52 protein-coding genes, 1 tRNA gene and 6 pseudogenes (1 of these 59 running past the window's edge) are annotated in these 56708 nt (G+C 72.8%); 32 read left to right on the top strand and 27 right to left on the bottom strand.

The window, feature by feature from the left end:
* The 6 genes from HIR71_RS00280 to HIR71_RS00255 all read right to left on the bottom strand — a co-directional run.
* A protein-coding gene (locus HIR71_RS00280) for an NAD(P)H-binding protein (RefSeq protein WP_169322612.1) crosses the window boundary here: on the bottom strand, positions 1–730 show its 5' portion. It extends 125 nt beyond the left edge of the window; 730 of the gene's 855 nt are visible here — the first part of the coding sequence; the start codon lies at positions 728–730; its stop codon lies off the left edge, out of view.
* Between the two features lie 21 nt (positions 731–751).
* Positions 752–1390 (bottom strand): NAD(P)-dependent oxidoreductase, encoded by a 639-nt coding sequence (locus tag HIR71_RS00275; RefSeq protein ID WP_169322611.1) that lies wholly within the window; start codon positions 1388–1390, stop codon positions 752–754.
* Between the two features lie 73 nt (positions 1391–1463).
* Positions 1464–2396, bottom strand: a complete 933-nt coding sequence (locus HIR71_RS00270) for an NADP-dependent oxidoreductase (RefSeq protein WP_169322610.1) — start codon at positions 2394–2396, stop codon at positions 1464–1466.
* A gap of 67 nt (positions 2397–2463) precedes the next feature.
* Complete coding sequence (locus HIR71_RS00265) at positions 2464–2817, bottom strand: DoxX family protein (RefSeq protein WP_169322609.1); 354 nt, start codon at positions 2815–2817, stop codon at positions 2464–2466.
* Positions 2818–2881: 64 nt separating this feature from the next.
* Positions 2882–3919, bottom strand: a complete 1038-nt coding sequence (locus HIR71_RS00260; protein ID WP_169322608.1) for an LLM class flavin-dependent oxidoreductase — start codon at positions 3917–3919, stop codon at positions 2882–2884.
* Positions 3916–4629 (bottom strand): TetR/AcrR family transcriptional regulator, encoded by a 714-nt coding sequence (locus HIR71_RS00255; protein ID WP_169322607.1) that lies wholly within the window; start codon positions 4627–4629, stop codon positions 3916–3918. The genes HIR71_RS00260 and HIR71_RS00255 overlap by 4 nt, the downstream gene beginning before the upstream one ends.
* Positions 4630–4687: 58 nt before the next feature.
* On the opposite strand from HIR71_RS00255, the gene HIR71_RS00250 reads away from it, so the two are divergent.
* The 9 genes and pseudogenes from HIR71_RS00250 to HIR71_RS17300 all read left to right on the top strand — a co-directional run bounded on the left by HIR71_RS00250 (position 4688) and on the right by HIR71_RS17300 (position 12250).
* A complete protein-coding gene (locus HIR71_RS00250) occupies positions 4688–5503 on the top strand; it encodes a maleylpyruvate isomerase N-terminal domain-containing protein (protein ID WP_169322606.1) in 816 nt (271 codons plus the stop codon).
* A gap of 420 nt (positions 5504–5923) precedes the next feature.
* Positions 5924–6511 (top strand): GNAT family N-acetyltransferase, encoded by a 588-nt coding sequence (locus HIR71_RS00245; protein ID WP_169322605.1) that lies wholly within the window; start codon positions 5924–5926, stop codon positions 6509–6511.
* Between the two features lie 31 nt (positions 6512–6542).
* Positions 6543–7001 carry a ScoMcrA-related endonuclease gene (locus tag HIR71_RS00240; RefSeq protein ID WP_169322604.1) on the top strand — a complete coding sequence of 153 codons (459 nt, stop codon included), beginning with the start codon at positions 6543–6545 and terminating at the stop codon, positions 6999–7001.
* Positions 7002–7083: 82 nt separating this feature from the next.
* A pseudogene (locus tag HIR71_RS00235) lies at positions 7084–7509 on the top strand (DUF1761 domain-containing protein).
* Positions 7510–7564: 55 nt separating this feature from the next.
* Positions 7565–9112, top strand: a complete 1548-nt coding sequence (locus HIR71_RS00230) for an outer membrane protein assembly factor BamB family protein (RefSeq protein WP_169322603.1) — start codon at positions 7565–7567, stop codon at positions 9110–9112.
* 23 nt (positions 9113–9135) lie between these two features.
* On the top strand, positions 9136–9927 hold the full coding sequence (locus HIR71_RS00225) for a fructosamine kinase family protein (RefSeq protein WP_311835994.1): 792 nt from the start codon (positions 9136–9138) through the stop codon (positions 9925–9927).
* Positions 9928–10014: 87 nt separating this feature from the next.
* Positions 10015–10392 (top strand): hypothetical protein, encoded by a 378-nt coding sequence (locus HIR71_RS00220; RefSeq protein ID WP_169322601.1) that lies wholly within the window; start codon positions 10015–10017, stop codon positions 10390–10392.
* A 23-nt stretch (positions 10393–10415) separates the two neighbouring features.
* Positions 10416–11906 (top strand): annotated as a pseudogene (gene uidA / locus HIR71_RS00215) (beta-glucuronidase); the annotation flags it as partial.
* On the top strand, positions 11840–12250 hold the full coding sequence (locus HIR71_RS17300; RefSeq protein WP_311836014.1) for a glycoside hydrolase family 2 TIM barrel-domain containing protein: 411 nt from the start codon (positions 11840–11842) through the stop codon (positions 12248–12250). The pseudogene uidA and the gene HIR71_RS17300, both read left to right, overlap by 67 nt.
* A 704-nt stretch (positions 12251–12954) precedes the next feature.
* Here HIR71_RS17300 and HIR71_RS17570 read toward each other — a convergent pair.
* The 4 genes and pseudogenes from HIR71_RS17570 to HIR71_RS00200 all read right to left on the bottom strand — a co-directional run.
* Positions 12955–13743, bottom strand: a pseudogene (locus tag HIR71_RS17570) (DUF222 domain-containing protein); the annotation flags it as partial.
* A gap of 314 nt (positions 13744–14057) precedes the next feature.
* Positions 14058–15182 carry a serine hydrolase domain-containing protein gene (locus HIR71_RS00210; protein ID WP_169322600.1) on the bottom strand — a complete coding sequence of 375 codons (1125 nt, stop codon included), beginning with the start codon at positions 15180–15182 and terminating at the stop codon, positions 14058–14060.
* Between the two features lie 53 nt (positions 15183–15235).
* Positions 15236–16084 carry an N-acetylglucosamine kinase gene (locus tag HIR71_RS00205; RefSeq protein ID WP_169322599.1) on the bottom strand — a complete coding sequence of 283 codons (849 nt, stop codon included), beginning with the start codon at positions 16082–16084 and terminating at the stop codon, positions 15236–15238.
* A gap of 66 nt (positions 16085–16150) precedes the next feature.
* Positions 16151–16912, bottom strand: a complete 762-nt coding sequence (locus tag HIR71_RS00200; protein WP_169322598.1) for a deoxyribonuclease IV — start codon at positions 16910–16912, stop codon at positions 16151–16153.
* A gap of 332 nt (positions 16913–17244) precedes the next feature.
* Between HIR71_RS00200 and HIR71_RS00195 the strand changes: the two genes are divergently transcribed.
* The gene (locus tag HIR71_RS00195; protein WP_169322597.1) at positions 17245–19602 is read left to right on the top strand and encodes a glycoside hydrolase family 3 protein; all 2358 of its coding nucleotides are present in this window, start codon (positions 17245–17247) and stop codon (positions 19600–19602) included.
* A 170-nt stretch (positions 19603–19772) separates the two neighbouring features.
* Here HIR71_RS00195 and HIR71_RS00190 read toward each other — a convergent pair whose 3' ends face one another.
* The 5 genes from HIR71_RS00190 to HIR71_RS00170 all read right to left on the bottom strand — a co-directional run bounded on the left by HIR71_RS00190 (position 19773) and on the right by HIR71_RS00170 (position 23420).
* Entirely contained in the window at positions 19773–20354 is a 582-nt protein-coding gene (locus HIR71_RS00190) for an AMIN-like domain-containing (lipo)protein (protein WP_169322596.1), read from the bottom strand.
* 200 nt (positions 20355–20554) lie between these two features.
* Positions 20555–20929, bottom strand: a complete 375-nt coding sequence (locus HIR71_RS00185) for a PH domain-containing protein (RefSeq protein WP_169322595.1) — start codon at positions 20927–20929, stop codon at positions 20555–20557.
* 112 nt (positions 20930–21041) lie between these two features.
* Entirely contained in the window at positions 21042–21974 is a 933-nt protein-coding gene (locus HIR71_RS00180) for a CPBP family intramembrane glutamic endopeptidase (protein ID WP_211373597.1), read from the bottom strand.
* The gene (locus tag HIR71_RS00175; protein WP_169322594.1) at positions 21971–22513 is read right to left on the bottom strand and encodes a PadR family transcriptional regulator; all 543 of its coding nucleotides are present in this window, start codon (positions 22511–22513) and stop codon (positions 21971–21973) included. The genes HIR71_RS00180 and HIR71_RS00175 overlap by 4 nt, the downstream gene beginning before the upstream one ends.
* 64 nt (positions 22514–22577) lie before the next feature.
* Complete coding sequence (locus tag HIR71_RS00170) at positions 22578–23420, bottom strand: alpha/beta hydrolase (protein ID WP_311835993.1); 843 nt, start codon at positions 23418–23420, stop codon at positions 22578–22580.
* Between the two features lie 801 nt (positions 23421–24221).
* Between HIR71_RS00170 and HIR71_RS00165 the strand changes: the two genes are divergently transcribed.
* Together HIR71_RS00165 and HIR71_RS00160 are read left to right on the top strand one after the other, a co-directional pair.
* Positions 24222–24596 (top strand): hypothetical protein, encoded by a 375-nt coding sequence (locus tag HIR71_RS00165; RefSeq protein ID WP_169322593.1) that lies wholly within the window; start codon positions 24222–24224, stop codon positions 24594–24596.
* Between the two features lie 151 nt (positions 24597–24747).
* Complete coding sequence (locus tag HIR71_RS00160; protein WP_169322592.1) at positions 24748–25212, top strand: mycothiol transferase; 465 nt, start codon at positions 24748–24750, stop codon at positions 25210–25212.
* 49 nt (positions 25213–25261) lie between these two features.
* On the opposite strand, the gene HIR71_RS00155 is transcribed toward HIR71_RS00160, so the two are convergent.
* The 3 genes from HIR71_RS00155 to HIR71_RS00145 all read right to left on the bottom strand — a co-directional run bounded on the left by HIR71_RS00155 (position 25262) and on the right by HIR71_RS00145 (position 28564).
* Positions 25262–25522, bottom strand: a complete 261-nt coding sequence (locus HIR71_RS00155) for a YbdD/YjiX family protein (protein WP_169322591.1) — start codon at positions 25520–25522, stop codon at positions 25262–25264.
* Positions 25522–27777 carry a carbon starvation CstA family protein gene (locus HIR71_RS00150; protein WP_169322590.1) on the bottom strand — a complete coding sequence of 752 codons (2256 nt, stop codon included), beginning with the start codon at positions 27775–27777 and terminating at the stop codon, positions 25522–25524. Before HIR71_RS00150 ends, HIR71_RS00155 begins: the two co-directional genes overlap by 1 nt.
* A 181-nt stretch (positions 27778–27958) precedes the next feature.
* The gene (locus tag HIR71_RS00145; protein ID WP_169322589.1) at positions 27959–28564 is read right to left on the bottom strand and encodes a GNAT family N-acetyltransferase; all 606 of its coding nucleotides are present in this window, start codon (positions 28562–28564) and stop codon (positions 27959–27961) included.
* Positions 28565–28684: 120 nt separating this feature from the next.
* Here HIR71_RS00145 and HIR71_RS17090 point away from each other — a divergent pair.
* The 10 genes and pseudogenes from HIR71_RS17090 to HIR71_RS00100 form a co-directional block, all read left to right on the top strand.
* Positions 28685–28981: pseudogene (locus tag HIR71_RS17090) on the top strand (EamA family transporter); the annotation flags it as partial.
* Positions 28982–29026: 45 nt separating this feature from the next.
* Positions 29027–29470, top strand: a complete 444-nt coding sequence (locus HIR71_RS17085; RefSeq protein WP_311836013.1) for a DMT family transporter — start codon at positions 29027–29029, stop codon at positions 29468–29470.
* 203 nt (positions 29471–29673) lie between these two features.
* On the top strand, positions 29674–30750 hold the full coding sequence (locus tag HIR71_RS00135; RefSeq protein WP_211373596.1) for a YeiH family protein: 1077 nt from the start codon (positions 29674–29676) through the stop codon (positions 30748–30750).
* 39 nt (positions 30751–30789) lie between these two features.
* On the top strand, positions 30790–32472 hold the full coding sequence (locus HIR71_RS00130; protein ID WP_169322588.1) for a ribonuclease J: 1683 nt from the start codon (positions 30790–30792) through the stop codon (positions 32470–32472).
* A gap of 244 nt (positions 32473–32716) precedes the next feature.
* Positions 32717–33121 (top strand): TOBE domain-containing protein, encoded by a 405-nt coding sequence (locus HIR71_RS00125; RefSeq protein WP_169322587.1) that lies wholly within the window; start codon positions 32717–32719, stop codon positions 33119–33121.
* Complete coding sequence (gene modA, locus HIR71_RS00120) at positions 33118–33948, top strand: molybdate ABC transporter substrate-binding protein (protein ID WP_169322586.1); 831 nt, start codon at positions 33118–33120, stop codon at positions 33946–33948. The genes HIR71_RS00125 and modA overlap by 4 nt, the downstream gene beginning before the upstream one ends.
* Complete coding sequence (locus HIR71_RS00115; protein WP_169322585.1) at positions 33945–34838, top strand: ABC transporter permease; 894 nt, start codon at positions 33945–33947, stop codon at positions 34836–34838. The genes modA and HIR71_RS00115 overlap by 4 nt, the downstream gene beginning before the upstream one ends.
* The gene (locus tag HIR71_RS00110; protein ID WP_311835992.1) at positions 34835–35956 is read left to right on the top strand and encodes a sulfate/molybdate ABC transporter ATP-binding protein; all 1122 of its coding nucleotides are present in this window, start codon (positions 34835–34837) and stop codon (positions 35954–35956) included. Before HIR71_RS00115 ends, HIR71_RS00110 begins: the two co-directional genes overlap by 4 nt.
* 25 nt (positions 35957–35981) lie before the next feature.
* A pseudogene (locus HIR71_RS00105) lies at positions 35982–36272 on the top strand (type II toxin-antitoxin system VapB family antitoxin); the annotation flags it as partial.
* A 185-nt stretch (positions 36273–36457) separates the two neighbouring features.
* Positions 36458–37111, top strand: a complete 654-nt coding sequence (locus tag HIR71_RS00100; RefSeq protein ID WP_169322584.1) for a LytR C-terminal domain-containing protein — start codon at positions 36458–36460, stop codon at positions 37109–37111.
* A 121-nt stretch (positions 37112–37232) separates the two neighbouring features.
* Here the strand turns inward: HIR71_RS00100 and HIR71_RS00095 are convergent, their stop codons facing one another.
* Positions 37233–38477, bottom strand: a complete 1245-nt coding sequence (locus HIR71_RS00095) for a uracil-xanthine permease family protein (RefSeq protein ID WP_169322583.1) — start codon at positions 38475–38477, stop codon at positions 37233–37235.
* Positions 38478–38731: 254 nt separating this feature from the next.
* Between HIR71_RS00095 and HIR71_RS00090 the strand changes: the two genes are divergently transcribed.
* Both HIR71_RS00090 and HIR71_RS00085 read left to right on the top strand, forming a co-directional pair.
* Complete coding sequence (locus HIR71_RS00090) at positions 38732–38971, top strand: DUF4190 domain-containing protein (RefSeq protein ID WP_211373595.1); 240 nt, start codon at positions 38732–38734, stop codon at positions 38969–38971.
* Positions 38972–40324, top strand: a complete 1353-nt coding sequence (locus HIR71_RS00085) for a glycosyltransferase 87 family protein (RefSeq protein ID WP_169322581.1) — start codon at positions 38972–38974, stop codon at positions 40322–40324.
* Here HIR71_RS00085 and HIR71_RS00080 read toward each other — a convergent pair.
* Positions 40305–41252: an LLM class F420-dependent oxidoreductase gene (locus HIR71_RS00080; RefSeq protein WP_169322580.1), complete on the bottom strand. Its 948-nt coding sequence runs from the start codon at positions 41250–41252 to the stop codon at positions 40305–40307. The two genes, HIR71_RS00085 and HIR71_RS00080, sit on opposite strands and share 20 nt — an antisense overlap.
* 58 nt (positions 41253–41310) lie before the next feature.
* Here HIR71_RS00080 and HIR71_RS00075 point away from each other — a divergent pair, with 58 nt between their 5' ends.
* Positions 41311–42162 carry a hypothetical protein gene (locus HIR71_RS00075; RefSeq protein ID WP_311835990.1) on the top strand — a complete coding sequence of 284 codons (852 nt, stop codon included), beginning with the start codon at positions 41311–41313 and terminating at the stop codon, positions 42160–42162.
* A gap of 25 nt (positions 42163–42187) precedes the next feature.
* Here the strand turns inward: HIR71_RS00075 and HIR71_RS00070 are convergent, their stop codons facing one another.
* A complete protein-coding gene (locus HIR71_RS00070; RefSeq protein ID WP_169322579.1) occupies positions 42188–43117 on the bottom strand; it encodes an Fpg/Nei family DNA glycosylase in 930 nt (309 codons plus the stop codon).
* A 237-nt stretch (positions 43118–43354) separates the two neighbouring features.
* Here HIR71_RS00070 and HIR71_RS00065 point away from each other — a divergent pair, with 237 nt between their 5' ends.
* Together HIR71_RS00065 and HIR71_RS00060 are read left to right on the top strand one after the other, a co-directional pair.
* Positions 43355–44566 carry a ScyD/ScyE family protein gene (locus tag HIR71_RS00065; protein ID WP_169322578.1) on the top strand — a complete coding sequence of 404 codons (1212 nt, stop codon included), beginning with the start codon at positions 43355–43357 and terminating at the stop codon, positions 44564–44566.
* Between the two features lie 102 nt (positions 44567–44668).
* A complete protein-coding gene (locus tag HIR71_RS00060; protein WP_169322577.1) occupies positions 44669–44944 on the top strand; it encodes a DUF2277 domain-containing protein in 276 nt (91 codons plus the stop codon).
* A gap of 126 nt (positions 44945–45070) precedes the next feature.
* On the opposite strand, the gene HIR71_RS00055 is transcribed toward HIR71_RS00060, so the two are convergent.
* Positions 45071–45157: transfer RNA gene (locus HIR71_RS00055), tRNA-Ser, on the bottom strand.
* Between the two features lie 85 nt (positions 45158–45242).
* Here HIR71_RS00055 and HIR71_RS00050 point away from each other — a divergent pair.
* Entirely contained in the window at positions 45243–46127 is an 885-nt protein-coding gene (locus HIR71_RS00050; RefSeq protein WP_169322576.1) for an NAD-dependent protein deacetylase, read from the top strand.
* A 43-nt stretch (positions 46128–46170) separates the two neighbouring features.
* Here the strand turns inward: HIR71_RS00050 and tadA are convergent, their stop codons facing one another.
* A complete protein-coding gene (gene tadA, locus HIR71_RS00045; RefSeq protein WP_311835989.1) occupies positions 46171–46632 on the bottom strand; it encodes a tRNA adenosine(34) deaminase TadA in 462 nt (153 codons plus the stop codon).
* Between the two features lie 116 nt (positions 46633–46748).
* On the opposite strand from tadA, the gene upp reads away from it, so the two are divergent.
* Together upp and HIR71_RS00035 are read left to right on the top strand one after the other, a co-directional pair.
* Entirely contained in the window at positions 46749–47384 is a 636-nt protein-coding gene (gene upp, locus HIR71_RS00040) for a uracil phosphoribosyltransferase (RefSeq protein WP_169322575.1), read from the top strand.
* Positions 47385–47650: 266 nt separating this feature from the next.
* On the top strand, positions 47651–47857 hold the full coding sequence (locus HIR71_RS00035) for a hypothetical protein (protein WP_169322574.1): 207 nt from the start codon (positions 47651–47653) through the stop codon (positions 47855–47857).
* 80 nt (positions 47858–47937) lie between these two features.
* Here the strand turns inward: HIR71_RS00035 and HIR71_RS00030 are convergent, their stop codons facing one another.
* The 3 genes from HIR71_RS00030 to HIR71_RS00020 all read right to left on the bottom strand — a co-directional run bounded on the left by HIR71_RS00030 (position 47938) and on the right by HIR71_RS00020 (position 50566).
* Positions 47938–48774, bottom strand: coding sequence for a MetQ/NlpA family ABC transporter substrate-binding protein (locus HIR71_RS00030; protein ID WP_169322573.1), 837 nt, complete (start codon positions 48772–48774; stop codon positions 47938–47940).
* A gap of 83 nt (positions 48775–48857) precedes the next feature.
* Positions 48858–49535, bottom strand: coding sequence for a methionine ABC transporter permease (locus tag HIR71_RS00025; protein ID WP_169322572.1), 678 nt, complete (start codon positions 49533–49535; stop codon positions 48858–48860).
* Positions 49532–50566: a methionine ABC transporter ATP-binding protein gene (locus HIR71_RS00020; protein WP_169322571.1), complete on the bottom strand. Its 1035-nt coding sequence runs from the start codon at positions 50564–50566 to the stop codon at positions 49532–49534. Before HIR71_RS00020 ends, HIR71_RS00025 begins: the two co-directional genes overlap by 4 nt.
* 749 nt (positions 50567–51315) lie before the next feature.
* On the opposite strand from HIR71_RS00020, the gene HIR71_RS00015 reads away from it, so the two are divergent.
* Together HIR71_RS00015 and HIR71_RS00010 are read left to right on the top strand one after the other, a co-directional pair.
* Positions 51316–54207: a ribonucleoside-diphosphate reductase subunit alpha gene (locus HIR71_RS00015; RefSeq protein WP_169322830.1), complete on the top strand. Its 2892-nt coding sequence runs from the start codon at positions 51316–51318 to the stop codon at positions 54205–54207.
* 83 nt (positions 54208–54290) lie between these two features.
* Positions 54291–55268 (top strand): ribonucleotide-diphosphate reductase subunit beta, encoded by a 978-nt coding sequence (locus tag HIR71_RS00010; RefSeq protein ID WP_169322829.1) that lies wholly within the window; start codon positions 54291–54293, stop codon positions 55266–55268.
* Positions 55269–55327: 59 nt separating this feature from the next.
* Here the strand turns inward: HIR71_RS00010 and HIR71_RS17080 are convergent.
* Positions 55328–56708 (bottom strand): annotated as a pseudogene (locus tag HIR71_RS17080) (hypothetical protein); the annotation flags it as partial.

Here is a 56708-nt window from a genome sequence, read left to right as displayed (position 1 = left end):
CGGCGGTGGCCTCGTCCAGCCCGAACCCGATGAGCTGGGCGTGCTCCTGCTGGGAGGTGAGGGGCTGGTAGCGCACAGGGGTGCCGAGCACGTCCTCCGCGGTGGCGGCGAACTCTCCGTAGCTCCAGGCGGTGTCCCCGGACAGCTCGTAGGCGGCGCCCTCGTGCCCGGAGGCCGTCAGGACGACCGCCGCCGCCTCGGCGTAGTCCTTGCGCGGGGCGGTGGCCAGGCGCCCGTCACCGACGCTGTTGGCGACGACGCCGTGCTCGCGGGCGGTGGCGAAGTCCTGCTGGTGGTTGTCGGTGTACCAGCCGTTGCGCAGGAACGTCGCGGGCAGGCCTGAGGCGGTCACGAGCTCCTCGGTGGCCTTGTGCTCCGCCGCCAGGCCGAGGATGGTCGTGGGCGCCTGCAGGGCCGACGTGTAGACCAGGTGCCCGACGCCGGCGCGACGCGCGGCCTCGATGGCGTTGCCGCGCGGGGCCAGGGCCTGCCCGGGCGCACCGACGGAGATGAGCAGCAGCTTCTCGGCACCACTCAGGGTTGCTGCGGTGCCCTCGATGTCGTCGAGGTCCAGGGCCGCGGTGCGGACGCCGCGCTGGGCGAGGGCGGCCAGGCGCTCGGGGTTGCGGCCGAGGGCGAGGATGTCGGCGGGTGCGACGTCGCGGGCGAGCAGGGCGTCGATGGTCAGGGCACCGAGCTGTCCGGTGGCACCGATGATGGCGATGGTCATGGCTGTCGTTCTTCCTCGAGGTCAGTTGCTGATGGCGGGGGCGCGGCGCACGTAGGTAGCGTCGTCGACCTGGGCGGCGGTGAAGGCGGCGATGTCGGCGCGGCTGACGGCGAAGCCGAGCTTGTCGGTGCCGAAGAACCCGGTGCGGACGTTGCCCTTGGGGGTGTCCTTGGGGGCGATGAACCGCACGATCGTCCAGTCCAGGTCCGAGCGCATCACCGGCCCGGTCATACCGCGGATCTCCTCGTAGGCGCGCGGCATGAAGGTGCGGGGCATGAACCCGATGAGCCGGGTCACCGGTGTCGGCTTCTCCTGGGGGTCCAGCACGGCTGGGGTCGCCTGGCCGATGTAGCGCGTCACGCCGTGACGGCGCATCGCGGCCAGGATGTGCTCGGTGCCCTCGACCAGCGGCACGCCGGTGGCCCTGCGGTCCATGCTCGGGCCGAGCGCGCTGACCACGACGTCAGCGCCGGCGACGGCGCTGTCGATCGCGTCGGCGGCGGACATCTCACCGACGACCAGGCGGACCAGGTCCCGCCACAGCGCCGGGACCTTCGCGGGGTTACGGGCGTAGGCGGTGACGGTGTGCCCGCGCTCGAGCAGCTCGGTGACGGTCAGGGAGCCGATGGCTCCGGTCGCGCCGAAGACGGTGACGTTCATGGGTGCTCCAGAAGGTTGGCTTGGCGTGCGAGGGGTGGCGCGGGCCGACGTCAGGTCGGCCCGCGCCGGTGGCTCAGCGGATGATGAGGACCTTGCCGAGCTTTCCGCCGGTGAAGGCGGCGAAGGCCTCCGGTGCCCGATCGATCGGGATGGCGGTCGAGACGTTGACCCGCAGGTCACCGGTGGCGACGCGCCCGAGCAGCGCCGCGAGCTTCCCGGCTGTGGCCTCGGCCATGATCGGGGCGACGGTCACGTCCTGTCGGCCGACCGCCTCGGCGGTCGCGCCCAGGGTGGACGCGAGGATGCCACCAGCGCGGAGGGTGGCGGCAAGGGCTGCCCCGTCGCCGGCTGCGTGGACGACCTTGTCAACGCCGTCTGCAGCGATGGCGCTGACCGCTGCGGAGACGTCGCCGGTGTAGTCGACGGTGTGCGCGGCGCCGAGGCTGCGGACGTACTCCTCTTCCTGGCCCGGCTGGGCGGTAGCGATGACAGTCGCGCCGGCGGCCGCCGCGAGCTGGACGGCGATCGAGCCGACGCCACCGGTCGCCCCGGAGACCAGGACCGTCTCCCCGGGCTGGATGTCGAGGGCCTCGACCGCGTCGTGGGCCGCGACGCCGGCCAGACCGATGACCGCCGCCTGCTGCGCGTCCACACCGGCCGGGACCCGGGTGACTGCGGTCGCCGCGAGGGCGACGTACTCGGCGATGGAGCCGGTGCGGGCGCCCAGCGCCATGCCGGGGATGACGCCGGCGACGCGGTCACCGACCGCGATGGTCTCGACGCCGTCACCGACGGCGGTGACGGCGCCGACCAGGTCACGGCCCAGGACCACGGGGAACTCGTGCGGAAGCATGTCCCAGACGTATCCGGCCGCGATGGACAGGTCGAAGCCGTTGACCGAGGTCGCCTCGACCTCGACGAGCACCTCACCGGCGCCCGGCTCGGGCTGGGGGAGGTCCTGGACGTCGGGCTGGATGTCGCGATCGATGATGGCGAAAGCCTTCATGGTGGTTCTCTCTCTTCGGTGATGGTGATGTTGGTGAGGTGGTGGCTGAGCCGGGTGCCCCGAGGGGTCAGGCGGTGAGGAGCCGCAGGACGAGGACGGCGATCGCCAGGACGAGCGGCGGCAGCGGCATGGCGAGGTTCTTGGTGTCCCGCACGCGCAGGTGGCCGATCACCGCGCCAAGGAAGTAGGCGACCAGGCCCGCTGCGGCGATCACGCCGAGGGGCTCGAGCCACAGGCCGACGACGATGCCGACCGCGCCCGCGATCTCCAGGGCGGCCAGGACGGGCAGGTACTTCTTCGGGACGCCGACCGTGCCGTGGATCACGGCGACGACGGCCTCGGCCTGGCGCAGCTTCATGACGGCGCTGTTGAGGCAGATCGCGGCGAGCAGCACCGTGACGACGACGAGTGCGATGAACATGGGTGTCCTTCTTGGATGAGTGGCGCGCGTCGACGTCCGACGAGGCCGGTCGGGTAGGTGGGAGTCAGGCCCCGAGCTCGGCGCGGACCTGGGGCAGGACCTGGGTGCCGAGGAGCTCGATCGCCTTGAGGTAGGTCGCGTGCGGCATGCCGCCGACGTCCATCTGCAGGATCTGGCGGGTGTGGCCGAGCAGGCCGTGCAGGTGCAGGATCCGGTCGGCGACCTCGTCCGCGCTGCCGGCGAAGACCATGCCGCCGGGTTCCATCTGCCGGTCGCGCCCGGGAGGGGACATCGGGGGTCGGCCGACCTCGGCGGCGCCGGTCGCGAACATCCGCAGCTCGTGCTCGAGGTAGGTCGCCTTCGCAGCGGCGTTGTCAGCTCCGACGAAGCCGTGCACCGCGACGGCGATGTCCGCTCCGTCCGCCGGGTGCCCGACCTGCGTCCACGCCTCGCGGTAGGCGTGGCCGTACTGCGCCCAGTGCTGCGGGGTGCCGCCGAGGATGCCGAGGAACAGCGGCACGCCGAGCTCGACGGCACGGCTGACCGACCCGGGACTGCCGCCGGAGCCGAGCCAGATCTTCAGCGGCACCTCGGGCCGCGGCACGATCACGGCGTCAAGCAGCGGGCGGCCGCGGTGCGGGCCGTTCCAGGTCAGCCGCTCCTGGCGGTTCGCGGCGAGTAGGAGCTCGAACTTGCTGGAGAAGAGCTCGTCGTAGCGGTCCTCGTCCTCGTCGAACAGCGAGAACGTGATCGCCGAGGAACCGCGACCGGCGACAGCCTCCACGCGACCCGGCGCGATCGCCGCAGCGGTCGCCAGCTGCTGGAACACCCGCAGCGGCTCATCCGTGGACAGGACGGTGACCGTCGTGCCGAGCCGGATCCGCTCCGTCGACGCCGCAGCCGCGGTCACCATGGACGTCGGGGAGGACAGCGGCATCGAGGGCGTGTGGTGCTCGCCGATGCCGAAGAAGTCGAGTCCCACCTCCTCGGCGAGCTTGACGGCCTCCAGGACGTCGCGGACGGCCTGGGCTGTGGGGCCGTAGCCGCCGTCCAGGGTGCGGGGGGTGTTGCCGAAGCTGTACACACCGAGCTCGAGCGTCATGTCAGGCGTCCTTCGCGGAAGTGGTGGGGGGTCTGGGTGGTGGGGGCGGATCCCGGTCCTGGCTTTGGGCGGCTGCCGCAGCCGAGCCGGCGTTCGCCGTTGCGCCGCATCGCTGCGACGACCCGGCCCGCGGGCGGCGCCGGCGGGCCAGCGGTCGCGGCGCCGGCGCGCAAGCCGTCGAGGACGAGGGCCAACAGGCGGGCGGAGGCCTCGGCCGTGATGCCGTGCGCCCGCTCCACCAGCCCGGCGTTCGCCATCAGCAGCAGTACGACGTCCTGGTCGGTGAAGTCAGCGCGCAGCACGCCGGCGTCGTGGGCTCGTGCGACGAGCCGGACCAGTCCCTCGTACGCGCGGGTTCGGAGCTCCTCGATCTCGGGTGCCTCGACGTTCATGGTGACCAGGTCCGCGATGCCGCGGTCGCGGGCCTGCATCGCGCCCACTGCCCGGATGTAGGACGCGAAACCGTCCCACGGGTCGACGTCCGCGAGGCCCGCCTCGACCGCGTCGACGTGCTCGGCCATCCGCTCGGCGAACACGGCAGCCACGAGGTCGGCGCGGGTCGGGAAGCGGCGGTACAGGGTGGCGTTCCCCGTGCCGGCCCGCTTGGCGATGTCGTCCAGCGGGGCCTCGAGGCCCTGCTCGGCGAACACCGCGCGGGCGGCCTCGACGATGGCCTCCCGGTTCCGGGCGGCGTCTGCTCTCAGCGTCATGACCTCTCCAACCGACAAGAAGTGGGGAGTATTCCCCACCTGTCGTAGAGTCTGCAGCATGACGCAGCTCCACGATGACGCCACGCCCGGCCAGACCCCCGACGCGACCGTTGGCCAGGCGCAGGTCGACGCGCTCCAGGCCTCGGTCCGCCGCCTGAAGGACGTGGTCGCAGCCGTGCCTGACCACCAGCTCACGACGCGGGCGTACCCCGCGGAGTGGACGGTCTCGGACGTGCTGTCACACCTGGGGTCCGGAGCCGTCATCACCCAGCGCCGGCTCGAGGACGCCCTCGCCGGTCAGGACACCCCCGCCGAGTTCGCGCCCGGCGTCTGGGATCTCTGGAACGCCAAGGGCCCGGAGGCGCAGCGCGACGACGCCCTGGCGGCCGACGCGGAGCTGCTCGAGCGCCTCGAGGCCGTGGCCGCCCAGGAGAGGGCGGCCTTCGCGTCAAGCATGGGCCCCATGACGCTCGACTTCGCCCAGTTCGTCGGGATGCGGCTGAACGAGCACGCCTTCCACACCTGGGACATCGAGGTCGTCCAGAACCCGGCCGCCACCATCCCCGGGTCGGCCGCCGAGCTGCTCGTCGACAACCTCGAGCTCGTGGCCAGGTTCACAGGGCAACCGACCGGAGACACAGCGACCTTCGCGGTCCTCACGACCGACCCAGCACGCGCCTTCGTCGTCGAGCTGACACCGACCAGCGCGGTGCTCACGCCCCAAGCGGCGGGAACGGAGGCGCATGACCTCACGCTTCCCGGGGAGGCCTTCGCCCGCCTCGTCTACGGCCGACTGGATGCAGCGCACACACCGACCGGCGTGGACGCGGACGCGGCGCTGCAGAAGCTCAGGCAGGCATTCCCCGGACCGTAGACGTCCGCCTCACAGGTCGGTGCGCCGTGGCGATGTGGGGCCGTCGCCACTGCCCACTCCGGCCCCCAGGTCGGTAGCAGTTCTGGTAGCAGTTTCTCTGGGTACAGGCCGATCTCGGGACGTCCCCGCCGGATGCTGCACTGGGCATGACCTGCACTGACGTACCCGCGCAGGTCCGCCTGCACCCCCTCCAGGCCACTTGGAAAGCGTGTTGGGTGAGAGCCCTCGGGGGTTCGAATCCCCCATCCTCCGCCGTGATGGGCCCGTGACCTGCAGAGATGTGGGGTGCGGGCCCTTTGTCGCGTCGGCGGCGCCACGTCGGGCCGGGGAGCGGGGCGGCAGTCTTGGTAGCAGTCGGTAGCAGTCGGCGGTGCTCTCGATGCGGTGCTCGCGAGAGCCGGGGCGGAGTACGTTTCCTGCATGCCTGACTTCACGATCAGGGCGCTCACCGAGGAGACGTTCGGCGACTTCGCCGCTCTCCTCGAGCGCAACGGGGGCATGTACGCCGGCTGCTGGTGCACGAAGTTCCATCCCGACTGCGCGGAGAAGGGCCAGAGCGCCGAGGCGAACCGGGCGCTCAAGCGACGCCTGGTGGCCGACGGGCTCGCGCACGCCGCGCTCGTCTACGACGGCGACCGGGCCGTCGCCTGGGCGCAGTACGGATCACCCGAGGAGCTGCCCAGCATCCAGCACCGCAAGGAGTACCTCGCCACCGCCGAGCGACTGCCCGACTACCGGGTCACCTGCATCCAGGTCGAGCGTGGCCTGCGCGGTCAGGGCCTGGCACGGATCGCCCTGCGCGGAGCCGTGGAGCTGATCGCGCGGGCCGGCGGCGGCCTGGTCGAGGGCTACCCGCACGACACCGGCGGGGTCCGGAAGAAGAACTCGTCCTTCCTGTACAACGGCACTCGCACCATGTACGAGCGCGAGGGGTTCGTCTACGACCGACCCAAGGGCCTGGTCAACTGCGTGATGGTGCGCGAGGTGGCACCGAGCGCGCGCGACTGAGCAGGCGCGACCGACGTAGGCTCGACCCACCATGGCGACGTTCTCCTCCGTGATGCGGCAGCACATCCTCCAGGCCATCGCCGAGCACGATGCTCGGGGGAGCGACGACTTCCGGGCGACGTACGGGTTCACCGACGCCTCCGTCCGGCCGTTCCTCCACGAGGGTCGTCGCTACGACGCGACCGCCGTCCTCGGCGTGGCCCACCGGTTCGCGACCGGGCGCGTGGCGACCCCGGAGGAGGTGACGAACGGACTCACCCAGGCGCTGACGGTCCTGCGCAAGCGGGGATTCGAGGCGCCGGTCTCGGCGCCGGCGTCGCGGCCGGCTCGGACGAGCTCGCGGAACACCGCCGGGACCACGCCGCGAATTGCCTCGTCGAACGTCTCGCGCGCCGGCCGGTCGGGCCCGAGCAGCGAAGCGCCCCCCGCGATCTGTCCCAGCTGCTCGATGGTGCTCCCGCGGACCGGCGTCTGCGACAGCTGCGGGTGACTTCTTCACGCCTGCCAGCGCGTTCGCGGGCGTAGCATCCGGCCAGCGCCCCGTCGGGGTGCCTCGACGAGAAGCGGTGCTCGTGGTTCCCGAGATCAACTGGTGGGCTGTGATCGTGGCGACCATCTCGACGATGGTGGTCGGATCGATCTGGTACACGCCCCGGGCGTTCGGCAACCGGTGGATGCGGCTGGCCAAGGTCGAGCCGGGCGGGAACGCCGCCCTCGCGATCGGCGTCACGGTCGTCGTGAGCTTCGTCAGCGCGTGGGTGCTGGCCGGGGCGTCCGCGATCGCCTGACACTTCTACGGCGCCACGTTCTTCACGAACGCCGTCGTGACGGCGCTGATCCTGTGGGTCGGGTTCACGGCAGCGCGCTTCATCACCCACGACGCCTTCGAGAGCCGGCCGTGGCAGCTCACCCTGATGAACGTCGTGCACGAGCTGGTGACGTTCCTCGTGATGGCGCTGATCATCGGGGCGTTCGGGATCACCTCGCCGGCCGCCTGACGGCACGGGCCTGGAGCCCGCCCGCAGCCGACGTGTCCGTCGGTACAGTCCCGGAATGCGCCGGCCGCGGGACATGCAGGACGTCGAGCTCGTCGAGGACGACGGCTCGACCTTCCGTCCTCCCGGGAATCCGCACGAGCTCGCCGCCGGCGACGCCGCCCCGGACGGCACCGGCTCCGTCGATCTCCTGAGGACGGGGCCCGCCACCCGCCGTCGCGCTCGTCGGTGGCGGCCGGTCGCTGTGACCGTCGCCGTGCTGCTCGGGCTCGCCGTCGTGGTGACCGACCGGCGCGAGGCCCACCGGCTCGCCGCCTTGCGCGACGTGCCCGGCATGCTCGCCCCGCTCGACCGGCCGGTCGCGGAGCTGTGGCGGTTCGAGGGCCAGCTCAGCGAGATGCGCGGCATCGGTGGCCTGGTGGTTGGACCCACCTCGGAGGACGACGGCGGGAGCGAGATCGTCGCACTCGACCCGCTCACCGGGCGCGCCGTCTGGCGGGTGGAGGCGCTGCCGCCGGGCGAGCAGGGCCGACAGATCTTCTGCCCGGACTCGTCCTACCCCGGCGTACCGGACGGACGCAGGGACGATCCGGTGCTCGCGTGCCTCGTGGCCCACACCACCCTCACGCAGAAGCTCCCGGACGGGTCGCTGATCCAGGGTCCCGGCGACGTGCGCCTGCTGGCCCTCGACACCGCGACGGGCGACGTCCTGCAGGACCGCGCCGTCGGACCGGGCGCGACCGTGACGGCGATCGGGCACGACCTGCTGATCACCGACGTGGTCCTCGGGGCCGACGGGGTCGACCACGTCCAGGTCGTGCGCATCGACGCGCGCGACGGAGCGCAGCGCTGGTCCTTCACGACCCCCGGGGGGGTCGAGGCGGCGGACGAGGGCTGGGGCAGGGTGGGGTGGACCTCGGCCTCCGCGGACCGCCTCGTCGTGCAGGTGGCCTCGGGGACGACCTGGATCCTGTCCGCTGACGGCGAGCTGCTCGGCTCCTGGGCGGGGGACTCGCCGGCAGCAGAGCGCGAGCCGGTGTACCCGTTTCCCGGTCGCGACCTGCTGATCGGGTCGACGCCTGACGGAGAGCGCACGGTGCTGCTCGATCCCGAGACGGGGCGGTCGGTCGCGGTCAAGGGCTACCCGGCCACGCCCACGCCCGACGACGGCTCGCTCGCGGACCTGGTCCTGACTCAGGTGTGGTCGGACGGCACGGATGCGTCGGGCCCCACCCTCACGGCCTTCGACCTCGCCACGGGCGACGAGCTGTGGTCCGGCTCGATCGTCGACTTCGGGGGCCTGGCCGTGCTCGACGGGCGCGTTCTCGTCCGGGGTGAGGACGCCGTGAGCTCGCTGGACGGCCGCACCGGCGGCACGCAGTGGAGCACCCCGATCGAACGGCCTGGCTGGAGCCAGCTCGTCACCGACGGCCGGCTGGTCCTGCTCGCTCTGCCCGACGCCGTCGGGGGGCCGGTCGTCGCCGCGTACGCCGTCGTGGACGGCCGGAAGCTCTGGGAGGTGGACGTCGGCCGCGTCGACACCCTCTGGGTGATCGACGGCCACCTCTACGCGCAGTCCGACGGCGATCTGGTCGCGCTCGGATGACGCCGACGCGCGATGGGGCCGGCGTGAGCACCGACGGCACGCCCACCGGCGTGTTCCGCAAGCGGCGCGCCGGTGCTCCGCCGGCGTTCTTCGCGTGCGAGGCGGCCGGCCTGTGCTGGTTGGCCGAGGCCGACGCCGTCCCGGTGGTTCGGGTCCTCGGCGTCGGGCACGACCACCTCGATCTCGAGCGGCTCGAGCCGGCGCGCCCCACGGCGGCGCACGCACGCGGCTTCGGTCGCGGCCTCGCGCGCCTGCACGACGCCGGTGCCGACGCCTTCGGGTGCACGCCGCCGGGGTGGTCCGGGGACGGGTTCTTCGGTCCGCTCGACGAGCCGCTCCCCCTGCCGGCCGGCAGGCACGACCGTTGGGGCACGTTCCTGGCCGACCTCCGCCTCGAGCCGCTGCGCGAGCTGCTCGCCGCTCGACGCCGGTTGAGCCCGCGACTCGCCGGCGACCTCACGGCCCTCGCCGAGCGCCTGCGCGCGGGCGACCTGGACGACGACGCGCCGCCCGCGCGCCTGCACGGTGACCTGTGGTCGGGGAACGTGCTGTGGACGGCCGACGGCGGAGTGCTGATCGACCCCGCGGCGCACGGCGGTCACCGGGAGACCGACCTCGCGATGCTCGCGCTCTTCGGCCTCCCGCACCTCGACGACGTGCTCGCGGGCTACCAGGAGGTGCGGCCGCTGCGGCGCGGATGGCAGCGCCGGCGCGGGCTGCACCAGGTGTACCCGGTCGGCATGCACGCGGCGCTGTTCGGCGGGGGCTACGTGACGCAGACGGAGGCGCTGGTCGGGGAGCTGGTCGGGCGCTGAGCGGTCATGATCTCGGCCCGTCTGCCCCCTTTTCGTCTCCGGATGCGACACAATGACGGCCCTCTGCTGCGACGACGGAGTGGACGCATGAAACCCAGCGGGCTCGACGGCGAGAACGCGCTCCGTGCGCTCAACGACCGCGTGACCGAGCACCAGGTCAGCACGCTCAAGCTGATCAAGGAGGCGCGCGCGCTGCTCAGCAGCGATGTGGCCGCGCGGGACGCAGCGCTGTTCGGGAGCCTGACCTACCTGCATGCGGACCTCGTCAAAGACCTGCAGAGCACCAACGACATCGCGGACCGCACCCAGTCGCGGCTGACCATGCACGTCGCAGCCCGACTGACCGAGTCCAACGTCAGGGTCGCTCGCACGGTCCGTGGCGCGGTCTGGTCGCTCGTCGTCGTGGGACTCGCGGCGATCGCGGTCCAGGCGGCGATCTTCTACGACCTGCTCCCGGACCTCTGACCGCCCCTGACCGAGGAGCCACCATGCTGCGACCGCGTGACACCGAGACCCGTGAGCGGCGGAGGCTGGACGGCAGGTGGCGGTTCGCGTTCGACACCGGGTCGGCGGGGCGGTCGGCCGGCTGGTTCCGCGGACCGCTGCCCGGGGACCGCGAGATGGCGGTGCCGGCGAGCGTCAACGACCTGCAGACGGACCCACGGCTGCGCGACCACGTCGGCGACCTCTGGTACCAGACCCTCGTCCGCATCCCGCGGGGGTGGGCCGGCCAGCGCATCCTGCTGCACGTCGAGAGCGCGACGCATCGCGCCGTCGTCTGGGTCGGCGAGATCCAGGTCGCGGAGCACGAGGGGGGGTACACGCCGTTCGAGGCCGACCTCACCGCCGTCGTGACTCCGGGCGAGGAGGTCCGGGTCACCGTCGTGGTCGACAACACGCTGAGCTTCCAGTCCATCCCGCCGGGTGTGGTCGAGGAGACCGAGAGCGGGCGCACGCAGAGGTACTGGCACGACTTCTACAACTACGCGGGCCTGCACCGGTCGGTATGGCTGGTGAGCACGCCTCGCTCGTACGTCTCGGACGTCACGGTGGTCACGGGCCTCGAGGGCACCACCGGCACGGTCCGGTACACGGTCGAGACCGCGGGTGAGGGCGGGTCCGGTGAGGGCGGGTCCGGCGAGAACACGTCCGGTGAGAACACGTCCGGCGAGAACACGTCCGGCGAGGTCGCGGTGACCTTGCGCGACGCCGAGGGGTCCGAGGTCGCGTCCGGCGTCGGCCGCGCGGGCGAGCTGCGGGTCGGCGACGTCCATCGGTGGGCGCCGGGCGACGGCTACCTCTACGACCTCGAGGTCCGGCTGGTGGACGACGGCGTCACGACCGACAGCTACCACCTCGCCGTCGGCGTCCGGACCGTCGAGGTGCGCGGCACCGAGTTCCTGCTCAACGGCGAGCCGTTCTACTTCCGGGGCTTCGGGATGCACGAGGACCACGCGGTGATCGGCAAGGCGCACAACGACGCGCACATGATCCACGACTTCGCGCTGCTCGAGTGGATCGGCGCCAACTCGCTCCGGACGTCGCACTACCCGTACTCCGAGGACTGGCTCGAGTACGCGGACCGGCGCGGCGTCGTCGTCATCGACGAGACCGCCGCCGTCGGGCTGAACATGGGGCTCGGCGGCGGGATCTTCGGGTCGCAGGGGTACACGACCTACTCCCCCGAGACGATCAACGACGCCACCCAGCAGGTGCACGCGCAGGCGATCCGGGAGCTGATCTCGCGGGACAAGAACCACCCGTGCGTCGTGCTCTGGAGCATCGCCAACGAGCCCGAGTCGGAGACCGAGGCGGCCGAGCTCTACTTCCGGCCCCTGTTCGACGTCGCGCGCGAGGCCGACCCGACCCGGCCGGTGGGCTTCATCAACGTCATGCTCGCCCCGCACGGGAAGTGCCGGGTGTCCCAGTTCAGCGACGTCGTCATGCTCAACCGCTACTACGGCTGGTACGTCGACACGGGCGACCTCGAGGCCGCCGGGAAGCACTTCCGCGCCGAGCTCGAGGCGTGGCCGGCGACGGCAAGCCGATCATCATCACCGAGTACGGGGCCGACACCTACGCGGGGCTGCACGACGTCGTCGCGCAGCCGTGGTCGGAGGAGTACCAGGTCGCGTACCTCGAGACGAACCACGCGGCGTTCGACGCCGTGCCCGCGGTGGTCGGCGAGCAGATGTGGAACTTCGCCGACTTCGCGACGACGGTCGGGATCATGCGGGTCGGCGGCAACAAGAAGGGTGCGTTCACGCGGGACCGGCAGCCGAAGGCTGCGGCGCATGCGCTCCGGCGCCGCTGGCGGGGGTGAGCACGCCGCTGCGAGCTCCACGGACGTGGGCGATCTGCCCCTCGCCCACGGCGGATCGCCCACCGCACGGCGTGGTGTGCCCGTCGGCGTGGTGTGCCCGACGGCGTGGCGTGCCCGACGGCGTGGTGTGCCCGTCGTCGTGGTGACGGATCACCGTCGCAAAGGTGGCCGTGGCGGTCGGTGAAACCCCATCCGCCGCCTTGGGCCTTCCAGTGGATCTCGATGCCCTGCCTGTGGACGTGTTCGTGGTGGTGCCAGCACAGCAGGACGCCGGTGGTGGCGTCGGTGGTGCCGTGGTCGCGGGTCCAGTGGCGGGTGTGGTGAGCTTCGCATCGTCGTGGTGGGGCGTGGCAGGTGGGGTACTGGCAGTGCTGGTCGCGAGCGACGATCGCGCGCCGGAGGTGGCCCGTGTAGGTCCGGCTCGCTCGGCCGACATCGAGGACCTGGGAGTCCGGGCCGAAGACCACCCGACTGATCTCGCTGTCGCACAGCAGCTTGTCCAGCACGGCGCGCGGCACCGGCTGACCGTCGTCGAACACCGCGGGCGCCGGCATCGGCTGGAGCGGTACCGGCTCGGCCGTCGATCGCGGAGGGGAATGGGGCGGCGAACCGTTGGGCGAGAGCAGGGCTGGCTGAGACCGGACGGCCGCGTCGGGTGCGGGCGGGCCGGCTGTACCGGTCAGCGCGAGGAGAGTCGGGTAGTCGACCAGGACGCTCAGGTGCGGGCGCACGGCGGCGCCCGAGCCGGCCAGTCCTTCGTCGAGGGTGATCCTGGCCAGGTCGTGCAGCGCGGAGGCACGGCGCTGGCTGCTCGTCCGCGTGTCGTCCGCGGCGGGGACCCCCATCACCGCGTCGAGCGCGATGGCCAGCGCCTGGCCGTGCTCGACGGTCAGGAACCCGGACAGGTGGCACCCGCCGGTGGTCGGGGCCAGGTCGAAGAACTCCCGCTCGGCCGCATCCTTGTACCCACGGTCGTCCGCGTCCGGGTCGGCCGCCGCGGCCCACCGGCGAGCCAGGGTACGAAGTCTGTCGGGGTCGAGGATCCGGGCCTGCGCGACGAGGAACCGCTCGTTGCACGGCTGCGAGGGGTCGGCGAGCATCTCGCGGCGAACGACGCTGGTGGCCGCGACGCTCGTGAGGATCTCTGCCGCATCGACGCTCACGCGATCCGTGCCGCCCTCCACGACCGCCTCCGACGTCGCCGGCAGCTCGTCCCGCAGCGCGCGGCCGAGACGGGTCATGCGCTTGGCCCGTGCATGGGTCACACGCGCGCGACGCGCCACCCAGGCGGGAAACGTGCGAGCGCCCGAGGTCGCCCACAGACCGTCGGCCTCGACGACGGGCAGGATCCGCACCGCCACCGCGGTGAGGCGATCCGCGAGCTCGTGGACGACGTCGAACACCTCGATCGCCTCGGACCCGGTGAGCTCGCGGGCGTCGAGCCCCGCCAGAGCATCCAGCGCGTCCCGGATCGCCGCGAGGTGAGCGCTCATGGCGACCCTGGAGTCGGAGCGCCCCGAGGCGGAGGACCCGTCCGCATCCGCGGTCATCCATCGCCTCCGATCGGTCGCACTGTCGCGGACTCGGCACCCACCCGACGCCTTCCGAGAAATACCGTAGTGCGGGCCACTGACAATGCCTTCGACGCGCCCCCGAATGCCACCAGCGTCCCTCCAGGAAGGAGAATCCTTGTGGATTCTTAACCATTCTTTCGGCTTGTGGACGGCTCGATGGCGCGGCTGTACGACGCGGCTGTATGACACGGCCGACAACGCGGCCGGCGCGACCCGGCGGGCCGGACCGAGCGCTACGCCCCTCCGCCGGCCGTTCCGTCCACGGAGGCGGCGACCGCGTCGGCAAGCCTGCGCCGCAGAGGACGCAGGTCGACTCCCTCGCGCGAGGGGTGGACCGCGTTCATGAGGAGAACCGTGACCGTGCGCCGCTGCGGGTCGACGACGAGCGACGTGCCCGTGAAGCCCGTGTGCCCGACGCCGTCCACCCCGCCCATGAAATCCCGATCGGCGACCCGGAGCCCGACCGCCTGGCCGTAGCGGCTCCGATCGTCTCCGCCGCCCACGACAGCCCCGCGACCGACGACCGCACCACCGTCCACGACCGCAGGCTCCCGGAGCAGCGGCATCCAGTCGGGGTGCAGCACCCGGGCCGCTCCTCTGTCGCCGCCGCCGCGCAGGAGCTCACCGAGCGCCAGCACGTCGTCGGCAGTGCCGAACAGCCCGGCGTTGCCGACCGGACGAGCGAGGCCGTGGGCCAGTTCGTCGTGGACCTCACCGCGCACGACGCCGCGGCCAGGCTGGGCCTCGGTCGCGACGGCCTCGCGGGCGGCGACCGGCCCGAACCGCGCGGTCATGGCGCCGAGCGGGTCCAGCACCCGGCGCTCGACGAGGACGTCGAGGGGCGTTCCGGTGGCGATCTCGAGCACCCGGCCCGCGGCGACGTAGCCGAGGCACGAGTACTCGTGCCCACCGGGAGCTGCGTCGAGCGGCGTGGCGAGCGCCCGCTCGAGGAGCCGCTCGGGCTCGGACTCCTCGCGCCACAGGGTCGAGGACGGCGGAAGCCCGGCGGTGTGCGTCAGGAGGTGTCGCAGCGTGATGCGCCCGGCACCCGCCCCAGAACCGACCGGCAGCAGCTCCGAGACCGGGTCGTCGAGCCCCACGAGCCCGTCCTGCGCGATCGACAAGGCCGCGACCGCGACGAAGACCTTGGTGAGGGACGCGAGGTCGAACAGGGTGCCGGCGCCCAGCGGCTCGCCGTCGTCACCCGCCGGCGTGCCGCGACGGACCCGCACGACACCCGCGCCCCGCACCGACACCGCCACCGACACCGCCGTCCCGGGGAGCGCGGCGAGCCCGGCGAGCCCGGCGAGCCCGGCGGCTCGCGCTTCTTCCAGGACCCGCACCACGGCCCGCTCCACGCGCCTCTCCACGCGCCTTCCCGCACGCGCCGGCACGGCCTCGCCCCCGGCGGTCACGTCCACAGCAGACCCTCGACCGGCTCGGTCACGTCGCGAGACCACAGCTGGCGCGCGAGCGTGACGCTGCCCGCCAGCGGATCACCCACGGGCGCGGCTCGCTGGACGTCGGGCCGCAGCGCCGCGAGGTGACGACGGACCGACGCGTCCACGACCGGGACGCCCATGACCCCGCCGACGCACGCGAGCGTCGGCGGGACGCCGCCCCGTAGCACCGACGACGCGGTCGCCGCGAGCGAGCGCCCCGCCTCGGCGACGATCCGCACGGCGTCGGGGTCCCGGGCCTCGGCCAGCGCCGTCACGACGGGCGCGACGGACGCGAGCAGCGTCGCCGGGTCCGGCCGCTCGTGGACGGTGCGGGGCCAGTCCTCCGGGTCGCCGAGCACCTCCCGCGCCCCGGCGAGCAGCGCGGCGCCGCCAGGGTCCCGTCCGTCGTACGCCTCGAGGGCGCACCGCAGGCCCTCGACGCCCAGCCATGCCGCCCCGCCGCGGTCACCCAGGATCGGACCCCAGCCGTCGCTCCGGAACCATGCACCGTCGGTCGTTCGGCCCAACGCGACCACCCCGGTGCCGACGGCCAGGACGGCACCGGGCGCGCCGTCGAGCGCACCGAGGTGCGCGGTGAGCGCATCGGCAGCGAGCGCGACGCGCTCGGCGCCGGTGAGCTCGCACAGGCGCGCCGCGAGCAGCGCCCGGTCCGCCGCGAGCGACGCCAGCCCGGTCGCGCCCACACCGACCGCGACGACCCGGCCGTCCGTGGCAGGAGCGGCGTCGAGGAGCCGTCGCACCACCTCGACCACCGCCCTGGCGACGGCCTGCCCCGACTTGGCCGCGCCGTCGTGCACGGCCGACGGGTCGAACCTCTGCGTCCACCGTCGCGCCCGCCGCAGGCCGACCCGTGGTCGGTGCGGTCAGCCGGCGAGCGCCGCCCGGAGGAAGGCGATGTCCTCGGCCTGACGTTCCCCCGGCGTCTCGACGACGACGTCGCACCGCGCCTCGCGCACGACGTGGGCGATCAGCTCGGGCGGGATCTCCCCCGTGGCGAAGCTCGCGTGCCGGTCGCGGCCCGACCCGTGCGGGTCGCGCGAGCTGTTGGCGTGCACGAGGTCGACCCGGCCGGTGATCGCCATGACCCGCTCGACGAGCGTCTCGAGGTCCTCCCCCGCGGCCCACGCGTGGCAGGTGTCGAGGCACAGCCCGACGTCGTACTGGCCGATCGCGTCCCACAGCATCGCGAGCCGGTCGAGCGTCCGGGCGCACGCGTTCTCGCCGCCCGCGGTGTTCTCGACCAGGACCCGCACCGGGAACGTCGCGCGCGCGAACGTCTTGCGCCAGTTGTCGACGCCGACCGCGATGTCGTCGCCGTCGCCCACGTGCCCCCCGTGCACGATGAGCCCGCGCACGCCGAGCTCCGCCCCGGCCGCCGCGTGCTGGGCGATCATGTTCCGGCTGGGGATCCGGATCTTGTTGTTCGTCGACGCGACGTTGACGAGGTACGGCGCGTGCGCGTAGATGCCGAGCCCGGACGCGAGGAGCGCCTCGGCGTCGTCGCGTGGCACCGGCTTCTTCCAGCCCTGCGGGTCGGCGAGGAAGATCTGCACGGACTGCGCGTCGACCTCGGCCGCCGCGGCCACCGGGTCGTCACCGCGGACGTGGGCACCGATCAGCGCCATGCGATCTCCCTCCGGCCGGGTCGGGACCCGAGCCTGCTACTGGTCCGCCGGCGTCGCGTCGGGCTCCACCGGGCGCTCGGGACGAGTCTCTCGCACTCCGCGGACATCGCGCGTGGCCTCCTTGAGCACCTGGAGCACGTGCGCGGCGGACGTGCACCGAGCGGCGGTTTCGCTCGCAGACGCGGAGGCAACTCGCGGCAACTCCTTGCCGCGGTCCGTCCCGGCACGCACGCTCTGGGCAGTCCGTCCGGATTCACGGAGGGCGTCAGCACGACCGCCGGGGGCAGGCGAACAGCGCACGCCTCCGTCGCCGCACGTCAAAGGAGACAGCGATGCGGAACGTTCAGCGTTCGAGGAAGAGAGCGCTCGTCGGGCTCGCCGTGGCGATCCCGCTGGCGGTGGCCATGGCGGGCGGCGCGGTCGCGGCACCGCCCGGCTTCGCGGGTGGCAAGGACAAGGACCGCCCGCAGCCCGGCGGCGACATCGTCCAGGTGGAGTCGCGGGTCAAGCCGATCATCGAGCGTGGCAAGCGGCAGTACCGCGACCTCAACGCCAACGGCAAGGTCGACACGTACGAGAACTGGCGCGTCAAGACGGGCCAGCGCGTCAAGGACCTCGTCCGGCAGATGACGCTCGAGGAGAAGGCCGGCCTCATGCTGGTCGACACGCTCAACGCCGAGTGCAGGGACGGGAAGCGAGGCGTCGCCGGGGAGAACGCCGCGCAGTTCATCAACCAGGAGTTCATGCACCGGTTCATCTTCCGGAACACCGTGACGAGCCCGGACCAGGCGGTCTGCGGACAGCCGGGCGGCGGCTTCAGCGCGTCGACCAGCGTGACGCCGGCCGAGGCGGCGTCGTTCATGAACGAGGTCCAGGAGCTGGCCGAGGGCACGCGACTCGGCATCCCGGCGCTCTTCAAGTCCAACGCGCGCAACCACATCGACCCGGACGCCCGCGAGGGCATCAACGAGTCGGCCGGCGCCATGACCGCGTTCCCCAAGGAGGCCGGCATCGCTGCGGCCGCCCTCGGCGAGCAGGCGAGCACGGCCGGGGAGGCGACGACAGGCGACATGTCCGTCGTCGAGGACTTCGCCGAGGTCATGGGCGACGAGTGGCGCTCGATCGGCCTGCGCGGCATGTACGGCTACATGGCGGACCTCTCGACCGAGCCGCGCTGGTACCGCACGCACGAGACGTTCACCGAGAACGCCGACCTCAACGCCAACATCATGCGGACGCTGGTCCAGACGTTGCAGGGCCCGGAGGTCGATCCGCGGACGGGGACCTCGCTCAGCCCGGAGTCCGACGTCGCGCTCACCATGAAGCACTTCCCCGGCGGCGGCTCCCAGGAGCTCGGCCTGGACCCGCACTACGCGTTCGGCAAGACCCAGGTGTACCCGGGCGGCGGGTTCGGGGACAGCCTCAAGCCGTTCGAGGCGGCGATCGACGCCGGCGTCTCGGCGATCATGCCGTACTACGGCGTGCCGGTGGACCTGGAGTACGACGGCGTCGCGTACGACGAGGTCGGCTTCGCGTTCTCGGACCAGACGATCAACGGCCTGCTCCGCGAGCAGCTCGGGTTCCGGGGGTACGTCAACTCCGACACCGGCATCATCGAGGACCGGGCCTGGGGGCTGGAGGAGGCCACGGTCCCCGAGCGGGTCGCCGCGGCGATCAACAGCGGCACGGACGCGCTGTCCGGCTTCAACGACGTGCAGGTCATCATCGACCTGGTCGAGCAAGGCCTGGTCACCGAGGAGCGTGTGGACCGGGCGGCCGAGCGCCTGCTCACTCCGATGTTCCAGATGGGCCTGTTCGACGACCCCTACGTCGACGAGGACGTGGCCACCGCGACGGTCGGAAACGAGGCGAACCGTGCCGTGGGCATGGACGTGCAGCGCAAGTCCCTCGTCCTGCTGCAGAACGAGGAGACGCCCGAGGGCGCGACGCTGCCGATCCCGGACGGCTCCTCGGTCTACCTGCTGGGCGACTTCAACGAGGAGACGGTCGCCGAGTACGGCTACGACCTCACGAACGGGAACACCGAGGACCCGGCCGCCCGGCCGAGCGCCGCGGGCTACGACCGCGTCGTCATCTCGATCACGGCCGGCGTGAACCGCGCGGTCACCCGGACCTACGCGAGCGACGACCCCGCCACCGGGCTCAACCCCGAGTACACCAACCCGATCGTGCTCGACGGCGTCGCCGGCCTCGACGGCCAGAGCCCGTACGGCGAGGCGGACGCGTGCGTCTCGTACGGCGCCGAGGAGTGCACGGACGACCGGCTGGGCTTCGGCGGCTCCTTCCCGTGGGAGACGAGCATGCTCGACTTCACCGGGATGGCGGAGTCGCAGTCGTGGCAGATCACCCCGTCGCTCGACACGATCAAGCAGGTCATGGCGGAGGCGGACGACCCGAGCAAGGTCGTCCTGCACGTCTACTTCCGCCAGCCGTACGTGCTCGACGAGGCGAGCGGCCTGCGCGACGCCGGCGCGATCGTCGCGGGCTTCGGGGTCAGCGACACCGCGCTGTTCGACGTGCTCTCGGGCAAGGTGGCGCCGCAGGGCCGGATGCCGTTCGCGCTCGCCGGCACGCGGAAGGCCATCGAGGAGCAGTACAGCGACCTGCCTGGGTACGACGAGACGACCGACGGGGCGCTGTTCCCGTTCGGTCACGGGTTGACGTACTGAGCCGAGGTCCTGAGCCGAGGTCCTGAGCGGACCTCCTGAGCTGACGTCCTCACGCTCGAATCGCGGCGGGCCGGTCCGGGATCACCCGGGCCGGCCCGTCGTGGTTCGTGGAGCGCGCGACCCGCCGCCTGGGGGACGGCGGGTCGTGCGTCGATCGGTGGACGACCCGGTCAGCACACGCGCTGACCTGACGCGCACCACCGGTGCCCGACGTCGACCACGAGCCGGGAGCCCTCACCCGGGCCCGGCAGCACGAAGGCCCGGAAGGGCAGTCGGGCCCGCACGCCCAGCCCGACCGTGGTGACGGCCTCGAAGCTGCCGGCCCAGACGACGTCCCGGAACGTCCGGTACCCGACCGGGTCGATGATCGTCCCGGTGCTCGTCGAGTACAGGGGAGACGACTCCGCGACGTTCACCCGGACAATCACCTCGAGCGTGGCTCCGCCGCGCACGGGAACCGTGAAGCCCGAGCCGTCCTGCACGATCTCGTCGACGTAGCGCACGGACCAGGCGGTCAGCGGGGCGTCGACGTCGAGCACGAGCCGGTCGTAGCACGCGTGCCGCCCGGATCGGATGTTCGTGAGGTAGCCGGAGGAGTAGTCCCCCGCCGACCGCTCCTGCGACCCCCACACCTGGCCGCAGTAGGGATGCGCCGAGGCACTCGGCGCGATGAGCAGGCTCAGACCTGCGAGCAGGGACAGCAGCACCACCACCGTGGTGGACCGACGGCTGACGGCGGATCGACGGCGCATGACGCACCCCTCCTGGGAGCCCGGCCCTCCCCCGCCGGGCGTGGCGGCACTTCGGAGCCCGGAGCGGACGAGCTGCGGGCCTGGTGGGGTCCCGGCGCCGTGGCGACGGGATCCCGGCGTGGGTCCGATCGTCACCACCGACGGTCGGACCGGTCGTCACACGCGGAGGAGCCGGCCGAGGCCAGCCTGATACGCGCCCCTCACATCACCTTCTCGCCGATCAGGCGGCTCACGTTCCGGATGTCGACGCCCCGGCTGAACTGCAGCCGCACCGCACCGAGGCCCGCGAACCACAGCTCGAGCTCGGAGCCCAGGTCCAGCGTGCCCGCCGTCTCGATCGAGAACGCCTGGATGCGGCTGTACGGCAGCGATGTGTAGTCCTTGCGCCGGCCGGTGATCCCCTGGACGTTGAGCGACACGATCCGGCGGCTGGTGAACGTCACCGAGTCGCGGATCCCCTTGAACGCGAGGTGCAGCACCTCGTCCTCGAGCAGGATGTCCTCGAGCTCCTCCTGCGCGTGGAACAGCTCCCAGGGCGAGAGCTTGACGAGCGGGTCGTCGGCGAAGTCGATCACGCGGCGAACCTATGCGAGTTCGCTGGTCCGGGGGCCAGTTCGCTGGTCCGGATCGGCGAACTCGACACCCGACCAGCGAACTCAGCGCCCGATCCGCGCGAGCCCTTCACGATCACCGCGTCCGCCTGGGCAGCGCGCGCCCGCGTGGTGCGCCGTGCGCGAGCCGCCACACGGCCGCGGCGGTCACGGCGAGCAGCGCCAGCACGACGAGACCCTCGGGACGAGCCGCGAACACGAGCCCCTGGTCGATGCGGACCGCGTTCGGGTCGAGCAGCGGGTAGGCGAGCACGTTGCCGACCCCGTGGGCGAGGACCGCGGGCCACACGCTCCCCGTCCTCTCGCGCAGCACCCCGAACCAGAACGCCATCGCGACGACCGCGAGGAGGAAGAGCGGGAAGAAGAGCGCGCGCGGCAGGTCCGTGTAGCCGTCGAGCGCCAGGACGTACGGCACGTGCCAGACGCCCCAGACCGCGGCCACCAGCAGGTGCCGACGGGTCGCGCGGACGCCCAGGGCGGCGAGCCGGGGCTCGAGGTAGCCGCGCCACCCGAGCTCCTCCGAGAACGCGAAGACCAGGCGCGGGACCGCCTGGGTCGCGAGCCCGAGCGCGAACGTCCCCACGAAGCCCTCCTGCAGCTCGACGCTCCCGGTCGCGATCCCCAGGCCGAGCGCGGCCCCGAAGATCAACGGGTACGGCAGCGCCGCGAGGACGTACCACCGCGCGGGTCCGCGGAGGCGGAGCCCGGCGTCGCGCCAGCCGTCGCCGCCGAACCACCGCAGGCCCGCGGCCATGAGAAGCGGGCTGAGGATGAAGAGCAGGCCGCCGGCGTCGTTGCCGCCGGCGATCAAGGCGCCCCCAGCGCCGGCGAGGAGCAGGACCCCGGCGACGTAGACGACGACGTTGCGCCAGCTCGCGACCGGCGGGGCTGTGCCCGTCGGCGGGGCTGTGCCCGTCGGCGCGGCTGTGCCCGTCGGCGCGGCTGTGCCCGTCGGCGCGGCTGTGCCCATCAGCGCGGCGGGGGTCGTCGGTGCGGCACGGGTCGTCATGAGTCCTCCGTCAGGGTGCGCCGGGTCTCGTCGACCCAGTCGAGCTCCGCCTCGGCGTGGCGGATGCCGTTGGCGAGGGTCGCGAGCCGGAGCCGCTCCTCGAGGGTGAGCTCGCGGTCGAGGCCCGCGGTCGACTGCCGCTCGACCTCCCGCAGGATGGCGACCAGCTCCGCGGCCTCCGCGCCGCGTTCGTCGAGCAGTCGGGCGACGTGCTCCGCCCCGAGCCGGCCCCCGAAGAACACGCGCAGCAGGAACGGCTCGCGCGACGGCTGGTAGCCCATCGGTGAGGCCAGCCAGCGGTCGAGCTCGGCGAGCCCCTCGGGGCGGATGTGGTGCTCGCGCCGGTTCGGCTTGCCGTCCTGCTCGACGACGCGCACGTCCACCAGGCCGTCGTCCACGAGCGAGGACAGCGTCCGGTAGATCTGCGTCTGGTCCGCAGGCCAGAAGTGGGCCACCGAGGCGTCCATGGTCTTGCGCAGGTCGTACCCGCTCATGGCCGCGACGCCGAGGAAACCGAGGATCGCATGACGCAACGACATACGCGCACCATAGAAGACACGTCTCATATGTGTCTAGTCCCCTATCGACGCCCACGCTCGTAGGTCACCCGCAGCCGGTGATCCCGGCCGCGCGCGACACCTCCACGAGCGCCGCCACGAGCCCCGGCCCCTGCGCGAGCACCGCGTCGTTGTGACCCGCACCCGGCACCTCGACCTCGACCACCTCCGTGCGTGCCTCCCGCGCGACCCGGGCGACCTCGCGGCTCTGCTCAGGAGGGACGAGCCCGTCGTCGGAGCCGTACACGACCGTGAGCGGTGGCCCTGCCCGTGCGACGTGCTCGACGACCCGGAAGTGGTCCTGCAGCAGCCACCCGACCGGCACCCCGTAGACCGCGCGCCCGACGTCGGCCAGCGACGTCATCGGCGAGCGCAGCACCATCGCTGCGGGCGGGTGCTCGACGGCGAGCTCGACCACGACGCCCGCGCCGAGGCTCTCCCCGAGGTAGACGAGCTGCCCGGGCGCGACCCCGGCGTCGAGCAGGTACGTGCGCGCCGCCCGGACGTCGCGCGCGAGCCCGACCTCCGACGGTCGACCCGGGTTGCCGCCGTAGCCCCGGTAGTCGAGCAGCAGCACCCCGAACCCGCGCTCGTGGACCGCGCGGGCCAGCCCCGCCCGGCCCGCGCGGTTCCCGCCGTTCCCGGGCGCGACCAGCACGGTCGCGTCGCACGGCCCCGTGGGCGGTAGGTGCCACGCGCCGAGGGTGAGGCCGTCCGACGTCGTGAGGGTCACGTCCCGCGCACCCGGCAGCACCAGCTCGGCGGACCCGGCCGGCGACCGGTCCGGCACGTAGATCAGCGCCCGCTGCCCCAGCCACACCACGGCGACCACCACCCCGACGAGCGCCAGCACGACGACGAGCACGGGCATGACGACGAGCACGGGCACGACGGCGCCGCGCCCTCTCCTCGGTGCCGTCGCGCGCCCGACCACCTCCCCACGATGGCACCGAAGCCGGCGGTCCACCGCGTCCGGGACGTCCGCGCTCGGCAGTGCTGTCACCCCGGGCAGGTGGGCGGCGCGTCGTGTTCCCACCGGCTGATCCCGACCGCGAGTGCGCCCCGCGCTGCGAGGGGGCTTCGACCCGACCAGCCCGAGCGACAGCGAGACGAGTCCGCGCTGAACCGCACACGAGCACGCAACCGGGCGGTGGAGGCCTCGCGCCCTCGGAGAGGCATTGGCATCACCCGTCCGGGTGATGCCATATCAGACGCCAACGCGGCGCCACGGGAATCCCGAGGTGCAGACACTATTCCTACTAGAAGATCACTTCCGACACACAAGCCATGCAGTGCTTCGCGGGCGCCGCCGGTACGTACACGCTCCCGACCAAGTTCGAGCACTACGGCGACACAACAAACCTCCGCTTACAGGCTGCTGAGAAGCAAGGCCGTGTCTACTCAATCTCGACCACATACTACTGGTCGACGACGCGCGGCCCCAGCGACTACACCTGGTACCCCTTCGACCTCGGCTACGATCAGGTTCTCCGGATTCATCGTGTCCAGCTCTACTGAGAACGACGGGTCTGGGGCGCTTCGGAACACGCAAAGAATGGGAGTCGTTGTGCCTACGTGCGTGCGCGGTATCAGCCTGTCAGCCCCTCATCGCATTTCAGGGCCGATGCTTGCCGTCAGCGCAGCCGCGGTGCTCGTGGCTGCGTGTGGGGGCCCGAGCGGAGAGCCAGCGATGCCGCCATCGACGGCCGTGGCCGAGCCCGAGGGCCCGAACAACGCCGCTGCGACGCTGTGCGCGGAGTTCCCGCCCGCCGGACCCGTGCCAGGCGACGTCGAGGGTTGGTGGAACGCGACGCCCGCCGACGAAGACGGGACCGTGATCGAAGACCCGGCGCGGTGGCCGGAGGCGAAGATGGCGGAGCACCCCCGTGTCGCGCTCGTCGCGACAGACACGGGTGACGTGATCTCAACGTGGGACCGCGTCGCCTGTGGGCAGGACACCAGCTACCGACCCCTGCTGCAGGACGACTGGCCTCAGGGCGCAATCGTCATCGTTGACATGGACACCAACGAGCTCCTCGACGTGGCTGCTCCGGACGAGCGGTGATGTGGGTCGGTCGAGGGGGCGGGTGGGCGCGCGCCCCTCCTGTGCCGACAGGGATGCTGTTCCTTGCACGCGAGGCCCGGACCTGTCTCCGTGACGGTGTGCCAGACCCATCAGTCCGACCCCGGACCCCGGTCCCGAAGAGCGGAGAACCATGTCGTCGCCCAGCGAGCTGCTCGTCGTCTGCGACCGCGCCCTCGACGGCATGGCCTCGATCGTCGAGGGTCTCGGTGACGAGCTCGCCAACACCGCTCCGGACCTTCCCGGCGCCAACACGCCCTTCGCGATCCTCACGCACTGCCTCGGCGTGATCGACGCGTGGGCGGGCCACCGGGTCGGGGGCCGACCGCTCGACCGCGACCGCGACGCCGAGTTCCGGGCGCGCGGGCCGGTCGCGCCCCTGCTCGCACGGGTCGAGGCTGCGAGGCGCCGGCTGCACGACGACGCGCTCGCAGCCGACGACGGCGCACCCCTCCGCGCGGACACCCCGCACCCCGTGCACGACGAGATCTCGACCCAGGGCGCCGCCCTGCTGCACGTCCTCGAGGAGCTGGCCCAGCACCACGGTCAGATGGAGATCACGCGCGACCTCATCCGCGCCGCGAGCACCACCCGCTGACCCCTGAGGCGGGCATCGGTCTGGACGACGACAGACTCGTCGCGTTCGGCTAGCAGCAACGTCCCTGCGGGTTCCTGTCCTGCCGGTCGGTGCGGTCGCGCCAGAACTCCTTCTCGGTCATGAGCCACTCGGCGGCGTCGCGCGGGTGCTCGGCCTCGACGTGCGCCCTGTACTTCTCGTAGGCGTCGGCCCCGAGCACGCCCCGGCAGAACCACGCGACGCCCTTGGCGCCCCGACGGACCGCGTCGAACGTGCTCGCGAGCGGTGTCGCGGCCCTCGACGGTGTCTCGGCCTCCGGTGTCCCGGCCATCAGTGGTGCCCCGTCCGCGCGGGCCGGCGCGACGCGGGCAGCGCCGCCCACTGCTTCTCGAGCTCCTTCTCCTCCGGGGTCGCGAGGAAGCCGGCCGGTGCGAACATGCGCGACAGGACCGCCGGGTCCTCGCTGCTCGCGCTGGCCTTCCTGCGGTAGGACTTCCAGGTCGCCGCGATCGCGGTGAGGATCACGACGATCGCAAGGCTGACGAACACGATCGACAGCACGCCCTGGATCATCGTGTTGCGGACGACCGCCTCCATGGCCTCGACCGAGGTCGCCGTGCCGAAGCTCGTCTCCCCCGCCGCGAGCGCGTCCCTGAACGCGTTGTGCTGGGCGAAGTACCCGACCGCCGGGACCGGCGAGAAGATCTTGTACATCGACGCGGTGATCGTCACGGCCGCGGCGAACCCGAGCGGCAGGACCACCACCCAGAGGTACCTGAACAGGCCGAGCTTGGCCACGATCGCCATGCAGACCGCGAGCGCGATCGCCGCGAGCAGCTGGTTCGCGATGCCGAACAGCGGGAAGAGCGTGTTGATCCCGCCGAGCGGGTCGGTCACGCCCATCAGGAGCACCGCCCCCCACGCCCCGACCATGATCGCCGTCGCGGCCCAGGCGCCCGGCCGCCACGACGTGTCCTTGAACCGCGGGAAGAGGTTCCCCAGGCTGTCCTGCAGCATGAACCGCGCGACCCGGGTGCCGGCGTCGACGGCGGTGAGGATGAACAAGGCCTCGAACATGATCGCGAAGTGGTACCAGAATGCCATCATCCCGCTGCCGCCGACCAGCCGGGCCATGATGTTCGCGAGCCCGACCGCGAGGGTCGGCGCGCCGCCGGTGCGCGAGACGATCGACTCCTCGCCGACGTCGGCCGCGGTCTGCGTGAGCATGTCGGGCGTGAGGTCGACCCCCGCGAGCCCGAGCCCGTTGACGAAAGCGACCGCCCCCTCGACCGTCCCGCCGGTCGCGGCGCCCGACGAGTTCATCGCGAAGTAGATCCCGCGGTCGATCGACAGCGCGGCGACGAGCGCCATGATCGCGACGAACGACTCCATGAGCATGCCGCCGTACCCGATCATCCGGGTCTGGCGCTCCTTCTCGACGAGCTTCGGCGTCGTGCCCGAGGAGATCAGGGCGTGGAAGCCCGAGAGGGCGCCGCACGCGATGGTCACGAAGAGGAACGGGAACAGCGACCCGCTCACGACCGGGCCCGTGCCCGTCGACGCGAACTCGCTCACCGCAGGGCTCTCGAGCACCGGGCGGACGATCACGATCGCGAGGGCCAGCATGACGATCGTGCCGATCTTCATGAACGTGGAGAGGTAGTCGCGCGGCGCGAGGAGCATCCACACCGGCAGGACGGCGGCGACGAAGCCGTAGACGACGATCATCCAGGCGATGGTCGTCTTGTCGAGCAGGAACAGGTCGGCGCCCCACGAGGTCCCGGCGATCGCGCCGCCGCCCGCGATGACCGCGATGAGCAGCACGAAGCCGATGACCGAGATCTCGGTGACCTTGCCGGGCCGCCAGAACCGCAGGTAGGCACCCATGAAGAGCGCGATCGGGATCGTCATGCCGACGGAGAACACGCCCCACGGGCTCTCGGCGAGGGCGTTGACCACGACGAGCGCGAGGATCGCCACGATGATCACCATGATCACGAGGGTCGCGAGCAGCGCCGCCGTCCCGCCGACGACGCCGAGCTCGTCGCGCGCCATCTGACCGAGCGAGCGCCCGCCGCGGCGCATCGAGAAGAACAGGACCAGGTAGTCCTGCACCGCGCCCGCGAGCACGACGCCGACGATGATCCAGATCGTCCCGGGCAGGTAGCCCATCTGCGCCGCGAGCACCGGCCCGACGAGGGGGCCGGCGCCCGCGATCGCGGCGAAGTGGTGCCCGTACAGCACCCGCCGGTCGGTGGCGACGTAGTCCTTGCCGTCGGCCTTGTACTCGGCCGGGGTCGCGCGCCGGTCGTCCGGGCGCAGCAGGTTCTTCTCGATGTAGCGCGCGTAGAAGCGGTAGCCGATGAGGTAGGTGCAGACGGCGGCGAACACGAACCAGATCGCGTTGATGGTCTCCCCGCGGACGATGGCGATGATCGCCCAGGAGACCGCGCCCAGCAGCGAGATGGCCGCCCAGACCGCGATCCTCGCGGGGGTCCAGCGGCGGTGGTGCGCCTCGACGACCTCCGGGTCGAGGGCCACCGGTGGGAGCTGCGGGTCCTGCTCCAGGCCGGTTCGTGCGCTCACGTCTCCTCCTCGAGAACGGCGACAGAGAGCACAGCGCCCCCCGACGCGGTTGAACCACCCGACTCGTTCGAACCACCCGAGGCACTCGAACCACCCGATGCATTCGAACCACCCAGAGGCTTACCACTTCCGGGTCAACGGTGCCGAGTCAGCGGCGCACACGGCGTGTTGGCTCGAGCGATCAGGTCCGACGGCGCCCCACGGGCCGCGCCATCGCGAGCAGCTCGAGGTCGGGCCGCTGCGGCACGCCGAACCGCTCGTCGTCGTCGGGGAACTCGTGCCGCTCGCCCGTGAGGCGGAACCCGCAGCGCTCGTACCAGGCGATGAGCTCCGGGCGCTGGTCGAGGACCGTGAGCTCGATCGACCGCGCGTCCCAGGTGTCGCGCGCATACGTCTCGGCGGCGTCGAGCATCGCGCGGCCCGTGCCTTGTCCCTGGAGCCGCGGGCGGACCGCGAACATGCCGAGGTAGCCCGAGCCGCCGCGACGCTCGAGGTGGCAGCACGCGAGGAGCCGCGCGGCGGCGTCGGGCCCGTGCGTGTCCGGAGCGTGCTGGCCCAGCCCGTGCGTTTCGAGGCCGTGGGTGTCCAGGCCGATCAGGACCACGCTGTCCGGCTGCTCCATCAGGCCGCGCACCATCGCCGCGTCGGCGCGCTGACCGCCGACGAGGCTCTCCTCGGTGGTCCACCCGTGGCGGCTCTCCTCGCCGCGGTACGCCGAGTTGGCCAGGGCCGCGACCGCCTCGGCCTGGTCGGGCGTGGCGGGCCGGACGGTGAGCGAGGTCGGCATGCGCCCATTCTGCGACGGCGCCTCGTCGGCGGCTCGTGTCGGCGGCGGGACCTAACGTCGGACCGTGATCCCTGACGCCTCCTCGAGGAGAGCCGCGACCTCGGCCCGCAGGTCTCGCCCGGCGCCCTGACCCTCGGGCGGCTCCTCGTCGGCAGCGCGGTGCTCGGCGCCGTCCTGCTGAGCCGGCCGACGGTCCGGCCGACGCGCGCCGAGTGGCCGCGACTGATCGGCGTCGGCGTGCTGTGGTTCGCGGTCTACAACGTCGCGCTGAACGCTGCGGAGCTCCGGGTCGACGCCGGGACGGCGGCGATGCTCGTCAACGTCTCGCCCGTGCTGCTCGCGATCGCCGCGGGGCTCCGGCTCGGCGAGGGCTTCCCGCGCCCGCTCATGGTCGGCAGCGCGCTCGGGTTCGCCGGCGTCGTCGTCATCGGCGTCGCGACCTCGACCGGGACGGAGGCCGACGTGTGGGGCGTGGTGCTGTGCCTCGTCTCCGCGGTCGCGTACGTGATCGCGGTGCTGCTGCAGAAGCCGCTGCTCACGCGGATGTCGGCGCTTCAGGTCACGTGGATCGCGTGCACGGTCGGCCTCGTCGTGTGCCTGCCGTTCGCGCCGCAGCTCGTACGCGAGGTGGCCGTCGCCGACACGGCAGCCGTGGCGAGCCTCGTCTACCTCGGGCTCGGCCCGACCGCGATCGCCTTCACGCTGTGGGGCTACGCGCTCGCCCGCACGAGCGCCGGCCGCCTGGGTGCGACGACGTACCTCGTGCCGCCGATCGCCGTCCTGCTCGGGTGGGCGCTGCTGGACGAGGTGCCGCCGCTCCTGGCGCTCGCGGGCGGGGGGCTGTGCCTGGTCCGCGTCGCGATCACCCGCCGGACGAGCCTGTCGAGACGCCGACGCTCGACCTGAGCGGGATGCCGACGGCAGGCCACGCGCAGACCACCGTCACATCGCCTGCAGACGGCGCGGGCGTCAACCAGTAGGTGACGTCGTAGCTCCGGTCGTCCCTGCTCCCGCCGCGCTGCACGAGCGCCGGTCCCGCGGCGTAGACCGGCAGCTCGCATCAGGCGCATCGTTGCTCCTGGGGGTGGAAGTCGGTGCAGAGTATCGGCGTGACCCCCACCTCCGCGGCGACCTGGCGTGCGCGGGTGCCGGGCCTCTTCCTGGTCGCGGCCGCCACCGCGATGAGCTTGCGGGTCTCGGTCGCCGTGCCGGTCGTCTCGTCGCTCATCCTGGCGATCGTGCTCGGTGTCGTCGTGCGGAACGTCGGCGCGCTTCCCCCGCGGGTCGCGGTCGGGACCCGCTGGGCGACGAAGCGCCTGCTGCGCGCCGGCGTCGTGCTCCTCGGGCTGCAGCTCTCGGTGCCCGAGGTGCTCGCGCTCCGCCCCGGTGAGCTCGTGACGATCCTGGTGACCGTCGTCGTGACGTTCCTCGGCACGCGGTGGGTCGGTGCGCAGATCGGGGCGAGCCGCGCCCTGTCGCTGCTCGTGGCCACCGGGTTCGCGATCTGCGGCGCGTCGGCGGTCGCGGCGATGAGCGCCGTGATCCGGCCGGACGGGGCGAACGGCAAAGCGACGGGTGGCGGGACGACCGCCGAGGAGACCACCGAGGACGACGTCGCGACGGCGATCGCCATGGTGACCCTGTTCGGCGCGGTGACGCTGTTCGCGCTCCCGCTCGCGCAGGGCGCCGCCGGCCTGGACGACCACCAGATGGGGGTGTGGATCGGCGCGTCGGTCCACGAGGTCGCGCAGGTCGTCGCGGCGGCGTCGGCCGTGTCGACGGCAGCGCTCACCGTCGCTGTCGTCGTGAAGCTCGGCCGGGTCGTGCTGCTCGCGCCGCTCGTCGCCGCGGTCGGGGCGCTCGAGCGGCGCCGCGCCGTCGTCGGTGACGTCGCGGGCGGGACGGGGGATGGCTCACGGACGTCGCGACCGCCGGTCGTCCCGCTCTTCGTCGTCGGCTTCCTCGCGATGGTCGTCGTGCGCAGCGTGGGTCTGCTGCCGGCCGCGGTGCTCGACGCCGCGGCGATCGCCACGACGCTGCTGCTCGCGGGCGCGATGTTCGGGCTCGGCACCGGCGTCCACGTCGCGACCCTCGCGCGGACCGGTGGACGCGCGCTCGCCCTCGGTGCGGCGTCGACCACGATCGCCGTGACGGTGAGTCTCGCCGGGATCCGGCTGCTGACCTGACACGCTGCCACGTCAGCCTGCACCGGTAGCCTGGAGTTCATGAGTCCCCAGTCCGATCTCCAGTCCCCGCCTGCGCTCCCGAAGGGCGGCCTGCGGATCGTCCCGCTCGGCGGCCTGGGTGAGATCGGGCGGAACATGACCGTCTTCGAGCACCGGGGCCGGCTGCTGATCGTCGACATCGGCGTGCTGTTCCCCGAGGAGCACCAGCCGGGCGTCGACGTGATCCTCCCCGACTTCACCTGGATCCGGGACCGCCTCGACAAGATCGACGCGATCGTGTTGACGCACGGGCACGAGGACCACATCGGCGGCGTGCCGTACCTCCTGCGAGAGCGCGCCGACATCCCGGTGATCGGGTCCGAGCTGACGCTCGCGTTCATCGAGGCCAAGCTCAAGGAGCACCGGATCAAGCCCAAGACGGTTCAGGTCAAGGAGGGCGACCGGCGCACGGTCGGCAACTTCGACCTCGAGTTCGTCGCGGTCAACCACTCGATCCCGGACGCGCTCGCCGTCGCGATCCGGACGCAGGCCGGGCTGGTGCTGCACACGGGCGACTTCAAGATGGACCAGTTCCCGCTCGACCGGCGGATCACGGACCTGCGCGCCTTCGCCCGCCTGGGGGAGGAGGGTGTCGACCTGTTCATGACGGACTCGACGAACGCCGAGGTCCCGGGCTTCACGATGGCCGAGCGCGACCTCATCCCCGCGATCGACACCGTCTTCCGCACGGCGCCGCGCCGGATCATCGTGTCGAGCTTCGCGAGCCACGTGCACCGCATCCAGCAGGTGCTCGACGCCGCGCACCAGCACGGCCGCAAGGTCGCCTTCGTGGGGCGCTCGATGGTGCGGAACATGGGGATCGCGCGCGACCTCGGCTACCTCAACGTGCCGCGCGGCCTCCTGGTGGACTTCAAGCAGCTCGAGGGCATGCCCGACCACAAGGTGACCGTCGTGGCGACGGGCTCGCAGGGCGAGCCGATGGCCGCGCTCGCCCGCATGGCGAGCGGCGACCACGTCATCCAGATCGGCGAGGGCGACACCGTCCTGCTCGCCAGCTCGCTCATCCCGGGCAACGAGAACGCGATCTACCGGGTCATCAACGGGCTCACGCGGCTCGGGGCGAACGTCGTCCACAAGGGCAACGCCAAGGTGCACGTGTCCGGGCACGCGAGCGCCGGCGAGCTCGTCTACTGCTACAACGTCGTCAGGCCGCGCAACGTCATGCCGGTCCACGGCGAGTGGCGGCACCTGCGCACGAACGCCGACCTCGCGATCGAGACCGGCGTCGAGCCCGACCGCGTGGTGCTCGCCGAGGACGGGTCGGTCGTCGACCTCGTGGACGGCAAGGCCTCGATCACCGGCAAGGTGCCCGCGGGCCTCGTCTACGTCGACGGCATGACGGTCGGCAAGATCACCGAGGAGTCGCTGAGCGACCGGCGGGCGCTGTCGGAGGACGGCGTCGTCACGATCGTCGCGCTCATCGACCCCGAGACCGGCCTGCTGACCGAGGAGCCCGACTTCCTCGCGCGCGGGTTCGCGCACGAGGCGTCGTACGAGGCGCTCATCCCGATCATCGAGCAGGCGCTCGCGAAGGCGGCCGCGGACGGCGTGCGCGAGTTCAGCCAGATCGAGCGCCAGCTCGAGCGCGCCGTGAGCCGGTGGTTCCAGCGCGGCAGTCGACGCTCGTCGCCGGTCATCATCCCGGTCGTCATCGAGGCCTGAGCCTCGGCTCCTCATCGACACCACGTGTCAGACCTAACGCGTGCTCGGGACCGCGCACGGTCTGACACATCAACGCCGGCCAGCCTTGTCGGACCTGGCGCGCGCTCGGGACCGCGCACGGTCTGACACATCAACGCCGGCCAGCCTTGTCAGACCTCACGCGCGCTCGGGACCGCGCACGGTCTGACACATTGGTCCCCGAGACACGTGTCAGTTCCGCAAGAGCGGTGATAAGTTTCCGATCGTGCCGCAGTATCGGATCAGCGAGGCCGCTCGGCTCCTCGGCGTGAGCGACGACACCGTGCGTCGCTGGGTCGAGCAGGGGGCGCTGAGCACGACCGCCGACGCCGTGGGCCGTCAGGTGCTCGACGGCGCCGCCCTCGCCGCGCACGCGCGGACGCTCGCGCAGGCACCCGCCGACCCGTCCGGCGTCGGCCGCAGCGCGCGCAACCGCTTCGTCGGGCTGGTCACCGCCGTCACGACCGACACCGTGATGGCGCAGGTCGAGATCCAGGCCGGCCCGCACCGCGTCGTGTCGCTCATGTCGAGCGAGGCGGTCCGGGAGCTCGGGCTCGAGGTGGGGTCGCTCGCCGTCGCCGTCGTCAAGGCGACCACCGTCATCGTCGAGACCCCGGCCGGAGCCCGGTGAGGAGCAGAGCGCGGAGCCCGGCCCGGCCGTTCGTCTTCGCTGTCCTCGCCGCCCTCGCCCTCGTCGCGTGCGCCGCCGGACCGCGCTCCCCCGCGGCGTCGGGCACGGGCGCGGCGGAGCCGGGCGAGGTCACGGGTCAGGTCGCCGGCGAGCTGACCGTCCTCGCGGCCGCGTCGCTCCGCCCCGCGTTCGACGAGCTCGCCGCCCTCCTCGAGCGCGAGCACCCGGACCTCGATGTCCGCCCGATCACCTACGACGGCTCCTCGACCCTCGCGACACAGCTCGTCCAGGGCGCACCCGGCGACGTCTTCACCGCCGCCGACCAGCGGACGATGGCGACCGTCGCCGACGCGGGCCTGCTCGCCGGCGCCCCCACCGTCGTCGCGCGCAACACGCTGCGGCTCGTCGTCCTCCCCGACAACCCGCACACCGTCAGGACCCCCGCGGACCTGACGCGCGCCGACCTCCAGGTCGTCCTCTGCGCCGCCGAGGTCCCGTGCGGCGCCGCGGCTCGGGCCTGGCTCGACGCCGCGGGCGTGGACCTCACCCCGGCCAGCGAGGAGCAGAACGTCACGGCCGTCGTCACCAAGGTCGCGGCGGGTGAGGCCGACGCCGGGCTCGTCTGGGCGAGCGACGTCCGCTCGGCGGACGGTCGCGTCGAGGCGGTCGAGGTGCCCGACGCCGTCACGGCCGCGAGCGCGAGCGCGTACCCGGTCGCGGTGCTCGCGGACGCGGCGAACCCCTCGGCGGCGCGCGCGTTCATCGCGCTCGCCGGCTCGCCGACGGGCCAGGCGCTGCTCGCGCGGTACGGGTTCACCGCGCCATGACCCGCTCCCGCTCCCACCCCCGCTCCCACCCTCGACCGGCCGGCACGGTCCCGCGGCTCCTGGCGCTCCCCGCGGCGCTCGGGATCGCGCTGCTCGTCCTGCCGCTCGTCGCACTGTTCGTGCGCGCCGACTGGGCCACCGTCCCCGCGGCGATCACGTCGCCCGAGGCCCGCCAGGCGCTCGGCCTGTCCCTGCGTACCGGACTCGCGGCGACCGCCGTCTGCCTCGTGCTCGGCGTCCCGCTCGCGCTGGTGATCGCGCGCGCCCGGCCGCGCGTCGCCGCCGTCGTGCGTGCGCTCGTGACGGTGCCGCTCGTCCTGCCGCCGATGGTCGGTGGCGTCGCGCTGCTGTACCTGCTGGGACGCACCGGGCTGGTCGGGCGGTACCTCGACCTGGCGTTCGGCGTGCGGATCCCGTTCACGACGACGGCGGTCGTGCTCGCCCAGGCGTTCGTGGCGCTGCCGTTCCTCGTGATCGCGGTCGAGGGTGCGCTGCGCACGGCCGGCACCCGGTACGAGACGGTCGCCGCGACGCTCGGCGCGAGCCGCGGCCTCACGTTCCGGCGCATCACGCTGCCGCTCGTGCTGCCGGGGCTCGTCGCCGGGACGGTGCTGTGCTTCGCGCGCGCGCTCGGCGAGTTCGGCGCGACCGCCCTGTTCGCCGGCAACGCCCCGGGCGTCACGCGCACGATGCCGCTCGCGATCTACACCGCGTTCAACGGCGCGGGCGTGAGCCAGGACTCCGCCGTCGCGCTGTCGCTGCTGCTGGTCGTGGTCGCGGTGGTGATCCTCGTGCTGGTCCGCGGCTGGCGACCCGATCGGGAGCGCGGGAGCGGCTCGGGCGGGACGGCGGGCGGGACAGCAGGCGGGACAGCGGGCGTGGCAGCGTGAGGCACGACGCCGGCACGCCCCCCGGTGCCGCCGTGTCCGTCCGCGCGGTGGTCCGCCGCGGCGCGTTCGTGCTCGACGTCGTGCTCGAGGTCCGCCCCGGCGAGGTGCTGGCCGTGCTCGGCCCGAACGGGTCCGGCAAGTCGACGCTCCTCGCGGTGCTCGCGGGCCTGCTCGTCCCGGACCTCGGGCGCGTCGAGGTCCGCGGTCGCGTCCTCACCTCCGCCGGGGAGCCGGCCCCCGCCGCTCCAGTCCTGGTACCCCCCGCCGACCGCGCCGTCGGCCTGCTCGGCCAGGACCCCCTGCTGTTCCCGCACCTCACGGCGGCCCGGAACATCGCCTTCGGCCCGCTCGCCGCGGGCACCCCCCGACGCGGGGCAGAGGCTCAGGCCGCGGGCTGGCTCGACGCCGTCGGCCTCGCCTCGCACGCCGACCGCCGGCCCGCGCAGCTCTCAGGGGGCCAGCAGCAGCGGGTCGCGCTCGCCCGCGCCCTCGCCGCGCGGCCCGACGTGCTCCTGCTCGACGAGCCGATGGCGTCGCTCGACGTCCGCACCGCACCCGAGATGCGCGACCTGCTCCGCGCCCAGCTCGCGGCCCACCGCACGACGACGGTGCTCGTCACGCACGACGTGCTCGACGCCGTCGTGCTCGCCGACCGGGTGGCGGTGCTCGAGGACGGTCATCTCGTCGACGTCGGCCCGACAGCACGGGTGCTCGCCGCGCCGCGGAACCCGTTCGTCGCCGACCTCGCGGGGGTGAACCTGGTGGTCGGGACGGCCGACGGCGGGGCGGTGCGCGCGCCGGACGGGCGGCGGTTCGTCGGGGTCGAGGGCACGGACTCCCCTCCGCTGCCCGACGGCGCGCCGGTCGCCGCGGTGTTCCGACCCGCCGCCGTCGTCGTGCAGACGGCCGAGCCGCACGGCGCGAGCCCGCGCAACGTCTGGCGGGCGAGCGTGATCGGGCTCGAGGCGGCGCCGACCGGGGTACGGCTGAGGACCACCGGCGACCCGGAGGTGCTCGTCGACCTCACCCCCGCGGCGGTCGCGGAGCTCGGGCTGGTGCCGGGCGCCGACGTCTGGCTGTCCGTCAAGGCGAGCGAGGTCGGTCTGCACAGGCGCTGAACGGCTGCTCACCTACACTGTGCCGGTGATCTTCAAGGCTGTGGGCGACGGGCGTCCCTATCCCGACCACGGACTGGTCACCTCGAAGCAGTGGGCCGACGTCCCGCCGCGGCAGGTCCGGCTCGACGAGCTCGTGACCACCAAGCGGACGCTCAACCTCGACAGCCTCCTGTCGGACGACTCGACGTTCTACGGCGACCTGTTCGCGCACGTCGTGCAGTACAAGGGCGTGATGTACCTCGAGGACGGGCTGCACCGGGCCGTCCGCGCGGCGCTCCAGCAGCGGCCGGTGCTCCACGCCCGGGTGCTGGTTCTCCCCACGACGGCCGGTGACGAAGCCGGGAAGCAGCCCCTCGTCGACGCAGAGGACTCGGCGGCGGAGCCTGACGTGCAACCCTCCTGACGCCCACCCGGCCACCACTCCGGTCGGCGCGCCCGCCGATCGGGCGACGCGGGCCGGACGTGGTCTCCGCTGCCCGATCGATCGGTTAGGTTCAGCGCGTGACCGAGCAGCGGGGCGCCGACCGTGAACGAACCCTGCGCCGGCGGCACCTCCACGAACGACAGGCCGTGATCTTCGGCATCCTCATCGCGGGCCTCGCGGTCGCCGCCCTCGGCGGCATCGCGGTCTACACGGACGCGATCCCGTCGCCGATCTCGCGCGACTTCACGACCAAGGCCGCCGACGAGGGCCCCACCGGTCCTCCGCCGCCGTGCCCACCCGACGGCACGCTGCCCGTGCCGTACCAGAACGTGCAGGTCAACGTCCTCAACGGGACGGACCGAGCCGGGCTCGCGGGCGACGTGGCGGCCGGGCTCGCCGCGCGCGGGTTCGGGGTTCTCGGCACGGGGAACGCGCCCGCGTCCGTCGCCGGAGTCGCGCGCATCGGCTTCGGGGCGGCGGGCGTCGGCGCGGCCTACACCCTCGCGGCCCACCTCGAGGGCGTCGTCCTCACGCTCGACGGCCGGCCGGACGCGACGGTCGACCTCGCGCTGGGGGCACAGTTCATCGAGCTGACGGACCCGGCGCAGATCACGCTCGACCCCGCCGTCCCCCTCACCGGGGTCGAGGGCTGCGTGCCGCTCGAGGAAGCGGTGCCCGCGCCTGCGCCGGTCGCTCCGGCCCCCGAGGGCGACGGCGCCCCGCCGGCCTGACGTGCGGCGACAGCGCTGTCACCGGGATCGTGACCCGCGACTCGCAGCGAGCAGCTCAGCGCTCCAGCTCCGCCCCGCCCGGGACCGACGCCGGGCTCGCCGGCTCCTGGTGCGTCCCGCGTCACCGGGCGATCGACCGCATCAGGTGGTAGATCCCGATCGCCGCCGCCGTGCCGAGCGCGATACCGCCGAACGTCAGCTCGCCCGCGGCCCACGTGAAGTCGGCGATGCCGATGACGAGCGCCACGGCCGCCGTCGTGAGGTTGACCGGGTCCGAGAAGTCGACGCGGTTCTGCACCCAGATCCGCGCACCGAGGATGCCGATCATCCCGTAGAGCATCGTCGTGGCCCCGCCGAGCACCCCGGCCGGGATCGTCGCGATCAGGGCCCCGAACTTCGGCGACATGCTGAGCACGAGAGCCCCGGCGGCCGCGACCCAGTACGCCGCCGTCGAGTAGACTCGCGTGGCCGCCATGACGCCGATGTTCTCGGCGTACGTCGTCGTGCCCGAGCCACCGCCCGCACCGGCGAGCGTCGTCGCGAGGCCGTCCGCGAGCAGCGCGCGGCCCGTGAGCGGGTCGAGGTTGCGGCCCGTCATCGCCGCGACCGACTTCACGTGCCCGACGTTCTCCGCGACCAGGACGAACACCACGGGCAGGAACAGGCCGAGCACGCCGACGTCGAACGTCGGCGTGACGAACTCCGGGAGGCCGACCCAGCCGGCGTCGCGCACGGCGTCGAACGTCACCTCGCCCCGCACCGCCGCGACCGCGTACCCGACCAGCACCCCGGCGAGGATCGCGAGCCGCCCGAGGATCCCGCGGAACAGCACCGTGATGAGGATGATCGCGAGCAGCGTGATCACGGCCGTCACCGGAGCCTCGACGAAGTTGTTCTTCGCCGCCGGTGCCAGGTTGAACCCGATGAGCGCCACGATCGTGCCGGTGACCACCGGCGGCATCACGACGTCGATCCACCGCGCCCCGGCGACGTGGACCAGCAGGCCGACGACGGCGAGCAGCGCCCCGGTCACGAGCACGCCGCCGAGCGCGACCGACTGCCCGCCCGATGCCGTCGCCGCCCCGATGGGCGCGATGAACGCGAAGCTCGACCCGAGGTAGCTGGGAAGGCGGTTCCGCGTGATCAGCAGGAACGCCGCGGTCCCGATCGCCGAGAAGAACAGCGTCGTCGCGGGCGAGAAGCCCGTGATCAGCGGCACCAGGAAGGTCGCGCCGAACATCGCGACGATGTGCTGCAGCCCGATCCCGATGGTCCGGGGCCAGCTCAGCCGCTCGTCGATGTCGACGACCCCGCCGGTCCTGACCGTCCGCCCGTCTCCGTGGACGCGCCACCCGATGCCGCTCATCCCGCTCTCCTTCACCGCTGCGTCGCTGGGGCGCCGCCGGCCACCGACGACGAACGCCGGTCCGGACGACTGCACGCACAGTAGCGACGCGGCCGGTCCGGACGGGCTGTGCCATGCTCGGACGAGACGCCTGAAGGAGATCCGCGATGACCGAGCCAGGCCCCTCACAACCAGGCCCGTCACAGCCAGGCCCGTCACAACCAGGCCCGTCACAACCAGCCCCGCAACGACCGGGCCCGCCGCGCCGCACCAACGTGCTGGCGCTGACCTCGCTCATCGCCGGCCTCGGCGGGTTCAGCATCGTCCCGCTGCTCGGGTCGATCGTCGCCGTCATCACCGGCCATCTGGCGCTCAACCAGATCCGGGAGTCCGGCGAGGACGGGGCGGGGCTCGCCAAGGCGGGCCTCTGGCTCGGGTACGTCGCGATCGCGCTGGCCGTCCTCGCGGTCGCGCTCCTGCTGCTCATCGTGCTCTTCCGCACGACGACGTCGTAGGTGGCGTCGCGCCCGCACCTCCGCCCGCGCGGAGGCCCAGCCCTCTGGCTCGCGTTCGCGCTCGTGCACGGATGGCTGACGGTGGTCGGCGTCGTCCTGATACCGAACCGCGCGTTCTACGACGTCGACCTCTACCGCTACTGGGTCGCGCTCGGCCTGGTCGACGGGCAGTGGCCCGTGCTCGACGGCCCGTGGGTCTACCCCGCCGGCGCGCTCGTGCCGATGCTCGTGCCGGCGGCCGTGGGAGCCGGGTCGACCGTCGCGTACGCGCTCGGGTGGAGCGCCCTCGTCACCGTGCTCGACGGCGTCGCGGCGCTCGCGCTCGTCCGTCATGGCAGCGCCTCCAACAGCACCGCCGGCAGCCCCTCCGACAGCACCGCCGACAGCCCCTCCGACAGCACCGCCGGCAGCACCGCCGCAGACTCGCTCGCCGCCTGGTGGTGGCTCGCCTTCCTCGCGCTGCTGGGCCCGGTCGCGATGGGCCGCATCGACGCGATCGTCGCGCCCCTGGTCGTGCTGGCCCTGCTCGCCGCGATGACGCGACCGCGCGTCGCCGCCGCGCTGCTGACCGCGGGTGCCTGGATCAAGGTCGCGCCCGGCGCCCTCGTGCTGCCCCTGGCGATGGCCGCGCGCAGGCCGCTGCGCGACGTCGTCGTCCCGGCGGCTCTGGTCTGCGTCGTGGTGCTCGGGGCCGTCGCCGCCGGGGGCGGGCTGGGAAACGTGACGAGCTTCCTGCTCACGCAGGACGCACGCGGGCTGCAGGTGGAGTCCGTGACCGCGACGCCGTGGGTGCTCCGGTCGACGCTCCGCGGCGAAGCCCCCGCCGTGCTGAACCGCGAGCTGGTCACGTGGGAGGCAGTCGGACCCGGGGCCGACGCCGCGGCTCGGGTGCTCGACGTGCTGCTCCCGCTCGCGGTCGCGGGGCTCGCGGTGCTGCTGTGGCGGGCGCGCGCGCACGGGGGCCAGACGCTCGTCTGGGGCTCGCTCGCCCTGATGGCGGTGCTCATCGTCGTGAACAAGGTCGGGTCGCCCCAGTTCGTCGGCTGGTTGGCGCCGCCCGTCGCGGTGCTGCTCGCGACCCGCCGGCCGGGGGCGCTCCCCCGGTCGGCGCGCGTGGGCGCCGTCGTCGTCCTCGTCCTCGCCGCGCTCACGCAGGCCGTGTTCCCGTGGTTCTACCCGGCGCTGCTCGACGGGAACCCGGTGCTGGGGCTCGTGCTGGCGGGCCGCAACCTCGGGCTCGTCGGGCTGCTCGCCCTGTGCTGCATCGTGCTGGTCCGGATCGCACGCACGCCGGCCGCGGATGGCGCGCCGGAGGCAGCCGCGGCCCCCGGCCTCACCGCAGCTGGGGCATGACCTCACGCGCGACCAGGTCGAGGTGGTCGAGGTCGTGCAGGTCCAGCACCTGCAGGTACACGCGCTGGGCGCCCAGCTCCGCGAGCCTCCCGAGCTCGTCGACCGCCTCCGCGACCGTCCCCGCGACGCCGTTCTCCCGCAGCTCACCGGGCTCGCGACCGATCGCCGCCGCCCGCCTCGACACCTCGGCGTCGTAGGCGCCGACGCAGACCACCATCGCGACCGAGTAGACGAGCTGCTCAGGATCGCGCTCGAGCTGCTCGCACGCCGCGCGCACGCCGGCGAACTTCTCGGCGATCTGGTCCTTGGGCGGGAAGGCGACGTTGAACTCGGAGGCGAAGCGGGCCGCGAGCGCGGGCGTCCGCCTCGGCCCCATCCCCCCGACGACGACCGGCACGCCCGCGCGCCCCGGGTCCAGCGGCGAGCGCTGCACCGGCTTGGGCAGCGCCGGGGAGTCCGTGAGCGTGTAGTGCTCGCCGTGGTGGTGGAAGCGCTCGCCCTCGGGCGTGCCCCACAGGCCGGTCACGATCTCGAGCTGCTCGGTGAGGAGGCCGAACCGCCGGTGCGGGAACGGGATCCCGTACGCCTCGTGCTCGGCGGCGAACCAGCCGGCGCCGAGCCCCAGCTCGACCCGCCCGCCGGACATCTGGTCGACCTGCGCGACCTGGATCGCGAGCACTCCCGGGTGCCGGAACGTCGCCGAGGTCACGAGCGTGCCGAGCCGGATGCGGGACGTCTCGCGGGCCAGGCCGGCGAGCGTGGTCCAGGCGTCGGTCGGCCCGGGGCCCGGGTCGCCGTCGCCCATCCGGAGGTAGTGGTCCGACCGGAAGAACGCGTCGAACCCCAGGGTCTCGGTGGCCTGGGCGACCGCGAGGAGGTCGTCGTAGCTCGCGCCCTGCTGGGGCTCGGTGAAGATGCGGAGATCCATGCCGCCCAGGGTCGCAGGGGTGGGCTGCGACGCGCACGCCGGGGGTAGCGTCGGGCCCGTGACCGCCCGCCCCGCACGACGCAGCCCGATCACCGCGATGTGGGCCTGGGACAACTCGGTGAGCCCGGCGGACGATCCCCGCGGACGCGGGTACCTGCCCGCCTCGCCCGAGCGGCTCGCGGCCTTCGCCGTCGCCGGCGGGCTCGAGCGCGTCGACCTCGCGGCACCCTGGGACGCGCGGACCGGTCCCGTCGGGGCCTGGTTCAGCGCGGCGTCGCAGGCCCTGCACGACGCCGGGGTCGAGGTGGGCGCGCTCGGTGGCGACCCCGCGTGGCTCGACGACCCCGCTCTCGCGGCGCGCTGGTTGACCGACGCGCTCGCGGCCGGGCGCGTCGACCACGTGCACCTCGACGTCGAGCCCTGGGTCACGGACGAGTGGGAGGTCGACAAGCCGGCCGCGATGCGCAGGCTCGTCGCCGTGCTCGACGCCGTGCGGGCGGCCGCGGGCGGCGTCCCGGTCGAGGTGGACGCCCCGTGGTGGCTGGCGCACGAGGCCGGGGACCCGCTGCCTGGTTCGCCCGGCGGGACCTTCCTCGACGCCGTGCTCGCGCGTGCCGACACCGTGACCGTCCTCGCGTACGCCGATCATGCGCAGGGCGTGGGCGGCATCCTGGCGCTGGCCGAGCGCGCGGTCCGGGCCAGCGTCGAGGCGGGCGTGCCGTTCGCCGTCGGGGTCGAGACCGAGACGCCCGAGGTCGCGGGCGGCGCCCTGTACACCTTCTACGAGGAGGGTCCGGTCGCACTGCTCGAGGGGTCGGGGGTCGTGGCGGCGGCGCTCGCGGACGAGCCGGGCTTCCGCGGGATCGCCGTCAGCCACCACCGCGCGTGGCGACGGCTGCTCGGCGTCTGACGGAGCGTGCGCCCCGAGAGCCGGTTCAGTCCTGGCAGGTCGGGCACCAGTAGAGGTTCCGACCGGCCATCGTCTCGACCTGGATCGGCGTCCCGCACACGTAGCACGGCAGCCCGGCGCGCTTGTAGACCCAGTGGCGCGCCGTCTGGTCCGCGAGCGCGAGGGCGTGTGCGTCGTCGTCCAGGCCGTCGCGCGTCATCATGACGCCGCGCCGCACGCCGTCGGCCAGCAGCTCGGTCCAGTCGCGCCACAGCCCGCGCGCGACCTCGGCCGGTACTGTGCGCCCGCGGGTGTGCGGGTCGAGGCGCGCGCGGAACAGGATCTCGGCGCGGTAGACGTTGCCGATCCCGCTCACGACGGCCTGGTCCATGAGCAGCTGGCCGACGGGCGTCGCGCGCGACGTCAGGCGCTCGACGAAGACGGCCTCCGCCTCGGGGCCGGGGTCGACCATCGGGTCCGGGCCGAGGCGGGCCATCGCGACGGCGACCTCGTCCGGCTGAAGCACCTCGCACGCCGTCGGACCGCGCAGGTCCGCGAGGCTCTCCTCCGTCAGCAGCCGCACGCGGACCTGGCCGATCGGCGGCGGCGGGAACTCGGGCGCGGCGACGTCGTCGCCGTCGCGGAGCGGCAGCTCGCCCTCGCCCATCCGCACGGCCCGCGCCGCGCGCGGTGCGCCCATCGAGCCGAGCACAGGGCTCTCCGGGTGGACCGGTGAGATGCGGCCGCGGAAGTCCCAGGCCCCGTAGAGGCCGAGGTGCACGCGGAGCCAGCGGTCGTCGTCGAACCCGAGGAAGAGCTGCTTGCCGATCGCCCGGGACTCGACCATCGTCGACCCGTCCAGCAGCGCGGCTCCCGCGGCGAAGCGCCCCTGCGGTGAGCTGGCGGCGATGCGGTGCCCGACGAAGTCGGCGCGGAACTGGAGCGCGATGCGGTGGACGGTATGACCCTCGGGCACGGTCACGAGGCTACGCGGCGCGCGGCGCTCGTCGCGCGGCGCTCGTCGCGGTGCTCGCCGGCGTCGCCTGACCGCGGGCGGTCCGAGCGGGCGTAAACCGGGAGGTTCCGGGCAATTGACGCATCCAGGAGTGCGGCGGGACAGTGGCAGGGCCGCGGGTGGCATCGACACGCGCCCCCCATCACCGACCCGTCCTCGGCACGTCAGCCAGGGTCGACCCGCGGGTGGAGGTCTGCCATGCATCGACTCCGCACGGCCCTCATCGGGGCTGTCACCACATGTCTCGTGCTACCCCTGGGCGTCGGCTCGGTGGCGGCAGCGGTCGACCCCGACGACGTCACGGTCCTCGCGGACGGCCTCGACAACCCCCGCGGGCTGGCCTTCTCGCGCTCGGGCGACCTGTACGTCGCGCAGTCCGGCGCGGGCGGCGACGGCCCCTGCTTCGCGGGAGCCGAAGGGCCCACCTGCCTCGGACCCACGGGCGCGATCTCGAAGCTGCAGCTCGGCCTCGACCGCCATGGCCACCAGCACGGTGACGGCTCCCTCGTGGACGTGGTCACCGGCCTGCCCTCGCTCGGGCTCGCCGGCACGGGCGACAACGCCATCGGCCCCTCCGACGTCGCGTTCGACAGCCAGGGCCGGCTGCTCGCGACGATCGGGCTCGGCGCCGACCCCGGGATCATCGCGACCGACCCGGGCGCATCCGGCGGCGGCCTCGGCGGCAGCGACCTCGCGCGGCAGCTCGCGTCGGTGAACTGGGTCGACGTCGAGGACGGGGCCGTCGAGAAGCTCGCCGACATCGCGGCGTTCGAGAGCGCGGAGAACCCGGACCAGGTCTTCCCCGACCTCGGGCTGATCGACACCAACCCCTACGCGATCGCCGCACGCGGCAACAAGCGCGTCGTCGCCGACGCCGGAGGCAACTCGCTGCTCCAGGTCGACCGCGACGGCAGCGTCGACGTCCTCGCAGTGTTCGAGAGCGAGGCGCCGGTGCAGAACCCCTTCGCACCCCCGGGCGAGATGGTCCGCGCCCAGCCGGTGCCGAACGCCGTCACCCCCGGGCCCGACGGCGCGTTCTACGTCGGCCAGCTCACCGGTTTCCCCTTCACGACCGGGACGGCGACGGTCTGGCGCGTCAAGCCCGGTCAGGCACCGACGGTCTATGCCGACGGGTTCACGCACATCATCGACCTGGCCTTCACCGACGACGGCGATCTGCTCGTGCTGGAGATCGCCCGGACCAGCCTGTTCGACGTGCTGATCCTCGGCTCGGGCGACTGGACCGGGGAGCTGATCCAGGTGGATCGCAAGACGGGCCAGCACACCACGCTGCTCACGGATCCCCTGTTCGCGCCGGGCGGCCTCGCGGTGCGCGGCGACCACGCGTACATCGCGAACCGGTCGATCGTCGCCGGTGAGGGGGAGATCATCCGGGTCCCGCTCGGCTGATCGTGCCGCGCACACGAGCCCGTGGCCGGCGACGTCGCGGCCACGGGCGCGAGCGGCTCGCGGGCCTGGGGCGTCGGCCTGCTCCGGCGTAGCCTCGAAGGCATGTGCCGAAACATCCGACCGCTGCACAACTTCGAGCCGCACGCGACCAGCGACGAGGTCCACGCCGCGGCGCTCCAGTTCGTGCGCAAGGTCAGCGGGACCACCAAGCCGTCGCAGGCGAACCGCGAGGCGTTCGACCGCGCGGTCGAGGAGGTGGCGCACGCGACGCACCACCTGCTCGAGGCGCTCGTCACGAACGCCCCGCCGAAGGACCGCGAGGTCGAGGCCGCCAAGCGGAAGGCCCGCTCGGCCGACAGGTACGCCGCCAGCGCCTGAGCCGGCTCCCTGCGCCGGCCCGCGCGCGTCGGACGGCCCGCACGACGTCCGACGCCTGCACGACGAAGGACCCGGACCCTCGCGAGGGTCCGGGTCCTGCCGGGTGGCGTCCGGGGACATCGAGCGCGGTAGCGGTGGGATTTGAACCCACGGTGGACTTTCACCCACACACGCTTTCGAGGCGTGCTCCTTAGGCCGCTCGGACACGCTACCGCGGGGAACGATACCGGCTCCGGGCCGCTCAGTCCGAATCGAGCGTGCCCCAGCCCGACGGGAGACCCGGACGTACCCTCGTGCGGTGACGCAGCCGACCCTCCAGCCCGAGGACGACGTCGCGCGCGCGCTCGACGTGCTCGCCGGTCGCCGCCTGGCCGTGCTCACCGGTGCGGGTCTCTCGACCGACTCCGGCATCCCGGACTACCGCGGCCCGGACTCACCGCCCCGCACGCCCATGACCTACCAGCAGTTCGTCGGCGACCCCGCGTTCCGCCGCCACTACTGGGCGCGCAACCACGTCGGCTGGGCGCACGTGCACCGCACCCGACCCAACCCCGGCCACCGCGCGCTGGCCGCGATGGAGGCGCGCGGCGTCGTCGTCGGCGTGATCACCCAGAACGTCGACCTGCTGCACGAGGAGGCCGGCTCGCGGAACGTCATCGACCTGCACGGGCGCTACGACCGCGTGATCTGCCTCAGCTGCGGCACCGTCATCCCGCGTGCGGAGCTCGCCGAGCGGCTCGAGGCGCTCAACCCGGGGTTCCTCGAGTCGGTCGGCGAGGTGGGCGACGTCGAGATCGCGCCCGACGCCGACGCCGTCATCGAGGCCACGTCGCACTTCGTGCCCGCCGACTGCGAGCGCTGCGGCGGTGTCCTCAAGCCCGAGATCGTCTACTTCGGCGAGAACGTGCCGCGCGAGCGCGTCGAACGCGCCTACGCGATGGTGGACGACGCCGGGTCGCTGCTGGTTGCCGGGTCGTCGCTCACCGTGATGTCGGGGCTGCGGTTCGTGCGCCACGCGGCCAGGCGCGGGACACCGGTCGTGATCGTCAACCGTGGCGCGACCCGCGGCGACCCGCTCGCGACGGTCAAGGTCGACGCCGGCACGTCCGAGACCCTGACCCGCCTGGCCAGCGAGCTCCCGACCCCCCGTCTCGCTGCGCCCGAGGGCGGTTTCAGCGCGTAGAAGCGCAAGAACCTCCCGGAGTCCGCCCCCGTCGGGCGACGGCTCAGCGGTGGCGGGCGAAGAACTCGCGCAGGAGGGCCGCGCACTCCGCCTCGCGCACGCCGCCGACGACCTCGACGCGGTGGTTGACCCGGCGGTCGCGCACCACGTCCCACTGCGACCCGCACGCACCCGCCTTCGGGTCCCACGCGCCGAGGACGAGCCGGGGCACACGCGCCAGCACGGTCGCCCCGGCGCACATCAGGCACGGCTCGAGCGTCACCACGAGCGTGCAGTCGTCGAGCCGCCACCGGCCGAGCGTCGCGGACGCCTCCCGGAGCGCGAGCAGCTCGGCGTGCGCGGTCGGGTCGGCGGCGGCCTCGCGCGCGTTGTGCCCGCGGCCCACCACGGCGCCGCCAGGCCCGACGACGACGGCGCCCACCGGCACGTCGGCCGACGCCAGCGCGAGTCGCGCCTCGGCGAGGGCCAGACCCATCCACCGCGCGTCGTCGTCGGTCCCCAGCACGCCGCCATCCTCCCCCACGCCACCGTCCCGTCCCCGCAACGTCCGCACTCCGTGGGGCCCTGACCCCCTCGAGTGCGGACGCAACGTGTGACGAGCGGGGCGGTAGGTTTGGCGCCATGCGCCTGCACGTCGCGGACCACCCGCTCGTCGCCCACAAGCTCACCGTCCTGCGGAACCAGGACACCGAGTCACCCACCTTCCGGCTCCTGGTCGACGAGCTGGTCACGCTCCTGGCGTACGAGGCGACGCGCGAGGTCCGCACCGAGCCCCACTCGATCACGACGCCGGTCGCCGAGACCGTCGGCACGAAGATCGCCGGCCCCCGACCGCTCGTCGTCCCGATCCTGCGCGCGGGCCTCGGCATGCTCGACGGCATGACGCGGCTGCTGCCGACCGCCGAGGTCGGGTTCCTGGGGATGCAGCGCGACGAGACCACGCTCGAGGCCATCACGTACGCCAACCGGCTCCCCGAGGACCTCTCGGGCCGCCAGTGCTTCCTGCTCGACCCGATGCTCGCGACCGGCGGCACGCTCGTCGCCGCGATCGACTTCCTGTTCGACCGGGGCGCGCGCGACGTCACCGCCGTCTGCCTGCTGGCCGCGCCCGAGGGGCTCGACGTGCTCGAGAAGGCGGTGGGCGACCGGGTCGACGTCAAGGTCGTGGTCGCGGCGGTCGACGAGCGGCTCGACGAGAAGGCGTACATCGTGCCCGGCCTCGGCGACGCGGGCGACCGCCTGTACGGCGTCGTCTGACCCGACCCGCCTCGGGACCCCGCCGCCCAGGGCGTGAGACGCGGTGGATTTCCTTTGGCCGTGTCGGTGACGGCTGGCAGGCTGGACCACGTGACCCGCCCGCCGCACGCGCCCGACGCCGAACCGGCGTACCTGCGCGCCGCCGCATCCGCGTCCGTCACGTGCTGTCGGTCCTGACTGCGACCCGGTCCGACCGATCCAGCTCGGCGCGTGTCACCCGCCGGCCCCCTGACTGAGAGCCTCCCGTGAAGAACACCCTCGCCCCTGTGCCCACCACCGACGCCACCCCGACCGCGCCGCACGGCGCCGGCTTCGTGCTCACGGTCGACGTCGACGACGACGCCTTCCGCAACGACCCCGCCGCCCTGCGCGAGCTGGTCGAGGCCGCGGAGACCCTCAAGGAGCTCGCCGACGAGCTGCTCCCCCGTGCGGACACCGTCACGACCCTGTCGCTGACGACGCCCGAGCACTGACCCCGCTCCCCTGCGCCTACCCGGACGCGTGACGGGGCGGGACCCGCGAAGGTCCCGCCCCGTCGTCGGACGTCGTCGGCTCAGAACGCCGCGATGACCTCGCCGTCGGGCCAGCGCTCCTCGATGAAGGCCTTGACCTCGGGCGAGTGCAGCAGCTCGTCGAGCTTCACGATCGCCTCGTTGTCCTTGTCCTCCGCGCGGACGGCGAGGAAGTTGGCGTACGGGTTGTCCTCGCCCGACTCGATCACGAGCGAGTCGGTGGCCGGGTTCAGACCCGCCTCGAGCGCGAAGTTCCCGTTGATGATCGCCGCGTCGACGTCCTGGAGCGCGCGTGCCAGCTGCTCCGGCGCGGTCTCGATGAACTCGAGGTTCCTCGGGTTGTCGGCGATGTCGAGCAGCGTCGGCTCCACGTCGCCGGTGTCCTCGAGGGTGATCAGGTCGTTCGCCACGAGCAGGTCGAGCGCGCGCGGCTGGTTGCCCGGGTCGTTGGTGATCCCGATCGTCGCGCCGTCCGGGATCGCGTCGAGCGAGGTGTACTTCTCCGAGTACAGCGCGTACGGCTCGATGTGGACGCCCTCGAAGCGGGCGAAGTCGTAACCCTGCGCCTCGACCTGCGACTCGAAGTACGGAAGGTGCTGGAAGTAGTTCGCGTCGAGCTCACCTTCGGCGAGAGCGGTGTTCGGCAGCACGTAGTCGTCGAACGTCTCGATCTCGAGGTCCAGCCCCGCGTCGGCGGCGAGCTCGCTGTCGACGAACTCGAGGATCTCGGCGTGCGGGGTGGGGCTGGCGCCCACGACCAGGGTCGTGACGCCGTCGGCGTCGGCGGTCGGCGAGTCGCCCGCCGGGTCCGCGCTCCCGCACGCGGTGAGCGCGAGGGCAGCGGCGGCGGCCAGGGCGAGAGCCTTCGGGTACTTCATGGAGGTGTTCCTTTCGTACGAGCGCCCGGGCGGGCGCCGAGGCGAGGGTCGGGCGGCGTCCGTCCGGGTCGGTCCGGGCGGCCTCAGCGGTGGTCGAGTCGGCGGGCCGTCAGGTCCCCGATCACCTGGACGGCCACGACGAGGACGGTGATCACGGCGACGCACGCGATCATCACGGACGGGTCGAAGCGCTGGTAGCCGTACGAGATCGCGAGCGCACCGAGCCCCCCGCCGCCGATCACGCCTGCCATGGCGGAGTACCCGACCAGCGCGATCACGGTCACCGTGAGCCCCGCGACGATCGCCGGGAGCGCCTCGCGCACGAGCACGCCGCCGATGATCTTGGTCCGTGTCGAGCCCATGACGCGGGCGGCCTCGACCTTCCCGGGGCTCACCTCGCGCAGCGCGGTCTCGACCAGGCGCGCGTAGAACGGGATCGCTCCGAGGGTCAGCGGGACGACGGCCGCCTCCCAGCCGAGCGACGTGCCCACGACCCAGCGGGTGAACGGGATCACCGCGATCATGAGGATCAGGAACGGCACCGACCGCCCGAAGTTGACCACGACGCCGACGACGGAGCTCACCACCCGCTGGGGAGCGAGGCCGCCGGGGGCGGTGGCGTGGAGCAGCACGCCGAGCGGGAGCCCGACCAGCGCCGTCAGCAGCGAGGACACCGCGACCATCGCGACCGTCTCGTAGGTCGCCTCGGGCAGCATCTGCTGGATGACGCGGTTGTTCGCGAGCTCGTCCCACCAGCTCATCGGGTCGCCACCTCCGCGTGGACGCCGGCCGCGTGCAGCCGCCCGAGCGCGGCGGTGACCTCGTCGGCGGGCAGGTCGAGCTGGAGCCGTCCGACCCGGCGGCCGGCGAGGGTCTCGATCGTGCCCGCGGCGATCTCGACCTGGGTGCCCAGGTCGGCGACGGCCGCGAGCACGTCGTGCGTCGCGACGTCGTCGGTCGAGTAGGCCACCTCGACGAGCGAGCGCTCGTCGCCCAGCGGGAGGTCGGGGACCGGGATCAGCTCGCGCGCGAGCCGGGACCCGTACGCACCGACCACCTCACCGAGCGGCCCGTGCTCGACGACGCGCCCGTGCTCGAGCAGCGTCACCGAGTCGCAGATCTCGCGGACCACCCCCATCTCGTGGGTGATGAGCACGACCGTGATCCCGAGCCGGTCGCGCAGGTCGCGGATGAGGGCGAGGATCTGGCGCGTCGTCGCGGAGTCGAGCGCCGACGTCGGCTCGTCGCACAGCAGCACCGCCGGCTCGGTCGCGAGCGCGCGGGCGATGCCGACGCGCTGCTTCTGGCCGCCCGAGAGCTGCGCGGGGTAGGCGTCGGCCCGCTCGCCCAGCCCGACGAGGTCGAGGAGCTCGGCGACCCGGACGGCACGTTGCGCCTTCGGCACCCCGGCGACCTCGAGCGGGTACGCCACGTTCGCCGCGATCGTGCGCGAGTCGAACAGGTTGACGTGCTGGAACACCATGCCGATACGCCGGCGCGCGCTGCGCAGGCGCGACTCGGGCAGGTCGGAGAGCACCTCGCCGTCCACCGTGACCGACCCCGACGTCGGCCGCTCGAGCCCGGTGAGGCAGCGGATCAGCGTCGACTTCCCCGCACCGGAACGACCGACGATCCCGTGGATCGCCCCGCGCGGCACGCTCAGGTCGATGCCGTCGAGCGCGACGACGTCGCGGCCGGGGGTCGGGTACACCTTGCGCAGCGCACGCAGCTCGATCTGCGGGCGCGCGCCCTGGGGCTCGATCTGCGGGCGTGCGCCTCGGGGCTCGCTCATGAGGTCCTCGCGGGGGTGCGGTGGGGCGGCCGACGACGGCGCGGTGGCCGGGTGCGGGTCGCGTGGCGGCTGTGCCGGGGGCGGGTCGGGGGACGGCGGACCGTCCGGAGCGGCGCTGCTCAGCGCGCCGCGGGAGCGCTCAGCTCAACAGCAGCGCGTGCCCGGGCAGCACATTCGCCCCGCGGCAGTCGCCGCGCAGCGAGCAGTGGTCCGGGTGGGAGGCATGCGCCCAGTGTCGCACGCGGCAAGTCGTGGGATGACTGTGTCCATCAGGCGGACAGCGCGTCTCGATCCGCCGGGACGCCGGTGCGCCCGGGCTGGGCCGACGATGTCAGACCCTCGGAGGACGATGGGACGTATGCACAGCTCAGCCACGGTCGTCCACAGCGATCCACAATGCCGTGCACAGGAATACGCACATGTTGTGGGTGGTTGTTCATGAGACCACTACATCTAGCGCGCCGGTCATTGCCCCGAGACCGGTCGCGGGATAGCGTCGTCGTCCAGATCGCGTGCCGGGTACTGACCGGTGACCGACCGTCGAAGCCAGTCGGCCCGCCCGGGTCGTTCATCACCAGCAGTCGCGAGGACCTAGCGCCGTGACCATCACCGACCCGTCCAAGGACGCCCTGACCGCCGCCGTCAGCCCCGGCGGCGCCTCGGGGGCGGGGGCCCCCGGGACCTCGGGGGCGGGCGCCCCCGGGACCTCGGAGCCGAGCTCGCCGCTCGACAGCGCGAAGCCCGGGCAGATCCACGTCACCAAGCGCGACGGCACCCGCGAGCTCTACAACGCGGACAAGATCAACCAGGCGATCGTGAAGGCTGCGGCGGGCCTCGACGACCACGTCGCGAAGGCGATGCAGGTCGCGGCCGAGCTCGCCATCACGCTCTTCGACGGGATCACCACCGAGCAGCTCGACGAGGCCGCCATCGGCGTCGCGGTCCAGAACGTCAAGGACGACCCCGACTTCGACACGATCGCCGCCCGACTGCTGCGCAAGGTGATCAACAAGCGCGTGCTGGGCAACTACGAGAGCGACGTCGAGATGGTGCTGCTGCACCGGGCGCGCTTCCCCGGCTACATCCGCGAAGCCGTCGAGCAGGGCCTGCTCGACGAGCGGCTGGTCACCCACTTCGACCTCGACCGCCTCGCCGCGGCGATCGACCCGTCGCGTGACGACCTGCTGCGCTACATCGGCACGGTCACCATGCGGAACCGCTACATGATCAACGACCGCAAGGGCCGCGCGCTCGAGGTGCCGCAGTACTTCTGGATGCGCGTGTCGATGGGGCTCGCGCTGAACGAGACGGAACCGACGCAGTGGGCGATCCGCTTCTACGACAAGATCTCGCGCCTCGACTACCTGCCGGCCGGGTCGACCCTGGTCAACGCGGGCACGTCCTACCCCCAGCTCTCCAACTGCTTCGTCATGCAGATGGAGGACGACATCGAGCACATCGCGAAGTCCGTTCGTGACGTGATGTGGCTGACCAAGGGGACCGGCGGCATCGGGCTGTCGGTCACCAAGCTGCGGTCCGAGGGGTCGCCGATCCGGTCCAACAACACGGCGTCGACGGGCCCGATCCCGTTCATGCACACGATCGACTCGACGCTCCGCGCGGTCTCGCGCGGGGGCAAGAAGTTCGGCGCGCTGGCGTTCTACATGGAGAACTGGCACCTCGACTTCGACCAGTTCCTGGACCTGCGTCAGAACTCGGGCGACCCGTACCGGCGCACGCGCACGGCCAACACCGCCGTGTGGATCTCTGACGAGTTCATGAAGCGCGTCGCGGCCGACGCCGACTGGTACCTGTTCGACCCGGCTGAGACGCCCGACCTCGTCGAGCTGGTCGGCTCCGCGTTCTCGGAGCGGTACGCCTCCTACGTGTCGATGGCCGAGGCGGGCCGCATGCGCGCGTTCAAGCGCATCAAGGCGCGCGAGCAGTACAACGCGATCCTCGTGACGCTCCAGACCACGTCGCACCCGTGGCTGACGTGGAAGGACACGATCAACCTCCGGGCGCTCAACGACAACACGGGCACGATCCACCTCTCGAACCTCTGCACCGAGATCTGCCTGCCCCAGGACCGGGACAACATCGCGGTCTGCAACCTCGCGTCGATCAACCTCTCCGAGCACCTCGTGCCCGCGCCGGGCACCGAGGGCGGAGAGCCCGGCGCCCTGGCCTTCGACTGGGACCGCATGAGGACGTCGGTCGAGCTCGCCGTCCGGCAGCTCGACAACCTCGTCGACATCACGCTGTCCTCGGTCTCCGAGTCGGAGCACGCGAACAGGGAGAACCGCGCCGTCGGGCTCGGGATCATGGGCTTCACCGACGTGACCGAGCGGCTCGGCTACGCGTACGAGTCCGAGGAGGCGTACGCGCTGATCGACGAGCTCGTCGAGTTCATCAGCTACCACGCGATCGACGCGAGCGCCGGTCTCGCGCGCGAGCGCGGGTCGTACGCGCACTTCGAGGGGTCGGGCTGGTCGAAGGGGCTGGTCCCGTTCGACACGATCGCCCGGGTCGAGGCCGACCGCGGCGTGCCCGTCCAGGTCGACCGCACCATGCGCCTCGACTGGGACGTGCTGCGGGAGAAGGTTCGCGCCGGGATGCGGAACGCGACGCTCATGGCGATCGCTCCGACGGCGTCGATCGGCCTCGTCGCAGGCACGACGCCGGGGCTCGACCCGCAGTTCTCGCAGATCTTCTCGCGGGCGACCAGCTCCGGGAAGTTCCTCGAGGTGAACCGCAACCTGGTCCACGACCTGCAGCGGCTCGGTCTCTGGGAGCAGGTGCGGGACCACCTGCTCGCCGCCCAGGGTGACCTGAGCCAGGTCCCCGGCGTGCCCGACCACCTGCGCGAGGTCTACAGGACGTCGTTCCAGCTCACCCCGTACGCGTTCATCGAGGTCGCGGCCCGGGCCCAGAAGTGGATCGACCAGGCGATCAGCCGGAACATCTACCTCGAGACGCGCGACGTCTCCCAGATGGCGAGGCTCTACTCCGCGGCCTGGGAGCGCGGCGTCAAGACGACGTACTACCTCCACGTGAAGCCGCGGCACACGGCGGAGCAGTCGACCGTGCGGGTCAACAAGGCGGAGGCGCGACCGTCGGGCACGCCGATCGGCACGGTCCCGGCGCCGACCGCGACCTCCGCGTCGCCGTCACCGCGCCGGGGATTCGGCTTCGGCAAGGCCACGGGCACGACGGCGCCCGCCGCCCCGGCCGATGCGGTCGAATCGGTCGGCGCTGGTCCGGTCGGCGCTGGTTCCGTCGACGCCGTTCCGGTCGATGCCGTTCGGGTCGACTCCGTTCCGATCGACCCCGTGAACCCGGTCGACGGTGCAGCGGGTGCCGTCCCCGCTCCGCGGACACGTGCGCGCGGCTTCGGCGCGGTGGCGTCGCCAACCGCCTCGGCCCCTGTAGCTCAACCGGCTCCGGCTGCCGCCGCTGCTCCCGCGCCTGGTCCTGTCCCTGCTGAGGCCGCGCCGTCGGGCTTCACCGTCCCGAACGGGGTCGCAGCCCTTCCCGCGATCGAGCCCGTCCCGACCGGGCAGGACGACCTCGAGATGGTCGACGGCGTCGCCTGCCCGGTCGACCCCATGGAACGGCTGCAGTGCGACTCGTGCCAGTAGCCACCTGACCGTCCCCGCCCGCCGGCGGCCGGCTCCCCTCCGGTCGGCCGCCGCACCCGAAGGAGAACCTCTTGTCTCACCAGATGCTCGGCACCGGGATCTCGGAAGGCCTGCTGCTCAAGCCGGTCCGGTACCAGTGGGCCATGGACCTGTACGAGCAGGCCGTCGCGAACACGTGGTTCCCGAACGAGATCCAGCTCGGCGAGGACCTCGCGGACTTCAAGCGCATGACGGACCAGGAGAAGCACGCCGTCACGTTCCTGATGTCGTACTTCAACCCCAACGAGCTCCTCGTGAACAAGGCGCTCGCGTTCGGCGTGTACCCCTACATCAACGCTCCCGAGGCGCACCTGTACCTCGCGAAGCAGATGTGGGAGGAGGCCAACCACTGCATGTCGTTCGAGTACGTCCTCGAGACGTTCCCGATCGACCGGACCGAGGCGTACGAGTCGCACGTCACGGTTCCCTCGATGGCCGCCAAGGAGGCCTTCGAGGTGAAGTACATCAAGCGCATGACGGAAGAGCGGCTCGACATCACGACGACGGAGGGCAAACGGGACTTCGTCCGGAACCTCGTCGCGTACAACATCATCCTCGAGGGCATCTGGTTCTACTCGGGGTTCATGGTGGCGCTGAGCTTTCGGCAGCGGAACCTGCTCCGGAACTTCGGGTCGCTCATGGACTGGATCGTCCGGGACGAGTCCCTGCACCTGAAGTTCGGGATCAACCTCATCCTCACGGTGCTCGAGGAGAACGAGGACCTGCAGACGCAGGAGTTCGCGGACGAGATCCGCCAGATGATCCTCGACGCCGTGGTGATGGAGGAGCAGTACAACCGCGACCTGCTGCCGAACGGGATCCTCGGCCTCAACGCCGAGTACGTGAACCAGTACGTCAAGTACCTGGCCGACCGTCGCCTCGAGGAGCTCGGCTTCGACCCGCACTACAGGGTGTCAAACCCCGCGAAGTGGATGGCTGCCGCCAACGACACCCTGCAGCTCGTCAACTTCTTCGAGGCCACGAACACCTCCTACGAGGTCAACGCGCGATCAGGGAGCTGACGCCCCCGCACCCGGTGCGCCGTAGCACCCGGTGGCTGCGACGGAGACGCGTGGCACGGTCACACCGCGCCGATCGCCACGACCATCCGGTACTGCTCCGACACCTCGCCGGAGCGGAGCGTGAGCCCGAGGCCGGCCGCCGCGGTGGCGTCCACGGTCTCGGAGGCGGCGACCGTCACGACCAAGCCAACGGCCGAGCGTCCCGCCAGCTGCGGGAGCCGGCACAGCACCTCGCTCGGCCCGCCGTCGCAGGCCCACGGTGACGTCTCGGGATCGGCGAAGCTGACGCCGTGGGGCAGGTCGAGCAGGGCGGTGACGCCGAAGGCCGCCAGAGAGCCGCGATTCGCGATGACGAACGCCAGATCACCGAGGCGACCGGCCGTGAGCACGAGGTCGGCGGCGGGTGCGGCGTCGAACGAGGCAGGGGTCGCCGCACCGCCTCCGACGCCGGGATCACCCGACGTCGGCGCGTCGCCCGACGGCCGGGACTCGCCGGACGACGCCGGATCGGCGGCCGGTGGGCTCCCCTCGGAGGCCGGGTTCTCCGCGGCCGGGTTCTCCGCGGCCGGGTTCTCCGCGGCCGGGTTCTTCGCGGAAGGGTTCCCCGCGGAAGGGTTCCCCGCGGAAGGGGTCCCCGCGGGAGCTGGGTCCGTAGGCGGCGGGTCGGCCGGCACCGGGTCTGCGGGTAGAGGCTCGGCAGGTGCTGGATCCGCGGGCGGGAGCACAGGCTCTGGCTCGGCGGTCGGCGTCGGCTCGCCGGCCGGAGCGGCCTCCGGCGCCGCGGTCGGCCCGCTGGCCGTCGTCGTGCCCGTCGATGCGGGTGGAGTCGGCTCTGCTGCGGGCCTGAGGTCGTCGGCGGCGCTGGTGCCCGCCCTCGGCGAGGGCTGCCCGCTGGTGCCCGCGCTCGGCGAGGGCTGCCCGGGGACGGGCACCTGGACCGGCGCGCCGGCGACCACCGGCGTCGCCGCCGCAGGTGCTCGCTCCGCAGCGGCGACGGTTGTCGCGTGCCGCGCGGAACGGTTGTCCTCCGTGAACGCACCCGTCGCGCCACCGACCGCGAGAGATGCCCCCACCACCCCAGCGACCACCGCGCTCATGACGCCGGCCGGGCCCGACGCCGCGACGGTGCCCACGGTCGCAGCCGTAGCCGCCGTGGCCCCTGCGACGCTCCCGACTCCGGTGAGGATGCCCGCCGTCCCGGTCGACCCCAGCACACCCGCGCCGCCCAGCAGGCCGGCCCCCGACAGCCCGCCGAGTCCTGCCGCCGCCCCACCGACAGCCGCTCCACCCGCCGTCGCACCACCGACAGCCGCTCCACCCGCAGCCAGGCCGCCGGCAACCCCGCCGGCCGTCGCAGCACCACCCACGGCGGCACCGCCGGCCGCTCCGGCAGCCGCGCCACCCGCGGCCGCTCCGGCAGCCGCGCCACCGGCAGCCGCG

This window comes from Cellulomonas fimi, assembly GCF_012952065.1.
Lineage (GTDB): Bacteria > Actinomycetota > Actinomycetes > Actinomycetales > Cellulomonadaceae > Pengzhenrongella > Pengzhenrongella fimi_A.
The sequence above is the reverse complement of the archived record's forward strand: the minus strand, read 5'-3'. Positions and strand labels throughout refer to the sequence as shown.

Coding starts and splice junctions, on each gene's coding strand:
- HIR71_RS00275 (WP_169322611.1), bottom strand. CDS start 1,390: ATGAACGTCACCGTCTTCGGCGCGACCGGAGCCATCGGCTCCCTGACC.
- HIR71_RS00270 (WP_169322610.1), bottom strand. CDS start 2,396: ATGAAGGCTTTCGCCATCATCGATCGCGACATCCAGCCCGACGTCCAG.
- HIR71_RS00265 (WP_169322609.1), bottom strand. CDS start 2,817: ATGTTCATCGCACTCGTCGTCGTCACGGTGCTGCTCGCCGCGATCTGC.
- HIR71_RS00260 (WP_169322608.1), bottom strand. CDS start 3,919: ATGACGCTCGAGCTCGGTGTGTACAGCTTCGGCAACACCCCCCGCACC.
- HIR71_RS00255 (WP_169322607.1), bottom strand. CDS start 4,629: ATGACGCTGAGAGCAGACGCCGCCCGGAACCGGGAGGCCATCGTCGAG.
- HIR71_RS00250 (WP_169322606.1), top strand. CDS start 4,688: ATGACGCAGCTCCACGATGACGCCACGCCCGGCCAGACCCCCGACGCG.
- HIR71_RS00245 (WP_169322605.1), top strand. CDS start 5,924: ATGCCTGACTTCACGATCAGGGCGCTCACCGAGGAGACGTTCGGCGAC.
- HIR71_RS00240 (WP_169322604.1), top strand. CDS start 6,543: ATGGCGACGTTCTCCTCCGTGATGCGGCAGCACATCCTCCAGGCCATC.
- HIR71_RS00230 (WP_169322603.1), top strand. CDS start 7,565: ATGCGCCGGCCGCGGGACATGCAGGACGTCGAGCTCGTCGAGGACGAC.
- HIR71_RS00220 (WP_169322601.1), top strand. CDS start 10,015: ATGAAACCCAGCGGGCTCGACGGCGAGAACGCGCTCCGTGCGCTCAAC.
- HIR71_RS00200 (WP_169322598.1), bottom strand. CDS start 16,912: ATGGCGCTGATCGGTGCCCACGTCCGCGGTGACGACCCGGTGGCCGCG.
- HIR71_RS00195 (WP_169322597.1), top strand. CDS start 17,245: ATGCGGAACGTTCAGCGTTCGAGGAAGAGAGCGCTCGTCGGGCTCGCC.
- HIR71_RS00190 (WP_169322596.1), bottom strand. CDS start 20,354: ATGCGCCGTCGATCCGCCGTCAGCCGTCGGTCCACCACGGTGGTGGTG.
- HIR71_RS00180 (WP_211373597.1), bottom strand. CDS start 21,974: ATGACGACCCGTGCCGCACCGACGACCCCCGCCGCGCTGATGGGCACA.
- HIR71_RS00175 (WP_169322594.1), bottom strand. CDS start 22,513: ATGTCGTTGCGTCATGCGATCCTCGGTTTCCTCGGCGTCGCGGCCATG.
- HIR71_RS00165 (WP_169322593.1), top strand. CDS start 24,222: ATGCCGCCATCGACGGCCGTGGCCGAGCCCGAGGGCCCGAACAACGCC.
- HIR71_RS00160 (WP_169322592.1), top strand. CDS start 24,748: ATGTCGTCGCCCAGCGAGCTGCTCGTCGTCTGCGACCGCGCCCTCGAC.
- HIR71_RS00155 (WP_169322591.1), bottom strand. CDS start 25,522: ATGGCCGGGACACCGGAGGCCGAGACACCGTCGAGGGCCGCGACACCG.
- HIR71_RS00145 (WP_169322589.1), bottom strand. CDS start 28,564: ATGCCGACCTCGCTCACCGTCCGGCCCGCCACGCCCGACCAGGCCGAG.
- HIR71_RS00130 (WP_169322588.1), top strand. CDS start 30,790: ATGAGTCCCCAGTCCGATCTCCAGTCCCCGCCTGCGCTCCCGAAGGGC.
- HIR71_RS00115 (WP_169322585.1), top strand. CDS start 33,945: ATGACCCGCTCCCGCTCCCACCCCCGCTCCCACCCTCGACCGGCCGGC.
- HIR71_RS00095 (WP_169322583.1), bottom strand. CDS start 38,477: ATGAGCGGCATCGGGTGGCGCGTCCACGGAGACGGGCGGACGGTCAGG.
- HIR71_RS00080 (WP_169322580.1), bottom strand. CDS start 41,252: ATGGATCTCCGCATCTTCACCGAGCCCCAGCAGGGCGCGAGCTACGAC.
- HIR71_RS00065 (WP_169322578.1), top strand. CDS start 43,355: ATGCATCGACTCCGCACGGCCCTCATCGGGGCTGTCACCACATGTCTC.
- HIR71_RS00060 (WP_169322577.1), top strand. CDS start 44,669: ATGTGCCGAAACATCCGACCGCTGCACAACTTCGAGCCGCACGCGACC.
- upp (WP_169322575.1), top strand. CDS start 46,749: ATGCGCCTGCACGTCGCGGACCACCCGCTCGTCGCCCACAAGCTCACC.
- HIR71_RS00030 (WP_169322573.1), bottom strand. CDS start 48,774: ATGAAGTACCCGAAGGCTCTCGCCCTGGCCGCCGCCGCTGCCCTCGCG.
- HIR71_RS00025 (WP_169322572.1), bottom strand. CDS start 49,535: ATGAGCTGGTGGGACGAGCTCGCGAACAACCGCGTCATCCAGCAGATG.
- HIR71_RS00020 (WP_169322571.1), bottom strand. CDS start 50,566: ATGAGCGAGCCCCGAGGCGCACGCCCGCAGATCGAGCCCCAGGGCGCG.
- HIR71_RS00010 (WP_169322829.1), top strand. CDS start 54,291: ATGCTCGGCACCGGGATCTCGGAAGGCCTGCTGCTCAAGCCGGTCCGG.